The following is a 55,743-nucleotide window of genomic DNA, read 5'->3' as shown; positions in this document are numbered from 1 at the left end:
TCGAATGTGCCAAGGGCGTAGGCGCGGCGCAGGATGCCGCGTACGGAACCCTGGACTGCCTCGACTGCCGTGCCGGCAAAGTCGTGGTTCACCGTGGCTACGCTGACGGGGTCCTGATCCAGGCCGATCCAACGCTGCAGTTTATGCCTGGCCAACGCGTCGGAGCGTTCGGCTTCCCTGAGGTGGCCGCAGGCAATCGCCAGCACCTCAGCCTTTTCCACACTGCTGGCCGTCTCGTCCACGGTCCTGGCCAGAATATCCCGCCGCTCGCGCCCCGCCACCGAACTGGCAGCTTCACTGGTGTACGCATAGATTTGCCGACCAAGTAAGGTAGACGAGGCCACGATCTCGTCGGCGATCGGATGCTTGTAGTAAATATCCAGCAGGCCTGCATCGCCCGAATACCCGCGCGGTTTTTCGACCGACCACCGCGTGAACGGGTCCTGGAGCAAATATTCCGCGACCCGATGCTGCTGAGCCAAAGGAACGAGTTTCTGCCAAACCGCGGTAGCAACCTGCCGGCGGAGCTTGTGGAGTCGCCCCGCCAAACGATGGACGACGGGGGCGGCCGGTTTGTTTCGCGCAAAGGCTTGATGAGCAAGGTCCAGTATCAGGGCGAGCTGGGCCGTGCTGTCCCTCAACTCGTCGGAGTCAGCCGCCTCTTCGGAGGTCGCAACATGTTTCTTCATCAGCCTGGTGGTGACCAGGCTGTATTGGTCGAGCTGCAGTTTTGGCTTGATAGGCATGCCGTTTACTCTCCGGTTTACCGCCCCGGTCCCCGGCCAGCAGCATAGGTGCGCCGCCAGCCAATGCTAACAATTTTAATAAAATTTTAGTAAAATTTGAATCAACGGAATGGCCATCAATCCTGCAAACTGGCTAAATCCGAACCGCCCGTTTACCCTCGGTTAGCGACATCTGACTTTTCTTGCGGACAGGGACGTCTTCATTCCCCGACCGCAGGCGACGTCGGCTGTTGCATTCGCTACTGCAGATCGCGGAGGAGCGTTGCGATGCAACTGAGCGAGGACGTTGCCCAGAAGGTGGCGGCAGCGATTGGACGTCCGCGGTGGCATTCCGCCGATCCGGAACTCCTGACACTGTTCCTGCAGAAGGATGCCGATGAGAATCGCAGTCTTGTGCGATGGGGTATTGCGGCTGCTGTATTCAGCTATGTGGCCTATGGCCTTTTCGATTGGTTTCTCTTTCCGGATGTCGCCGGCCGGCTTGTTTTGACGCGCGTTACGCTAGGGGTCACTTCCCTGGCGCTTGTCGAATTTGTCGCCCGACGGGGCTTTGCCCTTGCCACCTTGCACCTTGTAGCAGCGCTGGCGATTGTCTCCGGTGCCCTTGGGTGGCTCGTCTCCGCTGTTGGAACAGAGCATCAGGATGCCCTCTCCCATTTCATGGTTTTTGGCACAGTGTTCATCCTGGGTGCGAATCTGTTCTTCAACTTCCGTTTTTGGCTTTCAGCCCTTGCCTCCGCGACGGTCGCCGCAAGCTTTGTGTACGCCGCGATGTTCTCCCTTCAGGCCGACATCGCCGGCCGCATCGTGCTGTCGGCCTATTTCGTGAACTGCCTCGTCTTGTCGCTTTATCTTTCGTGGCGGCTGAGCCTGGAGCGGTACCAGACCTTCCTGCACGCGCTTCGGGCGCAGTTCCAGGAGCAGGCTGCTATCAAGAAGGGGCAGAAGCTAACCGAAATCGCCGACACCGATCCGCTCACGGGAATGAAGAACCGCAGGGCGATCATTCGAGAATTCTCGGAGCTGCGCGAAGACTGGGCCGCGGACGACGACGAGATAGGGCTCATTCTGATCGACGTCGACTACTTCAAAAGGTTCAATGACGGACTTGGTCATCAGGCCGGCGACGATTGCCTGATCAAACTCGCCCATGTCCTCTCCGAGATGGCGGCTGCCAACAACGCCATCGCGGCCCGCTATGGCGGAGAAGAATTCGTCATTCTCTGCAAGGTCACCGGGCGGGCTCACCTTCATGAGATAACGAAGAAATTCTGTCGCGCTGTAGAGGATTTGGATATCTACCACCCTGATCGGGGCGACAAGCTCAACATCGTAACGATCAGTGCCGGGGCGTCGTTGACGCGCGCCGATCAGAGCATAGAGCTTAGAATCCTGCTGCAGGAAGCTGACCGCGCGCTCTACGCGTCCAAGTTTGCCGGTCGGGCTACGTTCACGATTTACGACCCGCATGCCACCAGCCAGGATCGCTCCGGCGAAAATCTTTCAGAACTGCTGAAGGTGGCAGTTTCCAACCAGCTCGTTTCTGTCGCTTACCAGCCAATTCGCGAGCTGGCGTCGGGACGCGTGCTGGGCCACGAGAGTCTGATGCGGGTATGCGACTTCGACGGCACCATGATCAGTCCGTCCGTATTCATACCCGTTGCCGAGCAGACCGGAGCGATCGTGGAACTGGGTACGTGGCTGATCGATCGAGCCTGCGGTGACATGGCGGAATATGGATTGGGCTCGGTCGTGACGGTGAACGTCTCCGTTCTTCAGCTCAAGGCTCCCAACTTTTCACTCCGGATCACCGAGATCCTTGGCAGGCACGGCCTTGCGCCCCAGAAACTGGCCATCGAAATCACCGAAGGCAGTGACATCTTTCTGGAGGCGCAAGCGGTAAGAAACGTGGAGCGGTTGCGAAAACTCGGCGTTCAGATCTGGCTGGACGACTTCGGAACGGGATTTGCCGGCCTGACATGGCTCCGCCGCTTCAAATTCGACGTGGTCAAGATCGATCGCAGCTTCCTCCACGATTGCCAGACCTCTCGCGGCTTGAGCCTGTTGCGGGACATGGTCGGGCTGCTTCGCAATCTCGGCCATGTCGTGCTCGCCGAGGGCGTCGAAACGGAGGAGCAGTACATATTGCTGCAGCGCCTGGGGGTAAATTTGATGCAGGGCTTCCTCACCGGGCATCCAGTCCCGATCGAAGAGGTAAACCAAATGAGGCAAGGCCTTGTTGCCTAGCGGCAGCCCCTTCGCTGAAGCTTCGGAGGGCATCCTGCTTCGTTCCGGTCCCCCTACGCTACTTCGTAGCTTCGGGCGACACTCCTACGCCCAGATGCGGTTCCGGGTGGCCTGCCACCCGAAGCCCGCAGGGCGTAGGGTGGCGGAGAGGGAGGGATTCGAACCCCCGATGGGCTTGCACCCATGCCGCATTTCGAGTGCGGTGCATTCGACCACTCTGCCACCTCTCCGCGGTGATGGTCGGCCGTTGCCGGCGCGGCGCACTAGATAACGGCTGGGCGGGCAGGTTACAAGGCCAAATCCGCGGGGGAATTCAGCTTCCTGTGCGGGCTCTGTCTGGAGGGCTGCGTTGCGGCCACGTCGGCAGATGGGGCCAACCGGTCCTCGACCGGAGAGATCGGGGGCGGCAAGGAGGCGGCGTGGCCAAGGATTCCGCCCGTTTGCCTTGACTCGTACCGAACCTTCGGTTAGGGGAAGCGCGCAATCGGCGTGGAGGGTTCTTCCACGCCGCTTGTTTTTCGAACCCGCAGACTGACAAAAGACGGCCGAACCGCGTGACGCGGCTCATCGAGGCCGACCGAACAGCGAAAGGCAAAAAATGTTCGCAGTCATTAAAACGGGCGGTAAGCAGTATCGCGTTGCCGCCAACGATCTCCTGAAGATCGAGAAGCTCGAAGCCAATGTCGGCGATATCGTCGAAATCGGCAGCGTCCTCGCCCATGGCGAAGGCGAAAATGTCACCTTCGGCGCCCCGTTCGTCGATGGCGCTCTGGTCACGGCGGAAGTCGTCGAGCAGGGCAAGAACCGCACCGTCATCGCTTTCAAGAAGCGCCGCCGGCAGAATTCGCGCCGCAAGATCGGCCACCGCCAGCTTCTGACCACCGTGCGGATCGCCGAGATCCTGCTGGGTGGCGCCAAGCCTTCCAAGAAGGCCGCAGCCAAGGTGGAAGCCAAGGAAGTCAAGGCTGACGTAGCGCCCGAGGCGAAGGCTGAGGCCGCGCCGAAGGAAGCCAAGGCGAAGAAGGAAGCCAAAGCCGAGGCTGCTCCGAAGGATGAAGCCAAGACGGAGACCGCCGTCGCCGCGCCGCTGTTCAAGGCGCCGAAGGGCGAGCCGGACGATTTGGCCGTGATCAAGGGCATCGGCCCGGTTGCCGCCGGCCAGCTGCACGAGCAGGGCATCACCACCTTCGCCCAGCTTGCCAAGCTGTCGGACAAGGACGTGGCCAAGATCGACGCGCACATGCCCTTCAGCACCGACCAGATCAACGACTGGCGCGAGCAGGCCAAGGAACTGGCGAAGAAGTAAAACGAACCGGCGACAAGGTCGCCGGATCGGACTTGAAACGGAACGCGAACGCGTTCATAAGACCATTCAAGCGCCCCAGGGCGCATCGGAGTTAGTTAGATGGCACACAAGAAAGCTGGCGGCTCGTCGCGCAACGGTCGCGACTCGCATTCCAAGCGTCTGGGCGTGAAGAAGTTCGGCGGCGAAGCCGTCATCCCGGGCAACATCATCATCCGTCAACGCGGCACCACCTGGCATCCCGGCGTCAATGTCGGCATGGGCACGGACCACACCCTTTTTGCGCTCGAGACCGGCGCAGTCACCTTCAACAAAAAAGCCAACGGCCGAACCTACGTATCGGTCAACCCGATTACCAAAGCCGCGGAGTAGCCGGTTCCGCACTATAAAACCGGCGCCCATCTCGGGAACCGGTGTCTGGCCAAACCAGTGAATGGAGCCAGGAAAAGGATCAGGGGAGATGGGTTTTCCATCTCCCCTTTTTTCTTGCCTGGAGGACGTCGAATGGTTGCCGAAGCGGAAGACACCGAAGACGAAAGTTACGCGATAGATTGCCCGGTGCTGGCCACGGAGCGGCTGGTGATGCGCGCCCCGTGTGAAGCCGACATCGCGCAACTGGTCGAGCTTGCCGGCAACCGTCACGTCGCCGAGATGCTGGCCCGCATGCCGCACCCCTATGGCGAGGCCGAGGCACGCGCCTTCCTGGCCATGACCAGGTCGCGCCGGGCCGGCATCGCCTACGCCCTGACGCTCGCCGGCACCGACATTTTCGTCGGCTGCGCCGGCCTCAACATGACCGATCGCGGGCTGGAACTCGGCTACTGGATCGGCGAGCTCTATTGGAAGCGCGGCTATGCGACGGAGGCCGCGCATGCGTTGGTCGACCTCGCCTTCCAACGGACGTCGATCCAGGTGCTGCAGGCTTCGACGCGGGTGATCAATCCGGCCTCGCGCCGCGTCATCCACAAATGCGGCTTCCAGTATGCCGGCCAGGGCATGCTGAACTCGATCGTCGCCGGCCAGGTGCCGGTCGAGCGGTACCGGCTGGACAGAAAGACCTGGATCAGTCTTCGAAACTGGGTGCATTTCTAGGTGTTTTGATATTCAGGTGAGGCCGGCCTGCAAACGCGGGTTTATGCGCTTCCGGTGCACGTACTTAAGTACGCTCCGCTCCGGTTCTCGAAAACCAGTGTTTTCGGCTCGGCCTGACCTGAATCTCAACACACCTAGCGCGTGCCTCCAAACGACAGGTTTGGCAACGTTGGTTGTGGATCGGACTCAACTCAGCCCATCTCGACCCAAATCGGGAGATGGTCCGAACCGACCGCTTGACGGTCGACCCACAGGCGCTTCAGCGATCCGGCGAGCGAGGCCGAGGTGAAGATGTAGTCTATGCGCTTGTGGCGGCTTGTGTCTTCGGGTCGCGTGGGATCGACCCAGGTGACGACGTCTGGTGTGTTCAGGCGCTGGGCGACGTCGACGGCGAGATCGGCGGTCAGCGGCATACCGAATTCATGGTCCGGGCGGCCGACGAGTTCGACATATTCGGGCGAGCCGGGCAGCATGTTGAAGTCGCCCATGACGATGAAGGCTTCGGGATAGGGCAGGTCCGGCAGGCCGATCTCGGGAATGCCGGAGAGGCCGCCGCCCTCGAAGGCATAGTTCAACAGGCGCTGGCGCAGGAACCGGATCTGGCTGGCGCGTTCAACCGGACTGCGATGGTCGAGATGCGTGGAATAGAAGCGGATGAAGCCGAGCGGGGTCTCGACCAGCGCCTCGAGCGCGCCGCGCTGGAAGTTCATCGCCTCAAGGCTGCGGCTGCGCGGCAAAAGCAGATTGCGCGACAGATGGATCGGCGTCTTCGACAGCACCATGTTGCCGAGCTGGAAAGTGGTGGTGATGGCGCGGCCGGCCTCCAGGCGCGAGCCTACATTGACCTCGAAATTGCTGCCGTAGGCGGCAAAATATTCGGGCAGCGCCTCGCCGATCTCGGCGACCATGTCGCGGTTGCCGTTCCTCGGATTGTTGCGGGTCACTTCCTGCAGCGCGATCACGTCGGCGCCGCGAACCGCCGCGGTGATGCGGCCGAGATCGTAGCGGCCATCCAGACCGATACCGTACTGGATGTTGTAGCTTACAACCTTCATTCCCGCGCCCCTCAAGCTCCGTCCGCGAACACTGCTACCGCGTCCCCGGCAAAAGGGCATCCGGCGCTTTAGTCGCAAAACGGCCTCGCCCTTGGCCGCGCCTTGGTTTAGAGCAAGGCGCAAGATCTAGAGCAAAGCCGCAAGGCCAACAGAAACTGCGTAGTCCAATGAAATTTCTCGATCAAGCCAAGGTTTATATCCGCTCCGGCGACGGTGGCGCCGGCTCTGTGTCGTTCCGGCGCGAAAAATTCATCGAGTTCGGCGGCCCGGATGGCGGCGACGGTGGCCGCGGCGGCGATGTCTGGCTGGAAGCGGTCAATGGGCTGAACACGCTGATCGACTATCGCTACCAGCAGCACTTCAAGGCCAAGACCGGTGTCCACGGCATGGGCCGCAACATGACCGGCGCCAAGGGCGCCGATGTGACGCTCAAGGTGCCGGCCGGAACCCAGGTGTTTGCCGAGGACAATGAGACGCTGATCTGCGACCTGACCGTGGTCGGCCAGCGCTTCCTGCTGGCCAAGGGCGGCAATGGCGGTTTCGGCAACCAGCATTTCAAGACCTCGACCAACCAGGCGCCTCGCCGCGCCAATCCGGGCCAGCCCGGCGAAGAGATGAATGTCTGGCTGCGGCTGAAGCTGATTGCCGACGCCGGCCTGGTCGGGCTGCCAAATGCCGGCAAGTCGACTTTTCTGGCAACCGTCACCGCAGCCAAGCCAAAGATCGCCGACTACCCCTTCACCACGCTGCATCCAGGTCTCGGCGTTGCCCGCATCGATGCGCGCGAATTCGTCATCGCCGACATTCCGGGCCTCATCGAGGGCGCGCATGAGGGTGTCGGCATCGGCGACCGGTTCCTCGGCCATGTCGAGCGCACGCGTGTGCTTTTGCACCTGGTCTCGGCGCAGGAGGAAAATCCTGGAAAGGCCTACAAGACCGTGCGCGCCGAGCTGGATGCCTATGGCAATGGGCTGATCGAGAAGGTCGAGATCGTGGCGCTGAGCCAGGTCGATATCCTCGACGCCGATGAGCGCAAGAAGAAGGTTGCGTCGCTCAAACGCGCTGCCGGCCGCGCGCCGATGCTGCTGTCGGCGGCCACCGGCGAGGGCGTCGAAGCGGTGCTGCGGGCGCTGATGGCGGTTGTCGGCGAAGCGCGCGACAGGGCTGCCGCTCCCGTCGAGACCCGCTGGGACCGATAGCGATGACGGCGCAGTCGCTGACAAAATACCGGCGCATCACGGTCAAGATCGGTTCGGCCTTGCTGGTCGACCGCACCAGCGGCCTGAAGCGCGACTGGCTTGCCTCGCTTGCCGAGGATATTGCGGTGCTCGCCAATGGCGGCGCCGAGATCCTGGTCGTATCGTCCGGCGCCATTGCGCTCGGCCGCACCATTCTCGGTCTCGGCAAACGGGCGCTGAAGCTGGAAGAAAGCCAGGCGGCTGCGGCCGTCGGCCAGATCGCGCTGGCCGGCGCGTGGTCGGATGCGCTGGGCAAGGGTTCGCTGAAATCGGGCCAGATCCTGCTGACGCTGGGCGACACCGAAGAGCGCCGCCGCTATCTGAATGCCCGCGCGACGATCTCGACGCTGCTCAAGATGAAGGCGGTGCCGGTCATCAATGAGAACGACACGGTGGCGACCTCCGAAATCCGCTATGGCGACAATGACCGGCTGGCGGCCCGGGTGGCGACGATGATGGGCGCCGACCTGCTTGTGCTGCTCTCCGACATTGACGGGCTCTATACGGCGCCGCCGGCGCGCGATCCCGATGCGAAATTCATTCCGGTGGTCGACCGCATCACGCCCGATATCGAGGCGATGGCGGGGGCGGCCGCTTCCGAACTGTCGCGCGGCGGCATGCGCACCAAGCTCGATGCCGGCAAGATCGCCACCGCCGCCGGCACCGCCATGATCATCACCTCGGGCACAAGGCTGTCGCCACTGATGGCGATCGAGCGTGGCGAGCGCGCCACCTTCTTCAGGCCGAGCGCCAATCCGGTGAAGGGCTACAAGAGCTGGATCGCCGGCCAGCTCGAACCGGCGGGGCGGCTCACCGTCGATGCCGGCGCCATCGGTGCGCTGCTGTCCGGCAAATCTTTGCTGCCGGCCGGCGTCAGGCTGGTCAGCGGCAATTTCTCGCGCGGTGACACGGTGGCGATCCTGTCGCCGGAAGGGCGCGAGATCGCGCGCGGGCTTGTTGCCTACGATGCCGCCGATGCCGTAAGGATCGCAGGCCTGAAGACCGCCGAGATCGAAACCGTGCTCGGCTACGAGGCGCGCTCGGCGATGATCCACCGCGACGATCTGGTGGTGAGCGATCCGGGTGACCAGATACGGGCTGCCGGCCAGGTATGGGCCGGGGGCGAGGTAAGCGGAGGATGAGACATGCTGAAGTTGCATGAACAATCCGGGGATGACACCGTCGCGCTGATGGCTGATATCGGCCGCCGCGCCCGCGCGGCCGCCCGACCGTTGGCGATTGCGACCGCCGCCGCCAAGGATGCCGCACTTCTCGCCATGGCCGACGCGATCATCGCGCGCCAGCAGCAGATTCTCGATGCCAACGCCATCGATGTCTCTAACGGACACGAATCGGGCTTGTCCGGCTCCTTCATGGACCGGTTGAAGCTCGATCCGGCGCGCACCCGTGCCATGGCGGATGGCATCCGTGAAATCGCCGAGCTCAGGGACCCGGTCGGCGATGTGATCGCGGCCTGGGATCGCCCCAACGGCCTGCAGATCGAGCGCGTGCGCACGCCGCTCGGCGTTGTCGGCGTCATTTATGAAAGCCGGCCGAATGTGACGGCGGATGCCGGCGCGCTCTGCCTCAAGGCCGGCAATCCGGTGATCCTGCGCGGCGGCTCGGACTCGCTCAATTCGTCCGCCGCCATTCATGCCTGCCTGGTCGAGGGGCTGAAGGCCGCCGGCCTGCCGGAAGACGCCATTCAGCTGGTGCCGACCACCGACCGCGCCGCCGTCGGCGAGATGCTGAAGGGGCTTTCCGGCAATCTCGACGTCATCATTCCGCGGGGCGGCAAGAGCCTGGTCGGGCGCGTCCAGAGCGAGGCGCGGGTGCCGGTCTTTGCCCATCTTGAAGGCATCTGCCATCTCTACATCGACCGCTCGGCCGATCTCGACATGGCGGTCAGGATCGCCGTCAACGCCAAGATGCGGCGCACCGGTGTCTGTGGCGCTGCAGAGACTTTGCTGGTCGACCGCGCGGTGGCCTCCACACATCTGGTGCCGATCCTCGACGCGCTACGCGCCGCCGGCTGCGAGATCCATGCCGATCAGGAAGTGATGAAGCTGTTCTTCGACGCCAAGCCGGCGACCGATGCCGACTGGATGACCGAATATCTCGAGGCCATCATCGCGGTAAAGCTGGTAGACGGAATTGCCGGTGCCATCGACCATATCGAGACGTTCTCCTCACACCACACCGAGGCGATCATCGCCGAGGATACCAAAGCGGTCGAGCGGTTCTTCAACGAGATCGACTCGGCGATCCTTTTGCACAATGCCTCGACGCAGTTCGCCGATGGCGGCGAATTCGGCATGGGAGCCGAGATCGGCATCGCCACCGGCAAGATGCACGCGCGCGGACCGGTTGGTGTCGAGCAGCTGACCTCGTTCAAATACCGCGTGCGCGGGTCGGGACAGGTGAGGCCTTGAATCATTCGCGTCAGGGCTTGAGGCATTGAGCCCAGACACCCCCCTCTGTCCTGCCGGACATCTCCCCCGCAAGGGGGGAGATCAGGTTTTTCTTCCGCTTTCGCCAATCACTAACGTTGCAAGAAAAGTGCCTTTGCCGAAGCTGCTGATCTCCCCCCTTGCGGGGGAGATGCCCGGTGGGGCAGAGGGGGGTGCCTAGCACCATGCTGTCGTCCCTTCAGCCCGCCATCCCCTCGCACTACCTCCGTATGCCGCATGCCGAGAAAGGCCTCGCCGTCGGTCTGTTCGGCGGATCGTTCAACCCGCCGCATGCCGGCCATGCGCTGGTGGCGGAAATTGCCTTGCGGCGCCTCGCGCTCGACCAATTGTGGTGGATAGTGACGCCTGGCAATCCGCTGAAGAGCACCAGGGAACTGGCGCCGCTGAGCGACCGGCTGCTCCAGTCGGAGCAGATCGCCAAGAACCCGAAGATCAAGGTCACCGCCTTCGAGGCGGCGTATCATATTCGCTTCACCGCCGACACGCTGGCGCTGGTCAAGGCACGCAATCCCGGCGTCGACTTCGTCTGGATCATGGGCGCCGACTCACTCCGCGATTTCCACCGTTGGCAGCGCTGGCGCCAGATCGTCATGACCTTCCCCATCGCGGTCATCGACCGCCCGGGCGCGACGCTGTCCTTCCTGTCCTCGGTCGTGGCCAAGACCTTCGACTATGCCCGCGTCGACGAGGGTGACGCGCCCCGGCTCGCCCGCATGAAGGCGCCGGCCTGGACTTTTATTCACGGCCCGCGTTCGTCGCTGTCATCGAGTGCTATTCGCCAGCAAGCCAAGGGGTAACTCCGTAAGACCAGATCGCCGATGTCGCTTTTACGGCGGCCTTTCGCGATTGGCTGGGCGATGCTGCGCCGGATATGGCCACTTCAGTGAACCAGACCGACATCGGCCCCAATCATGGCGCCCCGCCGGGGCCCGTGATCGCCATTGCCAGCGTAATCGTGTCGATGGCGCTGATCGCGGTCGGCAACGGGTTGATGTTCGCCTATATCCCGGTCCGGCTTGGCGTCGAGCGCTTCGATCCGACCTGGGCCGGGCTGATCATCACCGGCCTGTCTGCCGGCGGACTTGCCGGCTGTATCCTGACCGGGCCGCTGGTGCGCCGCGTCGGGCACGCCCGCGCCTTCATGGTGCTGTCGGCGCTGATAGCGCTGTCGAATGCTGCCATTGGCGCCGGCACCTACCCGCTGCTGTGGATCGCGGCGCGCGCGCTTTACGGTTTTGCAATATGCGGCCTGTTCATCGTCGCCCAGAGCTGGCTCAACGATGCCGTCGCAAACGCCATTCGCGGCCGGGTGATGGCGGTGTTTTACGTCGCCTATGTCGCCGGACTTGGCGTCGGCTATGCCCTGCTGGCGGCGGTCGACATCGCGACGGCGCAGGCGCCGCTGATCGACATTGCCTTCACCGCAGTGTCGATCCTGCCGGTCGGCATGACGCGGTTGGCTCAACCGCCGCCACCTCGCGCAGCCTCCGTGGCGCTTGGCCGCGCCTGGCGGATCTCGCCGGTCGGGGTGGCCGGCATGCTGGCCGTCGGCGGTCTGTCGATGGCGATCGCCGGGTTCGCACCGATCCATGCCACGGCCAAAGGCTATAGCCAGGCCGATGTGGCGCTGCTTTTGTCGGCGATGCCCGTCGGCACGCTGATCCTGCAGATACCGCTCGGCTGGATTTCCGACCGTACCGATCGCCGTTACGTGCTGGCCGGCGCTGCGGCACTGGCCATCGTCGCCGGTATTCTGGCCATCGGCTTCGACGGCGGCGCGCTGATGGTGCTCGTGGTGATCTACATCGTCTGGGACGGCGCCTCGGAATCGATCTATTCGCTGGCCAGCGCGCATGCCGCCGACCGCGCCGGCAAGGACGACATGGTGGCGCTGTCGAGTTCGTTGCTGTTTGCCTGGTCGCTGTCGGGGTTCATCGTGCCGGGTATCGTGACGGCCCTGTCGGCTGTCTATGGCACGCAGGCCTTCATTTATGTGGCCATCGTCATCGCCACTGTCTTCTGCCTGTTCGTGCTGTGGCGAGTGGCCACCACGCGCGCCGTCCCCGCTACGGAGACCAGCAGTTTCGCGCCGATGTCGGCGCAGGCGCCGCTGCCGGTGGAGCTCGCCTACGCCCCGGAAGATAAGCGCTGAACGGTTTCACAGCTCCTACTGCCTGGTGGCGGCAGTTTCCTGTCGAGCCTCCGGCGGAGGTGCGGGAACCGAAATGGCTTCGGCGTCGAACGCCTGCTTGACGCGTTTGGTGAGATCGATCTGGGTGGCGAAGAAATCCGCCGCCGTGGTCCAGTAGCGCAAGGTGATGGCGACGCTGGCATCGCCCACCGTGGCGACGAAGGCGATCGGCGCCGGCTCTCGCTTGACGCGGCGCTCGCCGCCGGCAACGCCCAGCATGGTTTTCTGCGCCAGGTCGATGTCGTTCCAGGAGCCGATGCTCAGCGTGATGTCTCCGCGGCGCACACCGTTGCGGGTAAAATTGCGCACCGGCTGGTTCCACAGCGTCGAATTGGGCGCCAGCACATAGACGCCGTCTGTCGTGCGGAGCTTGGTGGCGAACAGGCCGATTTCCTCGACGGTGCCGGAAATGGCGCCGACCTCGACATATTCGCCGATGCGGAATGGCCTGAGCGCCAGAAGCATGATGCCTGCGGCGATGTTCTGCAGCGTGCCTTGCAGCGCCAGGCCGATTGCCAGCCCGATGGCGCCGATGGCGGCGATGATCGAGGCCGTCTGAACGCCGAACTGGCCGAGCACCATGATGACCACCAGGATCAGGATGGCGTAGCGCACGATCTTCGAGAAGAAATGGCGCAGCGTCGCGTCGAAACCATGGATATGGCCGAGGCCGGCTGAGATCGATCGTTCTGCGAGCCCGGCGACGAGATAGCCGACGACCAGCAGGATGATGGCGCCTATGGCGGAGAAGGAATAGGAAACGATCAGTGTGCTGAGTTGCGCAAGGCCAGCCTGCACGGTGAGCAGCGTGTTCTGGGGGTCGATTGGCATCAGGAAAATCCGTTTGGGGGGTGTGTCGATAACCCCTGCCGCGGCCATGGGTTCCGATTTTTCTCAAGGCTCCGGAACCGGAAGTCGTGCACTGCGTTCGCGGTGGCAGGGCCTCCCGTCTTGAAACTGCAAGGGAACTCTGCCTATCTATAGGGTGTCACCTGATTTCGTGGGTGATTTGGTTGTTCTTGCTGCGAAAGGAAATACACTGAGAACAGCATTGCGGAAGAAGGTTGACATCATGCCTTCGCCGGCCAGGATCAGCGTAGATGACGCCGTGTCCCGTGCCATCAAGACAGTCCTTGCCAGTCTGGAAGACTCCAAGGCCGAAAATATTGTCTCAATCGACATTCAGCGGAAATCGAGCCTCGGCGACTATATGGTCATCGCGTCGGGCCGGTCGCACCGTCATGTCTCGGCTGTCGCCGACCACCTGCTCAAGGCGCTCAAGGATGCCGGTCTCGGCACGGCGCGCGTCGAGGGGCTGTCCGGCGCCGACTGGGTCCTGATCGATTCAGGCGACATCATCGTCCATGTCTTCCGCCCAGAAGTCCGCGAATTCTACAATCTTGAAAAGATGTGGCAGGCGCCGGACCTCGAGGAAGAGACCTTGCACTGAGCTTCGTCTCATGTCGTAACCATCCTGGGTGCGACATGGATTGAAAGCTCGCCGAGGCAGGGATGAAGATAGCAGTTCATGCCGTGGGCCGGATGAAGGCCGGCCCCGAGAGAGAGCTCGCCGACCGCTATTTCGAGCGTTTCGCCAAGAGCGGCCCGGCGATCGGGTTCGAATTCTCTGGTGTCGCCGAGATCGCCGAGGGACGAGCCCAGAACGCCAATGAGCGCCGCCGCGAGGAAGGCCAGAAGCTGCAGGCACAGCTGCAGCCGGGCACGGCGCTGTTCCTGCTCGACGAACGCGGCAAAAACCTGTCCTCAGACGATTTCGCCAGCCGTATCGGCCAGCTGCGCGATGGCGGACGCAAGGCGTTGGTCATCGCCATTGGCGGCGCCGACGGGCACGACCAGTCGATTCGCGATCAGGCTGAGCTGATGGTCTCGTTCGGCGCGGCGACCTGGCCGCACCAACTGGTGCGTGTCATGCTGGGCGAGCAGCTCTATCGGGCGGCAACGATTCTTTCGGGACATCCCTACCACCGTTCGTAAATCAGTGGGTCGAGGGTCAATCGTCCGGATTTCCGCCCCAATGCGCGGCTGTTTTGTGCTAGGCTTCGGTTCGATCATGGTTGATGGTTCGTTAACGAAGCCACGCATAGAGTCGGGCTTCAATGGCTGACAACGGGAAATCACGAACGGGCTTCCGGCACGCGCGCTGCGGCATCGCTGCGGCGGTGGTTTTGCTGTCGCTCGGGCTTGCACGGGCCGAAAATACGCTGGACGTGGCGCCCGACCCCGATCTGAGCCGTGCCGAATATGAGAAGGTGTCGGCCGAGATCACGCTGTCGTCCGAACGGCTGGCCAAGCTCGCCGCCGACATTGCTTCGGTCAAGAAGGACCATGCCTCGATCACCGCGGCGCTTATCCAGTCGGCTATGACCGAGCAGAAGCTCGGCCAGGACATCGAGGATATCGGCGCCAGGCTCGAAGGACTGAAGGGCGAGGAACAGAAGATCCGTGTCTCGCTGGCGGCGCGGCGCGACGTGCTGGCCGAGGTGCTGGGGGCGCTGCAGCGCATGGGGCTCAATCCGCCGCCGGCGATCCTGGTCAAGCCGGAAGACGCACTGTCGTCGGTGCGCAGCGCCATCCTGCTCGGCGCAGTGGTGCCCGAACTGCGCCAGCAGACCGACAAATTGCTGGCCGACCTCAGGGAACAGACCCGGGTGACGGCCTCGATCGAGGCCGAGCGGACGCGGCTGACGGCGGCGGTCGGCGAGCAGACGGCGGAAAAGAAACGCCTCTCCATGCTGCTCGAAGCCAAGCAGAAGCTCGAGGCGGACACCTGGACGGCGATGGCCGCTGAAAAGCAGCGGTCCCAGGCGCTTGCGGCCAAGGCCGGCAGCCTGAAAGAGCTGATCGCTTCGCTTGAAGCCGACAAGAGCCGCAAGGCGGCGGATGCCGTCAAGGCAGGCGAACAGAAAGCGGCCGACAGCGATAAGCCGGACGCCGATAACGCCGATGCAGGCACAACCGCGTCGACGGAGCTGGCTTCGCTGCCCGTGCCGGAAGGCAACCGCCTCACCGCCGCCGCGCCGTTTTCGGCACTTCAGGGACAAGTCTCGCTGCCGGTCACCGGCAAGATCAAGCTGCGTTTCGGGGCCGATGACGGTAACGGCGCGGTGATGCTCGGCGACATGGTTGCGACACAATCGGGAGCCATCGTCACGGCACCGGCGGACGGAAATGTGCTTTATGCGGGGCCTTTTCGCTCCTATGGTCAACTCTTGATCCTCAATGCGGGAGACGGCTATCATGTCGTCCTGGCGGGGATGAGCAGAATCAGCGTCGCGTCTGGCCAGTCGGTGCTCGCAGGAGAGCCGGTCGGCGCGATGGGAGAGGCCCGGGTGGCAAGCACCTCGGCCTCGAAGAATGGAAATGCCACGCCGGAACTCTATGTCGAGTTCCGCAAGGATGGAAAACCCGTCGATCCGACCCCATGGTGGGCGGACCGCTTCTCTGGAAGGACGTGAAATGATGCGGAAACTGTCGCTTCTTATTGCCGGTGCGCTGATGGGCGCGTCAGCGATGAGCCTGGTCTATGGCGCGCCCGGCTCGACGGCGAACGCTGCAGGCTCCGAGACCTATAAGCAACTGGCGATCTTCGGCGACATCTTCGAGCGCGTGCGGGCGCAGTATGTGACGCCGCCGGACGACAAGTCGCTGGTCGAAAACGCCATCAACGGCATGCTCACCTCGCTCGACCCGCACTCCTCCTACATGAATGCCGAGCAGGCGCAGGACATGCGTGTGCAGACCAAGGGTGAGTTCGGCGGCCTTGGCATCGAGGTCACCATGGAGAACGATCTGGTCAAGGTGATCACGCCGATCGACGACACCCCGGCTGCCAAGGCAGGCGTGCTGGCCGGCGACTATATCGCCAAGATCGACGGCCAAGAGGTTCGCGGCCTGACGCTCAACGATGCGGTCGAAAAGATGCGCGGCCTGGTCAATACACCGATCAAGCTGACCATCCTGCGCCAAGGCGCCGACAAGCCGATCGAGCTGACGGTGGTGCGTGACATCATCAAGGTCAAGGCGGTCAAGTTCCGGGTCGAGAACGACATCGGCTACATGAAGATCACCTCCTTCACCGAAAAGACCTATGACGACCTCGAGAACGCCATCGACACCATCAAGAAGCAGGTGCCGAACGACAAGCTCAAGGGCTATGTGCTCGATCTCAGGCTCAACCCGGGCGGCCTGCTCGACCAGGCGGTGAGCGTGTCCGACGCCTTCCTCGACCGTGGCGAGATCGTCTCGACCCGCGGCCGCGACCCGAAGGACGTCACACGCTTCGACGCCAAGGCAGGCGACGACATCGGCGCCAAGCCGCTGATCGTGCTCGTCAATGGCGGTTCGGCCAGCGCCTCCGAGATCGTCGCCGGCGCGCTGCAGGACCTGCGCCGCGCGACAGTGGTCGGCACGCAGTCCTTCGGCAAGGGCTCGGTGCAGACCATCATCCCGCTTGGCGAGAACGGCGCGCTGCGCCTGACGACGGCGCTCTATTACACGCCGTCCGGCAAGTCGATCCAGGGCAAGGGCATCACGCCCGACATCAAGGTCGACCAGCCGCTGCCGCCCGAACTGCAGGGCAGGGACCTGACGCGCGGCGAATCGGACCTCAAGGGCCATATCAAGGGCGCCGACGAGAGCGATACCGGCTCGGGCTCGGCTGCCTATGTGCCGCCGGATCCGAAGGACGATCTGCAGCTGATCTATGCCGAACAGCTGCTGCGCGGCCAGAAGACCGATCCGGCATTCCCGCCGAATCCGGAGAAGGCAGTGCTCAACCAGTAAAATCGACTGGTAGCTCTGGCTGCCCAATCGAAGCGATGCAATGCTGCCGGGACCGTGAGGTTCCGGCAGTTTGATTCGGGGACCGCTGGGCGCTGCGCCTCAAAAGGCGCAGGGGACGCGCCGTCAGTTTTGGATCTGCGCATGGCGAAAAGATTTCGCTGATCACGCGCCCGGGGGATGCGGCTTGGCTGACGTCGGCAAGGACATCGAACGCCCGCTCGGACAGACCGTCCGACCGCGTGCCGCGTCGCGCGGGATCAGCGCTGGCGCCGTCGCGGCGACGCTGGTCGTGCTGGCCGCGGTCGGCATCTCCGGTGCGATCGCGCTGCGCGAGAAGCCGTTCCGCAAACCGGAAGCAATCGCGCTCTCGACGCCGAAGGTGACGGCGGCGGCCGAGCCCGCGGCCGCAGCGCCCACTGCTCAAGCGACGGCGGCAGCGCCGAAGGCGGAAACGCCCAAGGCCAGCGGTCCGCAGATCATCCATGTGCAGTCCCAGGAGGGTGATGGCCCGCCCAATGCAGCCATCGTCATCCACGACCCGTCGACGATCGGCCAGAACCTGAAGATCGCGCATATCCCCGACAGGGCGCTGATCGAGGCCAGCGACACCGGCCCGTTGCCGGTTCGCGCCGCTGACGGCCGGCGGCCGTTCGATGTCTATGCGCGGCCGTGGTCGGGTTCGCGTGGCGCTCGAGTGGCAATCGTCATCGGCGGGCTTGCCGTGTCGCAGACCGGCACGCAGGCCGCGATCGCCAAGCTGCCGGCCGAAGTGACGCTGGCTTTTGCGCCGCAAGGCAACAGCATCGGCCGCTGGATGCAGGCGGCACGGCAGAGCGGGCATGAGGTGGTCATGCAGGTGCCGCTCGAACCGTTCGACTATCCCAACGTCAATCCCGGCCGCAACACGCTGACGGTGGCGGCAAGCCCGGACGACAATCTGAAGAATCTGCGCTGGGCGCTGTCGCGGACCACCAACTATACCGGCGTCATGAACTATATGGGGGCGCGCTTTTCGGCCGACGCGACGGCGATGGGGCCGTTCATGGCCGAGCTTGGCAAGCGCGGCCTTGCCTATGTCGATGACGGCTCGTCCGCGCGGAGCCTGGCGTCCGATCTCGCCTTGAAGGACGGTGTGCCGTTCGTCGCCGGCGATACGGCAATCGACGCCGTGCAGGACCGCGGCGCCATCCTGAAAAAGCTCGACGCGCTGGAAGCGACCGCGCGTGCCAAAGGCTCCGCCGTCGGCATCGGCTCGGCCTTCGACCTCACCGTCGATACCGTGGCGTCCTGGGTGGTCGAAGCAAAAAAGCGCGGCATCGAGATCGTGCCGATCTCGGCGGTGGCCATCGACCCGGAAAAAGGCTGATCATGACGAAGAAACCTGTCGACCCCAAGACGCTGCCATACCGCCCCTGTGTCGGGCTGATGATCCTCAATGGCGACGGGCTGGTCTGGGTCGGGCACCGCATCGCCGAGCCGGACAGCGAATTCGCCGGCACCACGCAGCTCTGGCAGATGCCGCAAGGCGGCATCGACGAGGGCGAGGAGCCGCTGCAGGCGGCCGGGCGCGAGCTCTATGAAGAGACCGGCATGCGCTCGGTCACGCTGCTGGCCGAGGCGCCGCACTGGATCAATTACGACCTGCCGCCCGATCTGGTCGGCATAGCCCTCAAGGGGCGTTATCGCGGCCAGACGCAGAAATGGTTCGCCTACCGCTTTCACGGCGAGGCCAGCGAGATCCAGATCAATCCGCCGCCCGGCGGCCACACCGCCGAATTCGATGAATGGGCATGGCGGCCAATGCAGGACCTGCCCGATCTGATAGTGCCGTTCAAACGCAACGTCTATGAGGATGTGGTGGCGACGTTCCGTCATCTTGCCTAGCTGGATGTGACGGTTCGCACGGCACCTGATTCGTGCTTTATTGATCGGGACACCCGCAGCCACGAGATCCATATGAACGACGCCGGGCAATGGCCTCTTAGCGCAGCGTATGGGCTGCCCCTCACCTGCCTGCCGGCTTTCGTCACTCGAAAAGCCAAGCAGTTGGCTTTTCGTCCGCCTTACGCGGACCGCTCTTCAACTCCCCGTACAGGGCCGGGGAGAAATATCCGGCAGGACAATGAGGGGCAGCGCCGACTTCGTCGGATCTGCGATGCATAAAGCCAAAGATACCATCAGCGAAGCGGCGGCCGGCGCCATTCTCACCATCGATCTCGGCGCGGTCAGGGAGAATTACCGGCGGCTGAAGGCAAAGCTCGGCGGCGCGCGCTGCGCCGGCGTCGTCAAGGCCGACGGTTACGGGCTCGGCGCGCGGCAAGTGGCGGCGGCACTGGTTGCCGAAGGCTGCGACAGCTTCTTTGTCGCGCATCTCACCGAGGGTGTCGCGCTGCGCGACGCACTCGGACCGAAGCTGGAAATCCATGTGCTGAACGGCCTGCCGCCGGGCTCGGAACCTGAAGCGGTGGCCGCCGACCTTGTTCCCGTCATCAACAGCACCGGGCAACTGAAGGCGTGGAGCGAGGCAGGCCAAAAGGCCGGCCGCAAGCTCAAGGCCGCCATCCAGGTCGACAGCGGCATGTCGCGGCTGGGCATGGCGCCGGCAGAGGTCGAGGCGCTTACGGCCGATGCTTTCGCCGGCGTCGATGTCGTCCTCGTCATGAGCCATCTGGCCCGCGCCGACGAGCCGGGCAATCCGGCCAATGACGCGCAGCTCAAAGAGTTCGAACGGCTGCGCAAAATGCTGCCCAAGGCGCCGGCGTCGCTCGACAATTCCTCCGGCATCTTTCTTGGGCCGCGCTATCAGTACGACCTCGCGCGTCCTGGCGCTGCGCTCTACGGCATCAATCCGACGCCTGATGAGGCGAACCCGATGCTGCCGGTGGTGCGGCTCGAGGCAAAGATCATCCAGACACGCGGCATCGATAAGGGCGCGGGCGTCGGCTACGGACATGCGTTTCTGGCCAGCGGTCCCTTGCGCGCGGCCACGATCTCGCTCGGCTATGCCGATGGCTGGCACCGGCGCGCGGCTTCGGCTGCCTGGCTCGACGGCGTGCGACTGCCCTTTGTCGGGCGGGTGTCGATGGATTCGATCATACTCGACATCTCGGCCCTGCCGGCCGGCCGGCTGCGCGAGGGCGACCTTGTCGAACTCCTGGGCCCCTCGCAGAGCGTCGATGACGCCGCCGGCCATGCCGGCACGATCGGTTATGAAATCCTGACCAGTCTCGGCCCCCGCTTCCACCGCCGCTATATCAACGAATAGAGCCGCGACACGCCGCCCCTTGGCGGACGCCGCAGAATCCGGCAGACAGGAGGCGGCGGCCCTCTGACGGAAGTCGTCGTGGAGAGTGATGCGATGAAGATCTTCGTGTTGGGCGGCGGCGTTATCGGGGTCACCACTGCCTATTATCTCGCTGAGGCCGGCCACGAGGTGACGGTGTTCGACCGCCAGAAAGGGCCGGCGCTGGAAACCAGCTTCGCCAATGCCGGCGAGATCTCGCCGGGCTATGCTTCGCCCTGGGCCGGCCCCGGCATTCCGCTGAAGGCAATCAAGTGGCTGTTGATGAAGCACGGCCCGCTGGTGGTGCGGCCGGCCTTCGATCCGTATATGTGGACATGGCTCATCAAGATGCTGCGCAATTGCACCGCGGATCGCTACGCCATCAACAAGGCGCGCATGGTGCCGCTCGCCGAATACAGCCGCGACACGCTGAAGGCGCTGCGCGAGGCGACCGGCATCGCCTATGACGAGCGGACCAAGGGCACGCTGCAGCTGTTTCGCACGCAAAAGCAGCTCGACGGCACCGGCGGCGATGTCGAGGTGCTGAAGAAATATGGCGTTCCCTACGAGTTGCTCGATCCCGAAGGCTGCATTGGGGCCGAGCCGGCGCTGGCCGGCGTGCGGGAAAAGTTTGTCGGCGGGCTGAGATTGCCCGGCGACGAAACTGGCGACTGCAAGATGTTCACCGATCGGCTGGCCGAGCTCTGCGTGGCGCGCGGCGTCACGTTCGAGTACGGCACGCAGATCCGGCGCTTCTCCAAGAACCGCAATCGCATCGTCAGCGTCGGCACCGACCAGCGCTCGCGCGCCGCCGACGCTTATGTGCTGGCGCTGGGCAGCTATTCGGCGCGCTTCATGCGCCTGCTCAGGCGCCCGATCCCGGTCTATCCGGTCAAGGGCTATTCGATCACCGTTCCGATCAAGGACGCGGTCGCCGCCCCGGTGTCGACGGTAATGGACGAAACCTACAAGGTGGCGATCACCAGGCTCGGCGACCGCATCCGCGTCGGCGGCACGGCGGAGATTTCCGGCTTCGATCTCAGGCTGCACGAATCGCGCCGGCGCACCCTCGAACATTCGGTCGGCGATCTGTTCCCGGATGGCGGCGACCTCAAGGCGGCGTCCTTCTGGTGCGGGCTGCGGCCGATGACGCCGGACGGGCCGCCGCTGGTCGGCCGCACCGAGTTCTCCAACCTCTATCTCAACACCGGGCACGGCACGCTTGGCTGGACCATGGCCTGCGGCTCGGCCAAGGTGCTGTCCGACATCATCTCCAGCAAGGTGCCTGATATCGATGTGCGGGAGCTGGGGCCGGAGCGGTATTTGAGGTAGGGGTGCTTTTTAAAGCTGGCGGGCCAGCACCCCCTCTGTCCTACCGGACAGAGGGGTGTAAAGGATCGCTACAGAACGGCATTCCTTCAGCCTCGCCAGCCCCTCAAAACGCCTCCTTCACCCAACCCTTCGAGAACAGCCATCGGTAGGCCCACGGTATCGTCACCTTGGTCGATACCGGGTTCGAATGGGCGACATAGTCGTCATAGACCGGCTGCATCCTGGCGTAGAAGGCAGGGTCGAGCACCGTCATGCCGTTCTCCAGATCGTGGAAGAAACTGCGGTTGTTGAGATTGACCGACGAGATCGTCACCAGCCTTTCGTCGATCATCATGATCTTGGAGTGCAGCACGACATCGGGCGCCTTGAATTCGCGGATGTTGATGCGGTCGCCATATTTCTCGACGAACAGCTTGTTGAGCGCGGTCAGCAGCTTGCCGCCAATATCGCCCTTGAGGTCGATGCGGCCGACAATGTCGATCCTGACGCCGCGCGCCAGCGCCCGCTCGATGGCCAGGCTGAGCTTCGGCGTCAGATTAAGGTAGGGATTGACGATCTCGATATGGTGCCGGGCAGTGTCGATCAGCTCGACGAAATAGGTCTCGAGCGCATGGTTGTCCTCGTAGGGCACGGAAATGAAATGGCGCACCGTGCCCGGCGGGCGCCGGCTGTCGGAGCGCACCGGAATGGAGAAGGGTCTTGCGATGTTGGCGTCGGCGTCGCGCAGCCACAATGTCGAGAGATGCGCGGCCAGCGTTTCGACCGTGGCCGGGTCGGCAAACTCGATGTCGAAATCGCTCCAGTTCGAATAGTAGTTGAGCGAGAGGCCGTCGGTCTTGCCGTATTGCTCCAGGTTCGGGTGGCGCGACAAGTCGATCGGCTTGTGGAACAGGAAGCCGTCATGAATGTTGCGGCCGCCGATGATGACGCGCGAGCGGGCGGAATCCTCGGCAAGTGTCGCCAGCATCTTGACGTGATGGGTCTTGTGCAGCTGCGACAGCTGCTCGTCGACCGGCGCGCCGTGGTCGGCCCGCCAGCGATATTCCTGCAACTCGACATTGGGATAATCCGCCGCCAGCCGGTGCAGCAGCGCGTCGTCCTTGTCGCGCTCCAGCACGTCTGTGACCATGATGCGCACTTTGGTGCCGAGGCCTGCGTGATGGCGGATCAGCCGCTCGATGACGCGGCCGGAAAAATCGGCCTTGAACTCCAGCGACGACAGATAGACCAGCTTGAGTTTCGGCGCGCGCGAGAAATCGAGCGGCAGTTCGGGGTCGGCCTTGTCGAAGGCGCTGTCGGGTAAAGGCGCGCCGAGCAGCGCTTCGACCTTGGCGTTGAAGCCGTCGCGCGACTTGCGTAACAGGCGCGGTGACCCGAGCGGCAGCGAACAGGTCTGCGACAGCCAGCGGCCGGCGTAAAAGACGCTGGCAAGCTTATCCAGGCCGGATGGATCGGGCACTGGACAACGCTCGTAGCGGCTGTCGAGCGCGGCTATCGCCGGATAGGCAACCTCTTCGCGCAGGATGGTGAGCGGGGCGCCTGCCGGCGCCAGGCTGGAACTGAGCTTGAGGCTGCAGCGGTTCAGGTCAAATCTGGGGAACATGGAGACGGTTTGCCCGGCCGACAGGCGGAGCCGGAAGGCGGCGCCGCTCGCCACGCTGCGCGAGCCACCGCCGGCGCGAAACGCCAGCGCACCGTCGCAGACGCCCGATATCTCAACCGGCTGCTTTCCCGCCTGGCGCATCACGATCTCGACCGAGCGCGCCTGCAGGCCGGAAAAGCTGAACGTCTTTGGCGCGGAGGGCCGCGCGGCGGCGTCGACATAGAGCGTCTGCCGCGACACCCGCCAGCGGCCGTCAAAATGGCCTTCGCCGGGCTTGCCCTCTGCCGGCATCTGTTCGGCGGTGACCGGTTTCGCCAGCCGTTCCAGCGTCCGGTAGGTGGCCTGGAAATCGCGGTTGGCGATGGCGTGGCGGTCATGGCCGAACGGACCGGTGCCGTTCGCCCTGTCGATGGCGCCGATCTGGTTGTGGGCGAGCAGCGCCAGAAACTGCCTTTCATAGTCGCGGGCGCCGGCATCGCCGAAAAACGCTGCTGCTGCAGTCTGCGGTCCCGGCGTGTCGGCCGATAGCGACGGCCGGCCGCAATCCTTCGCATCGGGAAAGAAATCGCAGCTGTGCCGGATCGGGGCGGCGCAACCGGCAAGGGCCGCCAGCCCCAGCCCGGCCAAGGCCAGGCAGATGGCGCGGTTCATCCGGTCGCACCGTTCATCGTCTTCAGTTCAGCCGGATCGCGCGGCGGCATAAAGCCTTGCGGAAAGACCTTGCAGACGGGAAGTGCGAAAGTGGCGATCAAAAGCTCGGCCTCGCCGCGCTCCTTTTTCGGCGCTGTCTTGTCATCACGGATCGCCTTTGCCGAGGCGACGAGCGCGCCGTCGCAGTCGCAATGATTATGGCGCGCGATGTAGCAGGCGTCATGGATTTGGCAGGCGCTGTCGAGGCGATTGACAGGGCGAGCCGAGAGGTCGCCGGTGCGGGTGCCGGGACCGCAATAATTGCCGAAGACGAAAGGCGACGGGCGGGCCATTGCGATGCGGACCGGCTTGGGCAGTTCGGCTTCCGGAACTTCGGTCCATGGATTGGCGCAGGCGGAAAGCGCGACAAGCGGCAAGATGGCGAGCACCGCTCGCATTTTGATCCGCACCAGCTTTGCAAAAAAGTGTCCCACCCGGCGCAGCCAATCCTTAATGATAGGCGACATCGCGCTTGTTGCCACACTGGCCGATTTTGTGGCGAAGGCAAGGCGGCGCGGCCATCAGACAAACAGCCCGCGCTCTCTCTCGACCGCCTTGGTGATGAAGTTGGCGACGATCTGCACGCGGCGCAGCGGCCGGACCGATTCATGATAGACCAGCCAGTAGGCGCGGCGGATCGGCGTCACGATGTTGACGGGGATCAGCTCCGGCATCGAGCGGGCGACAAAGGTGTGCAAGATGCCGATGCCGGCGCCCGACCGCACCGCTTCGGCCTGGCCCAGCGCTGAGGAGATGGCGAAGCTGGTGCGCCAGTCCGGGCTGAACTCCGCCGCATAGTCGAGCGAAGGGCTGACGATCAGGTCTGGGACGTAGCCGATCAGCGTATGGTGGCCGAGTTCGGCAGCGGTCTCGGGTAAGCCGTGCGCCTGTGCATAGTCGCGCGAGGCAAACAGGCCGAGCGTGTAGTCGACCAGCTTTCCCGCCACCAGCCTGCCTTCGCTCGGCCGCTCGACGGTGATGGCGATGTCGGCCTCGCGCCGCGACAGCGAGAAGGAACGCGGCACCGGCACCAGCTGGATGGTGAGTTCGCGGTGCAGCGCGGTCAGCGCGCCAAGACGCGTGGCGAGGAATGCAACGCCAAACCCGTCGGGCGCGCCGATGCGCACCGTGCCTGAGATATCGTCGCCTTCGCCCGACACGGCGGAGCGCGCGGCGATCATGTCGGCTTCCATGCGCTCGGCAATGTCGAGAAAGCGCTGGCCGGCCGGCGTCAGCTCGCTGCCGGTGGTAAGCCGGCGAAACAGTTTTGTCCGTAACGCATCCTCAAGCGCTGCGATGCGGCGCGAGACGGTGGCGTGATTGAGTTCCAGCCGCTTGGCGGCGCCAAGGATCTGCCCGGCGCGGGCCACGGCGAGGAAGATGCGGACGTCATCCCAGTTCATGGGGGTGGTCCGGGCTAGCGGCGAACGCGGTGTTCCCGCCCACCCCCCTCTGGCCTGCCGGCCATCTCCCCCGCAAGGAGGGAGATTGGCAGCTCCGCCACCTGCGTCTCTTTTGGTGCGTTGAAGATTTGCGAAGGCGGCAGCCACATCTGATCTCCCCCCTTGCGGGGGAGATGTCCGGCAGGACAGAGGGGGGTGTGACGGAGCGCAACCTTCGGGCCTTTCAGCAATCTGTAATTTGCGGCAATTAATGCACACTCGTCCTTCGTTGTCTATTTCTTGCACAACGGTTGCGTTTCCCCTCGCGTTGCCTTCGCGCCTGCAAAGGCGTTGAATGCTTCATCACAAACTCAGGGAGAGAAACCATGATCGAATACGGTCATTTCATCGGCGGCAAGCATGTCGCCGGGACCAGCGGGCGCAAGCAGGACGTCATGCAGCCCATGGACGGCTCGGTGCGCGGCACGGTGGCGCTGGCTTCGCCGGCGGAACTGCGTGCGGCTGTCCTGAATGCCAAGGAAGCACAGATCAAATGGGCTGCGACCAACCCGCAGCGGCGTGTGCGCGTGCTGATGAAGTTTCTTGAACTGGTTGCCCGCGACTATGACGAACTGGCCGATCTCCTGGCGCGCGAGCACGGCAAGACCATCGCCGACGCCAAGGGCGACATCCAGCGCGGCCTCGAAGTGGTCGAAGTCTGCATCGGTGCGCCTCACATGATGAAGGGCGAGTTCACCGACGGCGCCGGCCCCGGCATCGATGTCTATTCGATGCGCCAGCCGCTTGGCGTCGTTGCCGGCATCACCCCGTTCAATTTCCCGGCGATGATCCCGTTGTGGAAGATTGCCCCGGCGCTGGCCTGCGGCAACGCCTTTATCCTGAAGCCTTCCGAGCGTGACCCTGGCGTGCCGATGCGCATCGCCGAACTGTTCCTCGAGGCTGGCCTGCCGGCTGGCGTTCTCAACGTCGTCAATGGCGACAAGGATGTCGTCGACGCCATCCTCGACGATCCTGATATCAAGGCTATCGGCTTTGTCGGCTCGACGCCGATCGCGCATTACATCTATTCGCGCGGCACGGCGGCGGGAAAACGCGTGCAGTGCTTCGGCGGCGCCAAGAACCACATGATCATCATGCCCGATGCCGACATGGACCAGACCGTCGACGCGCTGATCGGCGCGGGCTACGGCTCGGCCGGCGAGCGCTGCATGGCGATCTCGGTTGCCGTTCCCGTCGGCAACGACACCGCCAACCGGCTGATGGAAAAGCTGATCCCGCGTGTCGAAAGCCTCAAGGTCGGCCCGTCGACGGATTCGTCCGCCGATTTCGGCCCGCTGGTGACGGCGCAGGCATTGGAACGCGTCAAGGGTTATGTCGACACCGGCGTCAAGGAAGGCGCCAAGCTGGTCGTCGATGGCCGCGGCTTCTCCATGCAGGGCTACGAGGATGGCTACTATATGGGCGGCTGCCTGTTCGACAATGTGACCGCTGACATGCGCATCTACAAGGAAGAGATTTTTGGCCCGGTGCTGTCGGTGGTGCGTGCGCCGACCTATGAGAGCGCCATCAAGCTCGCCAACGATCATGAGATGGGCAATGGCGTCGCCATCTTCACCCGTGACGGGGATGCTGCTCGTGATTTTGCTTCGCGCGTCCAGGTCGGCATGGTCGGCATCAACGTGCCGATCCCGGTTCCGATCGCTTACTACACGTTCGGCGGCTGGAAGGCGTCGTCCTTCGGCGACCTCAACCAGCACGGCCCGGACGCGTTCCGCTTCTACACCAAGACCAAGACGGTGACCTCGCGCTGGCCCTCCGGCGTCAAGGACGGTGCCGAGTTCGTCATCCCGACGATGAACTGACCGGACGATTTCGAAGATCGGCAAGAAGGCCCGGGTTCAACGTCCCGGGCCTTTCTTTGTACGAAACCGACATTGGCCATCACGTTAAAGCGATGGAACCAAGAGCCTGTCATCTGCCTTAAATTGCATTCCTGCCGTGGTGCAGGCCATCAAAATAGCGCCGGTTGCAGCCGGGGTTCTCGTCTGGCGCAAGGAGGTGTCAGATGACACGACGTCTTGTGGCGGCGATGTTCTTTGCGGTGTTCGCGATGTCCGGCATCGCCGAGGCCAAAGCCGATCAATGCGCGGCGCGGACCGACCTGGTCAAGGCGCTCGGCGAGAAGTTCCACGAAAGCCAAGCCGCACGTGGCCTGGTGAACCCAAATGTGGTGCTTGAGATATTCGTCTCCGACCAGGGCACCTGGACCATCCTGGCCACCGACACACACGGCCAAAGCTGCATCATCACGGCTGGCGAAGGCTGGGACGGGGCGGCTATGGCAGCAGTCTTGCCGGGCACCTGATAAAAGACCGGTCGGAAGTCTGGAGCAAAGACGGAGTTCAGCGTGTGGCGGCCACTTCGGCATGGCCGCGCAGCAGTGCCATAAGGCGTTTGGCGTCCTTGGCGGCAGCCTCTTCGTCACCAGCCAGGATCGAGCGGATTAGCGCGACGTGGTGCTCAGCCGATTCGGCCAGTCCTGTGTCGGCCTTGTAGCGGAACCAGAAGCGGCGGCTGTGGGTCTGCAGGGGCGCGGCCAGACGGGCCGCAAACGGGTTGTCGGCGGCCATCGCCAAGGCCTCGTCGAGCGCCTTGTCGGCCTGGATGAAGGCCAGCACATTGCCCGAGATGACGGCCTTCTGCATGGCAAGGGCTGCCTCATGAAACAGGTCGGCGGCCTCGCGGGTGACGAAGCGGGCGGCCGAGCGCGCCAGCACCACCTCGACGCCGCGCCTGGCATCCAGCACGCGCAGCCAGTCGCCGGGATGAAGCGGGGCAATGGCGATGCCGGCGCGTGGCCTGACATCGAGCAGTCCTTCCCAGGCGAGGCGCTGGATCGCTTCGCGCACCGGCGTGCGTCCTAGCGCCAGCTTCTCGATGAGGGCGCCTTCGGTGACAAAGCTCGCCGGCGCCAGTTCCAACGTCACGATCATATGCTCGAGTACATGGTAGGCCTTCGCGGCAGCCGGCTCGGGGTATGCTGTCTCACTGGATATCAAAGGTGGGCTCCTGATATATCTTCCATATATCACAACGGAGTCCGCGTTGACAGCCGGTCTTCCAACAGATATACGGCTGATATATCAGATGGAGAGACGATCATGTGGACCGGAGTTTTCCCCGCCGTCACGACCAAGTTTACTGATGACGACCGCCTCGACCATGCCGAGATGGAGCGCTGCTTTGCTTTGCAGATGGAGGCCGGTTGCGACGGCATCATCGTCTGCGGTTCGCTCGGCGAAGGCCCGATGCTGTCGCATGACGAAAAAATCGAGGTGCTGAAGACCGCCCAGAAAGTTGCCGGCAGCAAGCCGGTTCTGCTGACGGTCAACGAGGCAGGCACCCGCGAGGCGGCGAGCATCGCAAAGCGCGCGAGCCGGGAAGGCGCCAACGGGCTGATGGTGGTGCCGAGCCCGATCTATCACACCAACCCGGAAGAGACGGTCGCCGCCTTGCGCGCCGTCGCTCAGGCCGGCGACCTGCCGGTGATGATCTACTCCAACCGCCTCGCCTACCGCGTCGACGTCACCGTCGACCAGATGGAGGAACTGGCCGCCGACAAGCGCTTCGTCGCCATCAAGGAGTCCTCCGACGACATCCGCCGCTCGACAGAGATCATCAACCGCTTCGGCGACCGCTACGATCTGTTCACCGGCGTCGACAATCTCGCCTTCGAGGCGCTGTCGGTGGGCGCCATCGGCTGGGTGGCGGGTCTGGTCGTCGCCTTCCCGCGCGAGACCGTCGCCATCTACCAGCTGATGAAGCAGGGCCGCCGCGAGGAGGCGCTTTCGATCTACCGCTGGTTCCGGCCGCTGCTCGATCTCGATGTCTCGACCTATCTGGTCCAAAACATCAAGCTTGCCGAAGTGCTCGCGATCGACACAAATGACCGCGTGCGCATGCCGCGCCAGCCGCTGTCGGGCGAGCGCCGCAAAGCGGTCGAGAAGATCGTCAAGGACGCGCTGGCGGTACGGCCGAAGCTGCCGCAGTTCTGAAGGCTTTCTTCTCCCCGTGCACGTGCACGGGGAGAAGATGGCGGCAGCCAGATGAGGGGCAGCGCCGACGTGCAAGGAAATTCCAGGGACACAGAGGAGGGCCGCCGCCCCTCATCCGCCCTTCGGGCCCCGCAGCCCTTCGCTGGCGCTCCGGGCGTTCGTCGTTCGGAAAGCCAAGCAGTCGGCTTTTCCACCGCTTCGCGGACCACTCCTCACCCCCGTGAACGGGGAGAAGGGGTAGATATCGCCATTGTCGGTGGCGGCATTGTCGGCATCTGCGCGGCGGCCATGCTGGCCGAGGCCGGGCGCAGCGTCACGGTCTTCGACCGCACCGGCATCTGCGAGGAGACGAGCTCCGGCAATGCCGCCGCCTTCGCCTTCTCCGACGTGCTGCCGCTGGCGCATAAGGGCATGATGAGGCACTTGCCGAAATGGCTTGCCGATCCGCTCGGGCCACTCAGCATCCCGCCGGCCTACTTGCCGAAGCTGTTGCCTTGGCTGTTGCGCTTCTGGCGCGCTGGCGCACCAGAAAAATATGAGGCGAGCCTTGCTGCTCAGGCAGGCATGATGAAGCTCGCCGAGGCTGAATGGATGGGCCTGCTCGACCGTTCCGGCACGCGGCTGATGCTGCGCGAGGACGGCTCGCTGGAGCTTTATGAAAGCGAGGCCGAATTTCAGGCCGGGCTGCCGGGCTGGGCGGCGCGCGAGCGCTTCGGCATCGGCTTTCGCCATGTCGAAGGCGACGAACTGGCGCGGCTGCAGCCGGGACTGTCGCCGCGCTTCATCAAGGGCACCTTCGTGCCGGGCTGGAAGACCGTCGCCGATCCGAAACTGCTCGGCAAGGGGGTGTGGGCCTATGCCGAAGGGTTGGGCGCGCGTTTCGAAAAGGCGCGCATAGAGCGCGTCGCCGCCAATCCTGATGGCGCGACGCTGGCGCTGACCGACGGCACGACCAGGCAGGCAAGACATCTTGTCGTGGCCGCCGGGGCATGGTCGCATCGGCTGGCGAAGGCGCTTGGCGACACCATCCCGCTCGAAACCGAGCGCGGCTACAACACCACACTGCCGAAGACCGCTTTCGACGTGCAGCGGATGCTGATCTTTTCCGGCCATGGCTTCGTCATCACGCCACTCGACACGGGCTTGCGCGTCGGCGGCGCCGTCGAGTTGGGCGGTCTCGACCGGCCGCCGAATTTTGCGCGCTCGAAGGCCATGCTGGAAAAAGCCAGACAGTTCCTTCCGGGGCTGGACGCGTCAGGTGGCCGCGAATGGATGGGCTATCGCCCGTCGCTGCCGGATTCGCTGCCGGTGATCGGCACGGCGCGAACCGCGCCCAACGTTGTCTACGCCTTCGGCCATGGCCATCTCGGCCTGACCCAGGCGGCGGCCACCGGCCGCTTGATCCGCAATCTTGTTCTCGGGCAAACTTCGCCGATCGATCTTGCTCCCTTCAGCCCGCAACGGTTTTGAGTTCGAGGAAATCATGGCCAAAAAATCCTTCTTTTGCATCGACGGCCATACCTGCGGCAATCCGGTGCGGCTGGTCGCCGGCGGCGGCCCTTTGCTTCAGGGGTCGACGATGATGGAGCGGCGGGCGCATTTCCTGGCGGAGTATGACTGGATCCGCACCGGGCTGATGTTCGAGCCGCGCGGCCACGATGTCATGTCGGGCTCGATCCTCTATCCGCCGACGCGCGAGGATTGCGACATAGCCATCCTGTTCATCGAGACGTCGGGCTGCCTGCCGATGTGCGGCCACGGCACGATCGGCACGGTGACGATGGCCATCGAACATGGGCTGATCAAGCCGAAGACACCCGGCGTGCTCCGGCTCGACACACCGGCCGGGCTGGTTATCGCCGAATACAAACAAGTCGGCGACTATGTCGAGGAGGTGCGCATCACGAATGTGCCGTCCTTCCTTTATGCCGAGGGACTGACGGTCGACTGCCCGCAGCTTGGCGAGATCACTGTCGATGTCGCCTATGGCGGCAATTTCTACGCAATCGTCGAGCCGCAGGCGAATTTTCGCGACATCGCTGATTATTCCGCCAGCGATTTCATCGCCTGGAGCCCCGTGGTGCGGCAGCGGCTCAACGAGAAGTACTCGTTCGTGCATCCGGAAAACCCCGGCATCAACCGGCTGTCCCACATGCTGTGGACGGGCAAGCCGACGGTAGCGGGCGCGGATGCGCGCAACGCCGTCTTCTATGGCGACAAGGCCATCGACCGTTCACCTTGCGGCACCGGCACCTCGGCGCGCATGGCGCAGCTTCATGCCAAGGGAAAGCTCAAGGCAGGCGACAGCTTCGTCCATGAATCGATCATCGGTTCGCTGTTCGAGGGCAAGGTCGAAAAGGACGTCACCGTCGCCGGCAAGCCGGCCATCATTCCCTCGATCGGCGGCTGGGCGCGGATGACCGGCCTGAACACCATCTTCATCGACGACCGCGATCCGTTCGCGCACGGTTTTGTGGTTAAGTGATACGGTAGGCTGCCGATCATCCACCGAGACCCAAGACTTGGACCCAGAGCGGGACCTCTTGGCGAAACCAGTCAGCGAAAGGTTAGCGCGTTGGGCGAGGCATCCACCGCCATAGTCGGGAAGTAACCCATGTTGCAGCTGGTCAGTACGGAATGTGGCTAAAAAACGAAGCCCGCCAACAACGCAAAGATTCGTCTCATCACCTAATTTTGACCGGGATTTCTTCGAAATGAGGTCGCTGGTCCAGCTGAATCGTCAAAGACATTGCGTTATGCCAATGATAGGGTCCGCGATAGTCCAGGGGTCGGGAGCAAAAAAACGGGCAATCGGAAGGCGTGCCGGCAAAACACGCTCGACGTTTGAAAAATCACGTTGCAATCCGGGCTCGAAACTTTACGACTAGGGGAAATACGAAAAGGAATGCGTCTGCATGGGCGACATTCCAGGGGAGCCATGTACACATGCAGTACTTTGTCCAGCAGCTTATCAATGGGCTGACGCTGGGATCGATCTATGGGCTGATCGCAATCGGCTACACGATGGTCTACGGCATCATCGGCATGATCAACTTCGCCCACGGCGACATTTTCATGGTCGGGGCATTCGCCGCCCTCGTCGTCTTCCTCATCCTCGGCTCCTTGTTCTATTCGGTGCCGGTCGTCCTGGCGCTGCTGATCATGATGATCGTGGCGATGCTGCTCACCAGCCTCTACAACTGGACGATCGAGAAGGTGGCGTACCGGCCGCTGCGCGGTTCGTTCCGGCTGGCGCCGCTGATCACCGCCATAGGCATGTCGATCGCGCTGTCGAACTTCATCCAGGTGACGCAGGGCCCGCGCAACAAGCCGATCCCGCCGATGGTCAGCCAGGTCTACAACATCAACGGCATCAGCGTGTCGCTGAAGCAGATCATCATCGTCGTCGTCACCGCCCTGCTGCTGGCGCTGTTCTGGTACCTGGTCAACAGGACTTCCCTCGGCCGGGCGCAAAGGGCGTGCGAGCAGGACCGCAAGATGGCGGCGCTGCTCGGTGTCGATGTCGACCGTACGATCTCGATCACCTTTATCATGGGTGCAGCGCTTGCGGCCGTCGCGGGCACGTTGTTCCTGATGTATTACGGCGTCATCGCCTTTTCCGACGGCTTTGTGCCGGGGGTCAAGGCCTTCACCGCGGCCGTTCTCGGCGGCATCGGGTCTCTGCCGGGCGCGGTGCTTGGCGGGCTTTTGATCGGCTTCATCGAGAGCATGTGGTCGGCGTATTTCTCGATCGACTACAAGGACGTCGCGGCGTTCTCGATCCTGGCGATCGTGCTGATCTTCCTGCCTTCCGGCATTTTGGGCCGGCCAGAAGTCGAAAAGGTCTGAGACAATGGCGGTTTCCGTATCCTCGGAGCGCGACACCGTCGCCTCCCCCGTGCAGCGTGCATTGCGCGAAGCGTTCTATGCCGGCGCCATCTCGCTGGGGTTGTTCATTCTCTTCATCGGCCTGAAGACCGACCAGAACATAAGCAACCAGCTGATCCTGGTGCAGCGCTGGTTGCTGCTCATCACCGTGGTCGTGCTGACCATGCTTGGCCGCTTCTTCTACATTGCATATGGCCAGCCGTTCATGGCCAATCAGAAGATCACCAATGTCGCCACCGGCCTGTTGCCGGCGAGCGTCGCGTCGCGCTTCTTCCTGCTTCCGGCCTTCATCGTCGCCGTCGTGCTGGCGGTTGTCCTGGTTGCGTTCGGCAGCGCCCTGCCGGTGTTGGTGGGACCCGATCTGGCCGGCTACCTTCAGTTCCTGCGCGCATTGGCCGTCATTTACGCGCTCGCTTGCGTGATCTTCTATTTCCGCTCCTTCATCCACGCCAATTTCACCAAGCTCGGGATTGCGGCGCTGGTGCTATACCCGATCCTCGTCGTCGTGGTGCTGTCGATCTACGCGTGGTCGATAACCGGCGGCCTGCAGGGCTCGTTGAAGTGGGTCGACAATTTCGGCATCCAGATCCTGATCTATGTGATGCTGGCCTGGGGGCTGAACATCGTCGTCGGACTCGCCGGCCTGCTCGATCTCGGCTACGTCGCCTTTTACGCGGTCGGCGCCTATGCCTATGCGTTGCTCGGTTCGCAATACGGCCTGTCGTTCTGGATCCTGCTGCCCGCCGCCGGCGCCATGGCCGCCTTCTGGGGCGTTATGCTCGGCTTTCCGGTGCTCAGGCTTCGTGGCGATTACCTGGCGATCGTGACGCTGGCCTTCGGCGAGATCATCCGCCTGGTGCTGATCAACTGGCGTGAAGTCACCAACGGCTCGGCCGGCATCTCCGGCATCCCGAAGGTCACCTTCTTCGGCCTGATGACGTTTAATTCGACCGACCCGAACTATATCGGCAAGGTGCTGCACATCGCCCAGTCAAGCGCCTACTACAAGATCTTCCTCTACTATCTCATTCTCGGGCTGGCGCTGCTGACCGCCTTCGTCACCATCAGGCTCAGGCGCATGCCTGTCGGCCGCGCCTGGGAGGCGCTGCGCGAGGACGAGATTGCCTGCCGCTCGCTTGGCATCAACACCACCACCACCAAGCTCACCGCCTTTGCCACCGGCGCCATGTTCGGCGGTTTTGCCGGCGCCTTCTTCGCCGCACGGCAAGGCTTCGTCAGCCCTGAATCGTTCGTCTTCCTCGAATCGGCGATCATCCTGGCCATCGTGGTGCTCGGCGGCATGGGCTCGCTGGTCGGCATCGCGGTCGCCGCGCTGGTGATGATCGGCGGCACCGAGGCGCTGCGCGAACTCGATTTCCTGAAAAGTGTCTTCGGAAAAGATTTCACCCCGGAGCTTTACCGCATGCTTTTGTTCGGCATGGCGATGGTCATCGTCATGCTGTGGAAGCCGCGCGGCTTTGTCGGCAGCCGTGAACCGACGGCCTTCCTCAGTGAACGAAAAGCGGTCTCCTCCTCCTTCACCAAGGAAGGGCACGGCTGATGAGCGCGACCTCCATTCAGAAGACCAATCCGGGTATGAAAGACGCCATCCTCCAGGTCGAGCATCTTTCGATGAAGTTCGGCGGCCTGATCGCCATCGGCGACCTGTCGTTCCAGGCCAAGCGCGGCGAGATCACCGCTCTGATCGGACCCAATGGCGCCGGCAAGACCACCGTCTTCAATTGCATCACCGGCTTCTACAAGCCGTCGGAAGGCATGATTACGCTCAACCGGGCCGACGGCTCGAGCTTCCTGCTCGAACGGCTGCCCAATCATGAGATCCCGGCGCGCGCCAAGGTGGCGCGCACCTTCCAGAACATCCGCCTGTTCTCGGGCATGACGCTGCTGGAGAATCTGCTGGTTGCCCAGCACAACAAGCTGATGAAGGCATCCGGCTACACGATCCTGGGCCTGTTCGGGATCGGCGGCTACCGCAGAGCCTCGGCTGAATCGGTGGAGCTTGCCAAGCACTGGCTGGAGAAGGCCGACCTTGTCGATCGCGCCGACGATCCGGCCGGCGACCTGCCCTATGGCGCGCAGCGGCGCCTCGAGATTGCGCGCGCCATGTGCACAGGGCCCGAACTTCTGTGCCTCGACGAGCCTGCGGCCGGTCTCAATCCGAAGGAGTCGGCTGCGCTGAATTCGCTGCTGATGGACATCAAGAGCAGTACCTCGATCCTGCTGATCGAACATGACATGTCGGTGGTCATGCAGATTTCCGACCATGTCGTGGTGCTTGAATATGGCCGCAAGATTTCCGACGGCAGCCCGCAATCGGTGCGTACCGACCCGCGCGTCATCGCCGCCTATCTCGGCGTCGACGACGAGGAGGTCGAGACGGTGCTGACCGAGGTCGGCGATGAAGACGTCATCGAGCAGCTGGACATCGGGCCGGATTCGGCTCACGGACCAGGCACATCGTCTTCCTATCTCGCCGGCCCGGTAAGCGACACGATCGGCCACAGCCAGGGCGAGCGGGTCACAGTGTCGAAGGGAGCTTCAAAGGCCACCCAATACGATACAAGAGCCAACTCCGCGCCAAGAGCACCGTCCGAGCGTCTATCGGCCAAGTCCAAGCCGGCGGCCACCAGATCCCCGACAGGCAAGCCGCGCGGAGGGCGTAAGTGATGGCCGAGACAACGCTCCTCGACATCAAGGGCGTCGAGACCTACTACGGCAACATCAAGGCGCTGAACGGCGTCGATGTCCACGTCAACCAGGGCGAGATCGTCGCGCTGATTGGTGCGAACGGTGCCGGCAAGTCGACGCTGATGATGACCATCTTCGGTGCGCCGCGCGCCCGTGCCGGCTCAATCACTTTCGCCGGCACCGACATCACCCAGATGCCGACGCACGAGATCGCCCGCATGCGCATTGCGCAGTCGCCGGAAGGCAGGCGCATTTTCCCGCGCATGACGGTGATGGAAAACCTGCAGATGGGCGCCGGTCTCGACAATCTCAAGCACTATGACGAAGATGCTGAGAAGGTGTTCGCGCTGTTCCCGCGCCTCAAGGAGCGCATTGCCCAGCGCGGCGGCACGCTGTCGGGCGGCGAGCAGCAGATGCTGTCGATCGGACGTGCGCTGATGGCGCGGCCGAAGCTGCTGCTGCTCGACGAGCCGTCGCTGGGTCTGGCGCCGCTGATCGTCAAGCAGATCTTCGATGCCATCCGCGAGCTGAACCGCACGCAAGGGCTGACCGTGTTCCTGGTCGAGCAGAACGCCTTCGGCGCGCTCAAACTCGCCACGCGCGGCTATGTCATGGTCAACGGCAACGTGACCATGAGCGGCACAGGCAAGGAATTGCTCGCCAATCCGGAAGTGCGGGCGGCCTATCTCGAAGGCGGCCATCACTGATTTTGGAGCGGAATGTATGCATACGGTATTCCGCTCCAACTTGTTTGTTTGTCGCATGACCTTTGTCCGAAAAGTCTGCAACTTTTCGGGATCATGCTAGGGAGTCTTCATCATGCAAGGCATTCTTCACGAGGAACCTTCCATCTGGCAGTTCTTCTTCGTCACCTGTCTGCTCGGCGGCTGGGCGGCATGGATGACCGGCAAGGCCAGCGCCCAGACATGGCGCAGCCTGCCGGCGCTGTTCGCCTATCTGCTGGGCCTCGGCATCGGCATCAGGTTCATCCATCATGCCTTGTTCGGCGGCACGATGTTTTCGCTGCAATACTATGTCGTGGACACAATCGTGCTCATGATATTGGGGTTTGTCGGCTATCAATACACGCGTACGAACCAGATGGTGACGCAGTATAATTGGCTTTACGAACGGGCTTCGATCTTAAGCTGGAAACCGAAAGGTTGACGTTCATCATTAACGCCGTTCCGGGGATGAATCGGCGTGACAAGGGCCTGAAAATCGGCAAAGTACGCTTTCTGCGATAAGGGTGGGCATCGCATGAAAGTTTCATCCACGCCCACCTCGTAAATGGGAGCGTTTAAATGAAGAAATCACTTTTGTCCGCCGTTGCCCTGACCGCGCTTGTCGCGTTCGGTGGCAATGCATGGGCTGACGTTATCGTCGGCGTCGCAGGTCCGATCACCGGTCCGAATGCGGCCTTCGGTGCGCAGCTGCAGAAGGGTGCGGAAGCGGCCGTTGCCGACATCAACGCCGCAGGCGGCATGAACGGCGAGCAGATCAAGCTCGAAGTCGGCGACGACGTCTCCGATCCGAAGCAGGGCATTTCGGTCGGCAACAAGTTCGTCGGCGACGGCGTGAAGTTCGTGATCGGCCACTTCAACTCGGGCGTCTCGATCCCGGTTTCGCAGGAAGTCTACGTCGACAACAACATCGTCGAAGTAACCCCGGCGGCGACCAACCCGAAATTCACCGAGCGCGGCCTGTGGAACGTGTTCCGCACCTGCGGACGCGATGACCAGCAGGGCGGCATCGCCGGCGGCTATATCGCGACCAACTTCAAGGACGCCAAGGTTGCCGTCATCCACGACAAGACCCCCTATGGTCAGGGCCTTGCCGACGAGACCAAGAAGGCGATGAACGCAGCCGGCCTGACCGAAGTCATGTACGAAGGCGTCAATGTCGGCGACAAGGACTTCTCGGCGCTGATTGCCAAGATGAAGGACGCCGGTGTTACCCTGATCTATTGGGGCGGCCTGCATACCGAAGCCGGCCTGATCATCCGCCAGTCGGCGGACCAGGGCCTCAAGGCTACCCTGATGTCGGGCGACGGCATCGTCACCGACGAGCTGGCTGCGATCGCCGGCGATGCGGTTATCGGTACGCTCAACACCTTCGGTCCCGATCCGCGCCTGATCCCCGAGAACAAGGCACTGGTCGAGAAGTTCCGCGCTCAGGGCTTCGAGCCGGAAGCCTACACTCTCTACTCCTACGCCGCCATGCAGGTGATCGCCGAGGCCGCTGCCGTGGCCAAGTCGAACGACCCCGTGGAAGTGGCCAAGGCGCTGCACGAGAAGGGTCCGTTCAAGACCGTTCTGGGCGATCTCGCCTATGACGCGAAGGGCGATCCGAAGCTCCCGGGCTACATCATGTACGAATGGAAGAAGGGTCCGGACGGCAAGATCTCCTGGTTCCCGAAGTCGTAATTCGGGACACAGCTCTATGGAATGCCCGGCGCTCGCGCCGGGCATTTTTCTTTGGTGACAGGGCGCAGCGAGGGTGGCTGGATAAGCCGCTAGCCGGGGTCGAATTTGTGCGGGCACGACAATTAGCGTCACCTCGCGACGCCAATCGCACGCAGCTTTTCGAGCAGAGGTGCTAGAATCCCATTTAAATCGGTTTAATCTCTCCCCGATTTTGGTTGCACTGCAGCATTTTCGCGTTAATCATGCCTCCGCCCCATCCCTCCCTGTCCGGAGCCTCCTTCCTTGGCCATTACGAAGATCCTCGTCGCCAACAGGTCCGAAATTGCCATCCGCGTCTTTCGCGCGGCCAACGAGCTCGGCCTCAAAACCGTGGCGATCTGGGCCGAGGAGGACAAATATTCGCTTCATCGGTTCAAGGCCGATGAAAGCTACCAGGTCGGGCGCGGGCCGCATCTGGCCAGGGACATGGGGCCGATCGAAAGCTATCTGTCGATCGAGGAAGTGATCCGCGTCGCCAGGCTGTCCGGCGCCGACGCCATCCATCCGGGCTATGGCCTGCTGTCGGAAAGCCCTGAATTCGCAGATGCCTGCGCCGAGGCCGGCATCACTTTCATAGGGCCGAAGCCCGACACGATGCGCCGGCTCGGCAACAAGGTCGCCGCGCGCAATCTGGCCATCGAGGTCGGCGTGCCGGTGGTGCCGGCAACCGAACCGCTGCCGGACGACATGGAAGCAGTCAAGCAGCTCGCCAAGACAGTCGGCTATCCGGTGATGCTCAAGGCATCGTGGGGCGGGGGCGGGCGCGGCATGCGCGCCATCCGCACGGAAGCCGACCTCGCCCGCGAGGTGATGGAAGGCAAGCGCGAGGCCAAGGCCGCCTTCGGCAAGGACGAGGTCTATCTCGAAAAGCTGATCGAGCGCGCCCGCCATGTCGAAGTCCAGGTGCTCGGCGACACGCATGGCAACGCTGTACATCTGTTCGAGCGCGACTGCTCGATCCAGCGCCGCAACCAGAAGGTCGTCGAACGGGCGCCGGCGCCCTATCTCAGCGAGGTATTGCGCCAGGAGCTTTGCGGCTATGCGCTCAAGATCGCGCGGGAGACCAGCTATATCGGCGCCGGCACGGTGGAATTCCTGCAGGACGCCGACACCGGCAAGTTCTACTTCATCGAGGTCAATCCGCGCATCCAGGTCGAGCACACCGTGACCGAGCAGGTGACCGGCATCGACATCGTCAAGGCGCAGATCCACATACTGGACGGCTTTGCCATCGGCACGAAAGAGTCGGGCGTGCCGGCGCAGGCCGACATCAGGCTGAACGGTCATGCGCTGCAGTGCCGCATCACGACCGAGGATCCGGAGCATAGTTTCATTCCGGACTACGGCCGCATCACCGCTTATCGCGAAGCCGCCGGTTTCGGCATCCGCCTCGACGGCGGCACCGCCTATTCGGGCGCGGTCATCACCCGCTTCTACGATCCGCTGCTGGAGAAGGTGACTGCCTGGGCGCCGACACCGGCCGAGGCGATCGCCCGCATGAACCGGGCCTTGCGCGAGTTCCGCATCCGCGGCGTGGCGACCAACCTCACCTTCCTCGAGGCAATCATCAACCACCCGCGCTTCGCCGACAATTCCTATACGACCAGGTTCATCGACACGACGCCGGAGCTGTTCGCGCAGGTGAAGCGGCAGGACCGCGCCACCAAGCTGCTCAACTATCTGGCCGACGTCAGCGTCAACGGCCATCCCGAAACCCGCGGCCGTCCGATGCCCAAGGCCGATGCGGCAGCGCCTGTCGTGCCCTATCTCAACGGCAACGTGCCTGATGGCAGCAAGCAGAAGCTCGACGCGTTGGGGCCGGAGAAATTCGCTGCCTGGATGCGTGAGCAAAAAGAGGTGCTTGTCACCGACACGACGATGCGCGACGGCCACCAGTCGCTGCTCGCCACCCGTATGCGCACGCATGACATTGCCGGCATAGCCGGCACATATGCGCGGGCGCTGCCGCGGCTGCTGTCGCTGGAATGCTGGGGCGGCGCCACTTTCGACGTCGCCATGCGCTTTCTGACCGAGGATCCGTGGGAGCGGCTGAGCAAAGTGCGCGAAGCCGCCCCCAACCTTTTGCTGCAGATGCTTCTGCGCGGCGCCAACGGCGTCGGCTACACCAACTATCCCGACAATGTGGTGCAACATTTCGTCAGCCATGCGGCGGCCGGCGGCGTCGACCTGTTCCGCGTATTCGACTGCCTGAACTGGGTCGAGAATATGCGCGTCGCCATGGACGCGGTGGGCGCCGAGGGCAAGCTGGTCGAAGCGGCGATCTGCTACACCGGCGACATCCTCGATCCGGCGCGCGCCAAATACGACCTTAAATACTATGTCGGGCTGGCGAAGGAATTGCAGGCCGCCGGCGCCCATATCATCGCCGTCAAGGACATGGCCGGGCTTTTGAAGCCGGCTGCCGCCCGCGTGCTGTTCAAGGCGCTGCGCGAGGCGACCGACCTGCCGATCCATTTCCACACCCACGACACGTCAGGCCTGTCGGCGGCGACGGTGCTGGCCGGCGTGGAAAGCGGCGTCGACGCCATCGACGCGGCGATGGATTCCTTCTCCGGCAACACCTCGCAGCCTTGCCTGGGCTCGATCGTCGAGGCGCTGAAGGGAACCGAGCGCGATCCCGGCCTCGATCCGCAATGGATCCGCAAAATCTCCTTCTACTGGGAAGCGGTGCGCAACCAGTATGCCGCCTTCGAAAGCGACCTCAAGGGGCCAGCCTCGGAAGTCTATCTGCACGAAATGCCGGGCGGCCAGTTCACCAACCTCAAGGAGCAGGCGCGTTCGCTCGGGCTGGAAACGCGTTGGCACGAGGTGGCACAAGCCTATCACGACGTCAATTTGATGTTCGGTGACATCGTCAAGGTGACGCCGTCGTCCAAGGTGGTCGGCGACATGGCGCTGATGATGGTGAGCCAGGATCTAACCGTTGCCGACGTCGAAAACCCGGCCAAGGACATCGCCTTCCCGGACTCGGTCGTCTCGATGCTGCGCGGCGATCTCGGCCAGTCGCCCGGCGGCTGGCCTGCGAAGCTGCAGAAGAAGGCACTGAAGGAAAGCAAGCCGATCACCGAGCGCCCGGGCTCGCTGCTCAAGCCAGCCGACCTCAAGGCCAGCCGCAAGGAGATCGAGCAGAAGCTGGAGCGCAAGCTCTCGGAGTACGAATTCGCCTCCTGGCTGATGTATCCGAAGGTGTTCACCGACTTCGCCGCCGCGCAGGAAACCTACGGGCCGGTCAGTGTGCTGCCGACGCCTACCTATTTCTACGGCATGAAGTCCGAAGACGAGATCTTCCTGGACATCGAGAAAGGCAAGACGCTTGTGGTGCGCTGCCTTGCGATCGGCGACGTCGATGAGAAGGGCATGGTCACCGTGTTCTTCGAGCTCAACGGCCAGCCGCGCCGTGTCCGGGTGCCGGACAGGGCGCATGGCGCCTCGGCGGCCAAGGCTCGGCGCAAGGCCGAGCCCGGCAACGAGGCACATGTCGGCGCGCCGATGCCGGGCGTGGTCTCCGCCCTTTCGGTTGCCGCCGGCCAAGCGGTCAAGGCCGGCGACGTGCTGTTGTCGATCGAAGCCATGAAGATGGAGACGGCCCTGCATGCCGAGCGCGACGGCACAGTGGCCGAAGTGCTGGTCAAGGCCGGCGATCAGATCGATGCGAAGGATCTGTTGATCGCGTTTGGCTGACGCGCGGATCCATCACACTGGGGACGGCTGGCAGCAGCCGTTGATGGAGCATCGATAATGGCTTGACCCGCCGCGCCTGCTCGGGCATCGAACCCGCTCCCAATTTACCGCGCCAGAATCGCGGTGCTTAAAAAGTAGCGGAGAAAAAACATGGCCGACGACATCACAGATACCAGCCAGACTGTTGCCGCCGGCCAGTTGCGCGCCTTCATCGAGCGCATCGAGCGGCTCGAGGAAGAAAAGAAGACCATCGCCGACGACATCAAGGAAGTGTTCGCCGAGGCCAAGGGCACCGGCTTCGACACCAAGGCGATGCGGTCGATCATCCGGCTGCGCAAGAAGGACCAGGCCGAGCGCCAGGAAGAGGAAACCATCCTCGATCTCTACAAGGCCGCGCTCGGCATGGTGTAAGGCTGTCTGGAAATTCTACTCCGGCTGATATCGCCAGAGCGAATTTCGAAACAGTCTCGGGCCAAGGAATGATGCTGGAACGGGCATCGAACCATGAGCGAATTCGACTTCGGCGCCCGCCGCGCCTCTGAATTCCGCCAACGCAGCTTCTGGGCGCTGTTCGCCGAACGGCATCCGGAGGAACGCGCTTCCATGGCGCGGCGCGGACCCTGGTTCTGGCAGCGCGGGCTGCCCGACTTCGCTCTGGTCCTGTCCATGTATGTCGCGCCGGCGCAAAGCCAAGTTGGCGTCTTTTTCGGCCGTAACGAGAAGTTCGGCGCGACCGGGGTCTGGTCGCGGCTGAAGCCGTTCCAACCGGCAATCGAAGACAGGCTGAAGCTCAGGCCGGAGCAGAGCTGCGAGGCCCTCGGCATCAATTCGATGTGGCGGGTGAACTGCTATGCCGAGGACAACTGGCCGGCCATGGCCGACTGGCTGGTGACGGAATGCTCGCGCTTCGAGCGCGCCGTCACCGACGTGCTGAGAGAGGGATAGCTATCAGGTGTTGGTGCAAAGCATCGGATCCTTCTTCGGCTCGCGCTGGCAAGGCGCGGTTCCGGTCGAGCGGTTGTTCTGGCGCGATCTAGTCCTTGTCGGCACGGCGATCAACATCACCTCGTCGGTGGCCGCGCTCATTCTGCTCGGCTTGAAGCTGCCGCTCGCCGTCGTCCTGGCGGTGCATTTCGCGCCCGTGCCCTACAACATCTTTCTGACCTTTGCCGTCTGGCGAACCACGGAAAAATCCAGTGGCGCCAAGGCTTCGTTGATGACGCTCGGGGCTACGCTTTGGCTGATCCTGGTGGTGGTTGTCTGAGAAGATTGACACGAAAAAGGGCGGCCGAAGCCGCCCTTTGAAGATGGTGGTCAAGCCGCGGCTTAAGCCGCCGGCTCGAATTTCAGCGCCACGCCGTTGATGCAATAGCGCAGGCCGGTCGGCGGCGGGCCGTCCTCGAAGACATGGCCGAGATGGCTGCCGCAGCGGGCGCAGTGGCATTCGGTGCGGACCATGCCGTAGCTGCGGTCGACGGTGTTTTCGACCGAACCGGGCACCGGATCATTGAAGCTCGGCCAGCCGGTGCCGCTCTCGAACTTGAGCTTGGATTCGAACAGCGGCTGGTCGCAGCCGACACAGGAAAAGGTGCCGGCGCGCTTTTCGTAGAGCAGCGCGCAGCTTCCGGGCCGTTCGGTGCCATGGCCGCGCATGACCGCATATTGTTCCGGCGTCAGGCGGGCGCGCCATTCGGCGTCGGTGCGGGTGACAGGGTAGGTGTGGGTGTCCATTTGATCTCCTCAGCCTTGGCGGCTTGTTGTTGGTTGCAAGCTATATTCGCTTAGAGATAGGCGTTTGTTACAGGTTCGGCCAGCGTCGCGATGTGCTCGAGCCTCAATGCTTGCGTGAAAGCTGCTTGGTCGCGGCTTCCAGCCCGGCCAGCGTCAGCGGGAACATGCGGCCGCCGAAGAGATCGCGGATCATCGCGATCGAATGGGTGAAGCCCCAGTTTTTCTGGTTTTCGGGGTTCAGCCAGACCGCATTCGGCCATTGCTGGATGAGGCGGCCAAGCCAGACACTGCCGGCTTCCGGGTTCCAATGCTCGACCGAACCGCCGGGATGCGCGATCTCGTAAGGGCTCATCGAGGCATCGCCGACGACGATCACCTTGTAGTCGGGGCCGTATTTGTGAAGCAGATCGAAGGTCGGGATGGTCTCGGCATGCCTGCGCCGGTTGTCCTTCCAGACGCCCTCGTAAAGGCAGTTGTGGAAGTAAAAATATTCGAGCTGGCGGAATTCGGCGCGGGCGGCCGAAAACAGCTCCTCGACGCTTTTGATGTGGTCGTCCATCGAGCCGCCGACATCGAAGAACATCAAGAGCTTCACGGCGTTGCGCCGTTCGGGGCGCGTCTGCACATCGAGATAGCCGTGCTCGGCGGTGGCATGGATGGTGCCGGGCAGGTCGAACTCTTCCTCCGCACCCTCGCGCACCCAGCGGCGCAGGCGCTTCAGCGCCACCTTGATGTTGCGGGTGCCGAGCTCGACGGCGTCGTCGAAATTTTTGAACTCGCGCTTGTCCCAGACTTTCACCGCACGGCGATTGCGGCTTTCATGCTGGCCGATGCGCACGCCTTCGGGATTGTAGCCATAGGCGCCGAAAGGCGAAGTGCCGCCGGTGCCGATCCATTTCGAGCCGCCCTGGTGGCGGCCTTTCTGCTCCTCCAGCCGCTGCTTCAGTGTCTCCATCAGCTTGTCGAAACCGCCGAGCGCCTCGATCAGTTTCTTCTCTTCCTCGGTCAGGTGCTTTTCGGCGAGCCGGCGCAGCCATTCCTCAGGGATGTTGGCGACACCGACGGCATCGGGGCCGGTGAGCGCCTCGATCCCCTTGAAGACATGCGCAAACACCTGGTCGAAGCGGTCGATATGGCGTTCGTCCTTCACAAGCGCGGCGCGGGCGAGGTAGTAAAAACCCTCGACGTCATAGTCGACCAGCCCGGCCTCCAGCCCTTCCAGCAGCGACAGATATTCCCTGAGCGAAACGGGAACGCGCGCGGCCTTTAGTTCGAGAAAGAAGGGGAGGAACATGGTTTGCCGTTATCTATGCCGAACGGTCACGGCGGAGTCGCCACGGGCACTGTCGATTTCGCCGGATTGCAGAAGATTTGCCACAGTACGTGGGTTGGGCATGGGCAAGTGCTTTGCGATGCGGGCTTCCGCCCATTCGCGCATAGCCGACGCGGCATCGGCTATCGCTTCAGCCGGGTTTGCGCCGGCCCCGTGGCAGCCGGCGAGATCGGGCATCCGCACTCCCCAAACGCCGTCACTGCCATCCAGGATTCCGACATAGCGGATCATTCGGCTCCTTCCGCGTTATTTCGATCGCGCTCGCATCATAGCAGATCATACTCGATAAACCCTGTCCGCCGCGCGACATGGTCGTAGAGCTTGCGCGCTGTGGCGTTGGTTTCGTGGGTCATCCAATAGACGTTCTTGACGCCGATCTTGCCGGCTTCCTGCTTGACCGCTTCAATGAGGGCCGCACCGATGCCCTTGCCGCGCACATCAGGGTCGGCGAACAGGTCCTGCAGGTAGCAGTTGTTTTTCTTCGACCAGCCGGAGCGGTGATAGAGATAATGGGTCAGGCCGACCGCCTTGCCGTCGAGCGTGGCGATAAACCCCTTCGGTTCGAATTCACCTTCCGTGAACAGTCGTTTCCAGGTGATGTCGTAGACCTCGTCCGGCAGCTTGGTCTCGTAGAAGGTGAGGTAGGCAGTCCACAGCCGCCGCCAGTCGGCATGGTCGGCCAGCGCCAGCGGGCGGACGGTGATCTCGGTCATTTCGGTTCCTCCAAAGCCTTATCGGATTCCGGCGGAATCAGATCGGAAACACCATCGCCTAATCCACCGGCGAATTGTACTCGCGAAATGCGGTCGCCAGCATCTGCAGCGCGTCACGCGCGCGCGGCGCCAGATTGTGCGAATGCAGCACCACTTCGGAAGGGTCAAGCGATGGAAGACCAAGTTTGCGGCCAACCTCGATCAGGCCGGGCGGAGCGACGCAGTGAGCCAGCGCCGAAACGGCAAAGCCCGCCGATATCGCAATGTTGACGGCCGCGCCGCCGCCGCCGACAAAGGCCTCCTCCCAGGCGATGCCTGCTTTGTCCAGCGCCTCGACCGCCCGCACACGATCCGGACAGTTGCACACGGTGCTTAAGAGCGCGAGGCGCAACGGCGTTCCGCGCTGCCACTCGAAGGAAGGTGCTGCGAACCAGCCATAGTGGTTGCGCGACAAGGTCCGGCCAGGACGGCTGTCGCCTTCGCGGTGCACGATGACTGCATCGAGCTCGCCGTGATCGAAAGCTTCCTTGAGCACCGTGCTGGTATCGATCCTCAAACTGAGCGTCAGCGATGGATCGTGCGCATGGAGCTGGGCAATCAGAATGGACAGCGCCGGACCGGCGGCATGATCGACAAAGCCGAGCGCAAGCCGGCACGGTGCTGACGCAAACTCCGCCATGGCGCGCTCGTGCGCGGCAAGGAAGTCGCGCGCGGCGGGGAGGAAGACGGCGCCTCGTGCCGACAGGCTGACGCGGCGCGGCGTTCTTTCGATCAATCGCGCGCCGACCTTTTCCTCAAGACGGCGCAGCTTGACGCTGATTGTCGCTTGGGTGCTGCCCAGCGCCGTGGCCGCCTGGGTGAAGCTCTGCAGATCGGCCACCATCACAAAGGTTCGTACGGCGTCCACATCAAGACTGGTCATCGCAGCACTCCATTGGCTAATCATTCCGTTTTGTCATTTCTGATATAGCCGAGCATAGCCTTTTTTCATGATCAAGTCTCCTCTATCTCAACTAATCGCGGTTTGAAGAGCGCCTCATGCTCGGATGGAAAGAGATCGATATGCCGATTCAACGAAACACCATCGCGCTCACCGGCGTGTGCCTGGCGTCGCTCTTATTCGGGCTCGAAATCTCCAGCGTGCCGGTGATCCTGCCGAAACTGGAAAGCGTGCTCGCCGCCAATTTCAGGGATTTGCAGTGGATCATGAATGCCTACACCATCGCCTGCACGACAGTGCTGATGGCGACAGGGACATTGGCCGACCGTTTCGGCCGCAAGAGCGTGATGGTGATCACCACCGTCGCCTTCGGCCTCGCCTCGCTGCTGTGCGGCCTGGCTCCGAGTGCTGCACTGCTGATAGCCGCCCGCTTCCTGCAAGGCCTCGCCGGCGGCGCGATGCTGACCTGCAGCGTCGCCGTGCTGTCTCACCAGTTCCAGGACGGCCGCGAACGCGGCAAGGCTTTTGTTGCCTGGAGCGTCGTCTCAGGCATCGGGCTCGGTTTCGGGCCCGCCATCGGTGGCTTGATCGTGGCGCTGTCGAACTGGCAATGGGTGTTCCTCATCCACGTGCCGCTGGCGATCCTGGCGCTCGCCTTTATCGGCGCCGGTGTCACGCAATCGCGCGATCACAACGCCCAGAAGCTTGACTGGGCCGGCATGCTGACGCTGTCGGCTTCTGTGTTCGGCTTCTCCTATCTGATCACGCAGGGTGCGGATCTCGGGACCAGCGCCCGCATCGGCGTGATATCAGCCTCCGTGGCTGCGTTCATCGCTTTCCTTGTCGCCGAGAGGGTCAATCCCTATCCGATGTTCGATTTCTCCGTGTTCCGCATCCGCCAGTTTTCCGGCGCGATCATGGGCGCCATCGGCATGAATTTCAGCTACTGGCCGTTCATCATCTATCTGCCGATCTATTATTCCGGCGTTCTCGGCTACGACAGCACGACGACCGGCCTGCTGTTGCTCGTCTACACGCTGCCCTTCATGGTGATGCCGCCGATCGCCGAGCGCATTCGCGCGCGCTATCAGGCACGAATTGCCATCCCGCTCGGTCTGCTGACGCTAGGGATCGGTTTCATCGCCATGTGGATCGGCTCCAGGCTCGAGGGCGCCACTTGGCTGACCATGCTGCCCGGCACGCTGATTGCCGGCATCGGCATCGGTCTCACCAATTCGCCGACCACCAATACCACGACCGGCGCGGTATCGCCGGATCGTGCCGGCATGGCGTCCGGCATCGACATCAGCGCACGCCTGATCACGCTCGCTGTCAACATCGCGGTGCTCGGCCTGCTGCTGACGCAAGGTATCGTTTCCCACCTGCGGGCCACACTCGGCGCGGCTTTGGAGCCGGATGAGTTGCGGGCACTGGCGGAAAGGGTCGCCACCGGCAATCTGGAGGGCCTTGCGCAGGGGACGCCGAAGCTCGCAGCCCTCGACCCATCCGGCGCCATCGTGCATGCCGCGCTGGTCAATGGTTTCGGCTGGGTCATGCTCTATTGCGGGATCGGCGTTCTCGCCCTGTCGGTCATCGGCTTCGTCATCTTCGGGCCGAAGCGCGTCGCGCCGCAGGAGACAGGGCTTGCGGCGGCCGAGTGATCGGCCGAAGCTCGCTCATAGCGCTCAGCCCGCCCGCCGATCCTTATCCCTTCCGCCTGGCCATGAAAGCAAGGCGCTCAAACAGATGCACGTCCTGCTCGTTCTTCAGCAGCGCGCCGTGCAGTTTCGGCAGCGCGTTCCTGGGGTCGGCGCGCAGATCCTCGGGTGCGATGTCGTCGGCGACCAGCAGGCGGATCCAGTCGAGCGCCTCGGAGGTCGACGGCTTCTTCTTCAACCCCTGCACGTCGCGGATTTCGTAGAACTGGGTCAGGGCAGCACGCACCAAATTCTGCTTTATGCCGGGATAGTGCACGTCGACGATTTTGTGCAGCGTGTCGACATCGGGAAAGCGGATGTAGTGGAAGAAGCACCGGCGCAGGAAGGCGTCGGGCAGTTCCTTCTCGTTGTTGGAAGTGATGATGACGATGGGGCGCACAGCGGCGCGGATCGTTTCGCCGGTTTCGTAGACGAAGAACTCCATTCGATCGAGTTCCTGCAGCAGGTCGTTGGGGAATTCGATATCGGCCTTGTCGATCTCGTCGATCAACAGCACGACCTTCTTGCCGGCCGCGAAGGCGTCCCAGAGCTTGCCGCGCTTGATGTAGTTTTTGATGTCGTTGAATCTGGCATCCCCAAGCTGGCTGTCGCGCAGCCGCGAGACAGCATCATATGCATACAGTCCCTGCTGCGCACGGGTGGTCGACTTGACGTGCCATTCGATCAGGTCGAGGCCGAGCGCCGATGCCACCTGGCGGGCAAGCTCGGTCTTGCCGGTGCCCGGCTCGCCCTTGACCAGCAACGGCCGCTCCAGCGCGATCGCGGCGTTCACCGCCACCATTAGATCCTTGTCGGCGACATAGGCCGCCGTGCCTTCGAAACGCATACTTGCTCCTCGGTTGGTCAGCGCGAGCGTAAGGACGCTGCTTGACCTGTGCAAGGGCGAGCCGGCTGCGACCAAAGCGTGTGAGATCGAAATGGAAACATCGGCTCATGTCAGGTAGTGTCTCAGTTTGAAATTCAGAGCTTGTATTCGAATTCCCATAGCCCGACCCGCGAAAGCTCAAAGGCTATCTCATGCCAGCTATTGCCCTCAGCCGAAGCACATCGAGCGATGAGAAATTTTTCCAGTTGAAGGTGATCGAACGTCCGCATGAAAATCACGCTTTCACCAGAAAATACCGCTTCTTTGTGGGACCGAAGAAACCATGTCGGCGAACACACCGTGGCAGTGAAAGCATCCGAGCCTTCTTTGCCCTCTTCTCCCGCATAGAAATCAATGGTGACCGAAAAATCAGTTGGATCGGACGGACGCCATGTAGAGAGATCGAACGCGAGTTTATCGGCTTCCACAATCCTATGACCCTTATACTCCGCTTTCATGAAACTCACTGTTCCTGCTTCTTATAAGGACCACGTTTCCCCGGCTTCGGAGCAACAGCGTCCATCTTCTCGCAAAGATCTTCCATGGACCAGAGAGTTTGTGACACGCCAGCCGCCATTGCCGGCGTCATTTTCAGCGTCTTGTGCATTTTTATGAAGTTGTACCAGACCGTGTAAATCGCGACCATGTGGACATGGTTTTCGAACTTCTTTGAGAACGCATTGGTCAGGCGTGTGAAGCGGCGGTTTGCCATGCGCATGGTGAGATTAGCGCGCTCGATATGCGACGTGCTGACATGCATCGGGTCCGGGTTGCCTTCAATCCGCGTCTTGGTTGCGCCGGTGCAGACGGCGGGGCTATAGCGGCGCTCTGGCGAGGTCTTCTTGCCTTCCGGTTCGCCGTACTGCTTGATCAGCATCGCATAGTCGATGTCCGCTCCAAATGCTTCCTCGACCGCATTGAGATAGGCGCGGTGACCGTCGGTCGTAAGCTGGACGCGGTTTGCAAGACGGTCCTTCACGTCATCCATGAATGCCAGTGCATATTCGCCATCGCGACCGCCCACGAGCCAGGAAATGATAAGCTTGCTGTCGCTGTCGAGAGCGGTCCACGTCCACACGTCGCCAGCGCCTTCAACCGGGGCTTTCATGGCCGAAACGTTCTTGGCCTTCGCGCCGACGAACGACCAGATTTCATCGCACTGGACGCGCTTGGAAGCCACGTTTCGGACTTCACTGTCATGCAGATAGGCGCAGAACTTGCCGGCATCGACCAGCAGCTTTGAAACCGTGTTGATCGACACGTCGGCAACGGGGGAGGTAGAGCGCATCGAAGAACCCTCGCAAAGCATGGTGAGGATTTGGACGCGGGTTTTGAGGGGCAGCTTGTTCATGCCCCTCATATGTGAACTTTTATGCTTAGTGTCAAGCATCAAAAGTTCACTTTAAAACGGAATGTCTTCGTCCGGTTCCGGTTCCGGTGGTCGTGATGGCCGAGGCGGCGTTGGCCTTCCAAAGTTCGGCGGTGGCTCGGCCGCTTCCTCCTCGATTGTTTCGTGGCCTAGTTCGGCCAATCCAAACGTGTTCGGGGCTGGACGTGTAAAAATCTCTCCGCGCCGAACATATGCGGCGAGCGAGCTTGTCAGCGATGCCTTGGCCTCCCGCGTGGCTTCCCGGCCAAGCGCTTCCAGTATCTCGTTGATATGGACAGGGGCTCGCTTCTTTAGGATCACATGCCGCGCATCTGCGACAGCGCTTCCGGTGCGCAGCACGGTTTCCGCATCGGTATTGTTGTCGTCGCCGTCGGTGGCCAACATTTTGAGGATGTCCCGCAACGCCTGAACATAGACGCGAGCTACCTTGGTCTTCTCTTCGAGGGACGCGACCTCCTGCTCTTTTTTGCGAAGGCGCTCTTCAATCTTCTTCCGTTCCGTCATGCCATCGACTCCTGTATGTGACGATGGTATGTGATGGGACGCATCACGCGCAAGAGGATTCGACATGGAAACAGCGATTGAGGAACTTCCTGCCTACCGATCCACCATCGACCGACTGGAAAAGCTCAGACAGGAAGGCTCGAACGGGCAGGAATACTGGATGGCCCGGGATATCCATCCAGTGTTGGGTTACCCTGTATGGGATAAGTTCGAGCCAGTGATTGAGCGTGCCGCCTCCTCATTCACGGCTAACACGATTGATCCGTCACATCATATTGCTCGTGCAAGCAAAATGATGGAACTCGGAGGGGGCGGAAAACGAGAAGGCTTGGATTACTTCCTCAGTCGCGCCGCGTGCCGTCTCATCGCCATGAACGGCGACCCGAGCAAAGCCGAGATCGCCGCCGCTCAGGCTTACTTCGTTGTCCAGACCCATCGCATGGAAGCAGAAGACGCACTGACCCAGGATGAGAAGCGGCTGAATCTGCGGGACAAAGTGACGACCGCGTTCCGCACTGTCAGCGGAGTGGCGAAGGAAGCTGGCGTCCCCAATTCGAAGCAAGCTCTGTTTCACGATGCCCGGTATCAGGGCCTCTATGATATGCCGAGACGCGATGTGATGGCGCGAAAAGGTTTGAAGCGGGAAGACAACCCCTTCGACTACGCCGGGCCGCTGGAATTGTCGGCAAACGAATTTCAGATGAACATGGCCGCTGACGTCATCAAAAAAGAAGGCATCAAAGGCGAATACCGGGTCATAGACCGCAATAAGAAGATTGCGCAGGACGTGCGGAAGGTGATGCGCGAAAACGGCTCAACGATGCCGGAAAACCTTCCGGTTGCCGAGCCGATCAGGGTAGTCGAAAAGAGAGTGAAGGCGGCCCGCAAACTCGAAATTAAGTCTTAGCCCACCGCTTTTCCGCTGCCTTCTTGGCAATTTCAGCGCGCCGCTCTGGCGTCATGTTCTCGGCGCGCTTCTTCCCGCCCTTGGCGCCCAGCGCCTTTGCAGCGGGGTCTTTGCCGTCGTCGATCACGGTGTCGTCTTCATCGCCAGTGGCAATGCGCATGACGCGGACGGCGTTGCCGATCACGTCGGCGGGGCGCTTCTGGCCTTTAGGTCCGGTTGGCATTGCTACTCCTATGTGCTTTCCAGAGTGACAAACACCAGCGGCACCTTCTCCACGTCCGCCGGCTGCGGCACATGTGTTATCTCGGTTACCGCGTAGATGGCCAGACTATCGCCGGATGGCATGTGCACCCAGTCGCCTATCACAGGCGTTGACGCGAAGGTCCACATCGACGCTTCGTTTTCAATTTTAACAAGGCAACGGATCGCCACACAACCACTCCATGCTTTCCGCTAAGCATATAGGCGTTTCCGCCTATGCGGGCAAACCCGGATAGGCGCTTTCGCATATTTCAAATTTCAAACTGAGACACTACCTCATGTCACTAGCGCTTGACCGACCAGCCGCCTATATTGGGCTTGGCGGTCTGCGCTTCCCGGCAGGAGAACATTTTCCCCGGGGCCTTAACGATCCTTAGGGAGCTGTCCCTGGGAAGACCCGTGGGTTTTCTCATACGGCGCCCACCTACTTTGTAGGTTCCCGGGATCGCTCTCTCCACCGGTTGTGTGGATCGTCACTTACCTGTATCCGCCCAGTTTGGCGGATGATGTGGTAGAAAACGTCGCTCATGAAACGTCACCCAGATCCGACCTTTTCTATCGTCCGCGCATGACATCTCCCAAAGACCTGAAAAAGCAGTTGCGCCTCGAGGCACTCGGCCGTCGCGATGCGCTCGATCCACTGCGGCGGGTGGAGATCGCGCTTGAGATGGCCGAGACGGCGCGCGACCACCTCGCCATCGAGCCGGGTCAGATCGTTTCAGCTTTCTGGCCGATGCGATCGGAAGTCGACGTCAGGCCGCTGATGTTCGCCTTGCGCGAGAAGGGGGCCAGGCTTTGCCTGCCGGCCATCCTCGACAAGACCACCATAGTCTTTCGCGAACTGGTGCGCGGCGCGCCGATGGTCGAGATGGGTTTTGGCACGGTCGGTCCGCATGCGGAGGCCGAGGTTCTCGATCCCGCGGTGATGCTGGTGCCGCTCGCGGCCTTCGACAGCCGCGGTCATCGCATCGGGTATGGCGCCGGCTATTACGACCGCGCCATCGCCAGGCTGATCGACAAGGGCCAGCCGCCACGACTGATCGGCATCGCCTTCGATTGCCAGGAGGTGGGTCTGGTGCCGGATGAGGCGCACGACGTCATCATCCCGGAAATACTGACCGAGAGCGGTTTGCGCCGCTTCGATATCGCTTAAAAGACCGCGATCCCGCTTAACGCGTTTCCAAGACGTGCCGGATAGTATTCCGGCAACACAGTCCGATCCGATGGCGGCCATCCATGTTTGTCTTCGCACGCTTCCTGCTGATGCCGTTCGTCCTCATCGCGGTAACGCTGTTCGCGATGGCATTGCACATTTCCGGAACGGCCCTGCACCACCAGTTCGCCTGGCATCAGACGGTTGCCACAGTGACGGATGTCAGTTCCTACAGCGAAGCCCAGGGTAATGGCCTCACCGCGAAAGGCATCAACGTCGCTGTCACCTATGTCGCGAACGATGCACCGATGACGTGGTCCGGCAAGGGAAAGGACATCGGCCTCTACACGGCGTCCAAAGGCGACGCGGTGAAGTTGTATTACAACCCTGCCAATCCATCGATCCTCGATACCGCGGCGATGAAGGGCTGGCGCGGCGGGCTGTTGCTCCTGGCCGCTACTGGTGGGTTCACTGTTTTCTACGTCTGGTTCTTCTGGCTGCGCGGACGCGCCGCACCGCCGGCGTCACCGATGATGCCTTCGGCAGTTCGCGTCGCGGGCGCGAGCGCAAAGCCGTCTCAACAGCAGCGTGGTACTTTCGGCCGGCGTTAGCGCCAATCGCCCGGGTAGCGCTTGCCTAGCGTCCGTGCCTCTGGATAGAAGTGGGCATGAGACTTCTCTTCCTCGGCGACATGGTGGGCAAATCGGGACGTACGGCGGTGTGGGAACAACTGCCCGGCCTGATCTCGGATTTCAAACTCGACTTCGTCATCGTCAATGGCGAGAACGCCGCCGGCGGCTTCGGCATCACCGAAGACATTTTTCGCGACACCATCGCCGCCGGTGCGGATGTCGTCACCACCGGCAACCATGTCTGGGACCAGCGCGACGCACTGGTCTTCGCGCCGCGCGAGGAGCGCTTCTTGCGCCCGTCCAACTTCCCCAAGGGCACGCCGGGGCGCGGTTCCGGCGTCTATATCGCCAAAAACGGCGCGCGCGTGCTGGTCGCCAACATCATGGGCCGGGTGTTCATGCATCCCGAGCTCGACGATCCGTTCCAGGCCGGCGAGCGCGAGCTGGCCGCCTGTCCGCTGGGCGAGCAGGCCGATGCCGTGGTCATCGACTTCCATGCCGAAGCGACCTCGGAGAAAATGTGCTTCGCGCATTTCGTCGACGGCCGCGCCAGCCTCGTCATCGGCACCCATACGCACCAGCCGACGGCCGACCACCAGATCCTCAACGGCGGCACCGGCTACATGTCCGATGCCGGCATGTGCGGCGACTATGATTCCTCGCTCGGCATGGACAAGGAAGAGCCGCTCAACCGCTTCCTGTCGAAAGTGCCGAAAGGCCGCTTCGAGGCGGCGACCGGACCGGCGACATTGTCCGGCGTCGGCGTCGACATTTCCGACCGGACGGGCCTGGCCGAAAAGATCGCGCCGTTTCGCCGCGGGCCTCGGCTTGAAGAAACCGCGCCATCCTTCTGGTCGTGACATTGATATGGTGGAATATAGTACCTAACTGGCGACGAAACTGCTCTAGATCGTAGAGGGGACGACCTCCATGCAGCTCGTTGAGTTCCTGGCGCCGCATTTTCAATTTGTTGCCGATCCAACCGCGTGGGTCGCGTTGCTGACGCTGATCGTGCTCGAGGTCGTGCTCGGCATCGATAATCTGATCTTCATCTCGATCCTGACCAACAAATTGCCGGAAGCGCAGCGCGCCCGCGCCCGGCGTCTCGGCATCTCGGCGGCGCTGATCATGCGGCTGGTGCTGCTCGCAACCATCTCCATCATCGTGCAGCTGACGACGCCGGTGTTCACAGCGTTCGGCCATGGCTTTTCCTGGCGCGACCTGATCCTGATTGCCGGCGGCCTGTTCTTGGTCTGGAAGGCGACCAAGGAAATCCACCACACCGTCGATCCCGACGACCACAAGGATACGATGATGGGC

Annotated in this window: 55 protein-coding genes, 1 tRNA gene, 1 other RNA gene and 1 pseudogene (2 of these 58 only partly in view); 39 read left to right on the top strand and 19 right to left on the bottom strand. The window is 62.7% G+C overall.

What is annotated here, in order from left to right:
- Positions 1-746: the 5' portion of a class I SAM-dependent methyltransferase gene (locus NKH22_RS24310; RefSeq protein ID WP_023684116.1), read on the bottom strand. Its footprint begins 301 nt before the window's first position; the window shows 746 of its 1,047 coding nt (coding positions 1-746); the start codon lies at positions 744-746; its stop codon lies off the left edge, out of view.
- Positions 747-1,013: 267 nt separating this feature from the next.
- Here NKH22_RS24310 and NKH22_RS24305 point away from each other — a divergent pair, with 267 nt between their 5' ends.
- Complete coding sequence (locus NKH22_RS24305; RefSeq protein ID WP_352596748.1) at positions 1,014-2,993, top strand: putative bifunctional diguanylate cyclase/phosphodiesterase; 1,980 nt, start codon at positions 1,014-1,016, stop codon at positions 2,991-2,993.
- 140 nt (positions 2,994-3,133) lie between these two features.
- On the opposite strand, the gene NKH22_RS24300 is transcribed toward NKH22_RS24305, so the two are convergent.
- Positions 3,134-3,223: transfer RNA gene (locus NKH22_RS24300), tRNA-Ser, on the bottom strand.
- Positions 3,224-3,591: 368 nt separating this feature from the next.
- Here NKH22_RS24300 and NKH22_RS24295 point away from each other — a divergent pair.
- From NKH22_RS24295 to NKH22_RS24285, 3 genes are all read left to right on the top strand, one after another.
- A complete protein-coding gene (locus NKH22_RS24295) occupies positions 3,592-4,299 on the top strand; it encodes a 50S ribosomal protein L21 (protein WP_023700236.1) in 708 nt (235 codons plus the stop codon).
- Between the two features lie 99 nt (positions 4,300-4,398).
- Positions 4,399-4,668, top strand: a complete 270-nt coding sequence (gene rpmA, locus NKH22_RS24290; protein WP_015315190.1) for a 50S ribosomal protein L27 — start codon at positions 4,399-4,401, stop codon at positions 4,666-4,668.
- A 132-nt stretch (positions 4,669-4,800) separates the two neighbouring features.
- A complete protein-coding gene (locus NKH22_RS24285; protein WP_023752650.1) occupies positions 4,801-5,388 on the top strand; it encodes a GNAT family N-acetyltransferase in 588 nt (195 codons plus the stop codon).
- Positions 5,389-5,579: 191 nt separating this feature from the next.
- Here the strand turns inward: NKH22_RS24285 and NKH22_RS24280 are convergent, their stop codons facing one another.
- Positions 5,580-6,443, bottom strand: coding sequence for an endonuclease/exonuclease/phosphatase family protein (locus NKH22_RS24280; RefSeq protein ID WP_023752649.1), 864 nt, complete (start codon positions 6,441-6,443; stop codon positions 5,580-5,582).
- Positions 6,444-6,610: 167 nt separating this feature from the next.
- Here NKH22_RS24280 and obgE point away from each other — a divergent pair, with 167 nt between their 5' ends.
- From obgE to NKH22_RS24255, 5 genes are all read left to right on the top strand, one after another.
- Positions 6,611-7,642 (top strand): GTPase ObgE, encoded by a 1,032-nt coding sequence (obgE, locus tag NKH22_RS24275; RefSeq protein WP_023668691.1) that lies wholly within the window; start codon positions 6,611-6,613, stop codon positions 7,640-7,642.
- 2 nt (positions 7,643-7,644) lie between these two features.
- Positions 7,645-8,823 carry a glutamate 5-kinase gene (gene proB, locus NKH22_RS24270; protein ID WP_023752648.1) on the top strand — a complete coding sequence of 393 codons (1,179 nt, stop codon included), beginning with the start codon at positions 7,645-7,647 and terminating at the stop codon, positions 8,821-8,823.
- 3 nt (positions 8,824-8,826) lie between these two features.
- Complete coding sequence (locus NKH22_RS24265) at positions 8,827-10,113, top strand: glutamate-5-semialdehyde dehydrogenase (RefSeq protein WP_023752647.1); 1,287 nt, start codon at positions 8,827-8,829, stop codon at positions 10,111-10,113.
- A gap of 203 nt (positions 10,114-10,316) precedes the next feature.
- Positions 10,317-10,949 (top strand): nicotinate-nucleotide adenylyltransferase, encoded by a 633-nt coding sequence (locus NKH22_RS24260; RefSeq protein WP_023712012.1) that lies wholly within the window; start codon positions 10,317-10,319, stop codon positions 10,947-10,949.
- A gap of 74 nt (positions 10,950-11,023) precedes the next feature.
- The gene (locus NKH22_RS24255; RefSeq protein ID WP_023744955.1) at positions 11,024-12,304 is read left to right on the top strand and encodes an MFS transporter; all 1,281 of its coding nucleotides are present in this window, start codon (positions 11,024-11,026) and stop codon (positions 12,302-12,304) included.
- A 15-nt stretch (positions 12,305-12,319) separates the two neighbouring features.
- Here NKH22_RS24255 and NKH22_RS24250 read toward each other — a convergent pair whose 3' ends face one another.
- Entirely contained in the window at positions 12,320-13,174 is an 855-nt protein-coding gene (locus NKH22_RS24250; RefSeq protein ID WP_023736854.1) for a mechanosensitive ion channel family protein, read from the bottom strand.
- Between the two features lie 241 nt (positions 13,175-13,415).
- On the opposite strand from NKH22_RS24250, the gene rsfS reads away from it, so the two are divergent.
- From rsfS to NKH22_RS24210, 8 genes are all read left to right on the top strand, one after another.
- Positions 13,416-13,793: a ribosome silencing factor gene (gene rsfS, locus NKH22_RS24245; protein ID WP_023668698.1), complete on the top strand. Its 378-nt coding sequence runs from the start codon at positions 13,416-13,418 to the stop codon at positions 13,791-13,793.
- A 62-nt stretch (positions 13,794-13,855) separates the two neighbouring features.
- The gene (gene rlmH / locus NKH22_RS24240) at positions 13,856-14,338 is read left to right on the top strand and encodes a 23S rRNA (pseudouridine(1915)-N(3))-methyltransferase RlmH (RefSeq protein WP_023668699.1); all 483 of its coding nucleotides are present in this window, start codon (positions 13,856-13,858) and stop codon (positions 14,336-14,338) included.
- Between the two features lie 122 nt (positions 14,339-14,460).
- Positions 14,461-15,819, top strand: coding sequence for a murein hydrolase activator EnvC family protein (locus tag NKH22_RS24235; RefSeq protein ID WP_023668700.1), 1,359 nt, complete (start codon positions 14,461-14,463; stop codon positions 15,817-15,819).
- Between the two features lies 1 nt (position 15,820).
- A complete protein-coding gene (locus tag NKH22_RS24230) occupies positions 15,821-17,146 on the top strand; it encodes a S41 family peptidase (protein WP_023668701.1) in 1,326 nt (441 codons plus the stop codon).
- A 184-nt stretch (positions 17,147-17,330) separates the two neighbouring features.
- On the top strand, positions 17,331-18,512 hold the full coding sequence (locus tag NKH22_RS24225; protein WP_023737901.1) for a divergent polysaccharide deacetylase family protein: 1,182 nt from the start codon (positions 17,331-17,333) through the stop codon (positions 18,510-18,512).
- Positions 18,513-18,514: 2 nt separating this feature from the next.
- Positions 18,515-19,030, top strand: a complete 516-nt coding sequence (locus tag NKH22_RS24220; RefSeq protein ID WP_352805428.1) for an RNA pyrophosphohydrolase — start codon at positions 18,515-18,517, stop codon at positions 19,028-19,030.
- A 271-nt stretch (positions 19,031-19,301) separates the two neighbouring features.
- Positions 19,302-20,411 (top strand): alanine racemase, encoded by a 1,110-nt coding sequence (gene alr / locus NKH22_RS24215; RefSeq protein WP_352512189.1) that lies wholly within the window; start codon positions 19,302-19,304, stop codon positions 20,409-20,411.
- A gap of 93 nt (positions 20,412-20,504) precedes the next feature.
- The gene (locus tag NKH22_RS24210; RefSeq protein ID WP_023668705.1) at positions 20,505-21,761 is read left to right on the top strand and encodes a D-amino acid dehydrogenase; all 1,257 of its coding nucleotides are present in this window, start codon (positions 20,505-20,507) and stop codon (positions 21,759-21,761) included.
- A 103-nt stretch (positions 21,762-21,864) separates the two neighbouring features.
- Here NKH22_RS24210 and NKH22_RS24205 read toward each other — a convergent pair whose 3' ends face one another.
- The 3 genes from NKH22_RS24205 to NKH22_RS24195 form a co-directional block, all read right to left on the bottom strand.
- Positions 21,865-24,015 (bottom strand): phospholipase D-like domain-containing protein, encoded by a 2,151-nt coding sequence (locus NKH22_RS24205; protein ID WP_023824277.1) that lies wholly within the window; start codon positions 24,013-24,015, stop codon positions 21,865-21,867.
- Positions 24,012-24,452, bottom strand: a complete 441-nt coding sequence (locus NKH22_RS24200; protein ID WP_023737897.1) for a phospholipase A2 family protein — start codon at positions 24,450-24,452, stop codon at positions 24,012-24,014. Before NKH22_RS24200 ends, NKH22_RS24205 begins: the two co-directional genes overlap by 4 nt.
- A 123-nt stretch (positions 24,453-24,575) precedes the next feature.
- Positions 24,576-25,457 (bottom strand): LysR family transcriptional regulator, encoded by an 882-nt coding sequence (locus tag NKH22_RS24195; RefSeq protein ID WP_023822438.1) that lies wholly within the window; start codon positions 25,455-25,457, stop codon positions 24,576-24,578.
- Positions 25,458-25,822: 365 nt separating this feature from the next.
- Between NKH22_RS24195 and NKH22_RS24190 the strand changes: the two genes are divergently transcribed.
- Together NKH22_RS24190 and NKH22_RS24185 are read left to right on the top strand one after the other, a co-directional pair.
- Complete coding sequence (locus NKH22_RS24190) at positions 25,823-27,319, top strand: CoA-acylating methylmalonate-semialdehyde dehydrogenase (RefSeq protein WP_023684131.1); 1,497 nt, start codon at positions 25,823-25,825, stop codon at positions 27,317-27,319.
- Between the two features lie 203 nt (positions 27,320-27,522).
- The gene (locus tag NKH22_RS24185; RefSeq protein WP_023815250.1) at positions 27,523-27,822 is read left to right on the top strand and encodes a hypothetical protein; all 300 of its coding nucleotides are present in this window, start codon (positions 27,523-27,525) and stop codon (positions 27,820-27,822) included.
- Positions 27,823-27,859: 37 nt separating this feature from the next.
- On the opposite strand, the gene NKH22_RS24180 is transcribed toward NKH22_RS24185, so the two are convergent.
- A complete protein-coding gene (locus NKH22_RS24180) occupies positions 27,860-28,549 on the bottom strand; it encodes a GntR family transcriptional regulator (RefSeq protein ID WP_373420159.1) in 690 nt (229 codons plus the stop codon).
- Positions 28,550-28,618: 69 nt separating this feature from the next.
- Here NKH22_RS24180 and NKH22_RS24175 point away from each other — a divergent pair, with 69 nt between their 5' ends.
- From NKH22_RS24175 to NKH22_RS24115, 13 genes and pseudogenes are all read left to right on the top strand, one after another.
- On the top strand, positions 28,619-29,512 hold the full coding sequence (locus tag NKH22_RS24175) for a dihydrodipicolinate synthase family protein (protein WP_023693150.1): 894 nt from the start codon (positions 28,619-28,621) through the stop codon (positions 29,510-29,512).
- Positions 29,513-29,563: 51 nt separating this feature from the next.
- Complete coding sequence (locus tag NKH22_RS24170) at positions 29,564-30,982, top strand: NAD(P)/FAD-dependent oxidoreductase (protein WP_352911292.1); 1,419 nt, start codon at positions 29,564-29,566, stop codon at positions 30,980-30,982.
- Between the two features lie 13 nt (positions 30,983-30,995).
- A complete protein-coding gene (locus NKH22_RS24165; RefSeq protein ID WP_023829296.1) occupies positions 30,996-31,997 on the top strand; it encodes a 4-hydroxyproline epimerase in 1,002 nt (333 codons plus the stop codon).
- A gap of 461 nt (positions 31,998-32,458) precedes the next feature.
- Entirely contained in the window at positions 32,459-33,361 is a 903-nt protein-coding gene (locus NKH22_RS24160) for a branched-chain amino acid ABC transporter permease (RefSeq protein ID WP_023668715.1), read from the top strand.
- A gap of 4 nt (positions 33,362-33,365) precedes the next feature.
- Positions 33,366-34,961 (top strand): high-affinity branched-chain amino acid ABC transporter permease LivM, encoded by a 1,596-nt coding sequence (gene livM / locus NKH22_RS24155; RefSeq protein WP_023668716.1) that lies wholly within the window; start codon positions 33,366-33,368, stop codon positions 34,959-34,961.
- Positions 34,961-36,043: pseudogene (locus NKH22_RS24150) on the top strand (ABC transporter ATP-binding protein); the annotation flags it as partial. The gene livM and the pseudogene NKH22_RS24150, both read left to right, overlap by 1 nt.
- A gap of 44 nt (positions 36,044-36,087) precedes the next feature.
- Positions 36,088-36,816, top strand: coding sequence for an ABC transporter ATP-binding protein (locus tag NKH22_RS24145; RefSeq protein WP_023668718.1), 729 nt, complete (start codon positions 36,088-36,090; stop codon positions 36,814-36,816).
- A 112-nt stretch (positions 36,817-36,928) separates the two neighbouring features.
- Positions 36,929-37,276, top strand: coding sequence for a DUF6867 family protein (locus NKH22_RS24140; protein ID WP_023668719.1), 348 nt, complete (start codon positions 36,929-36,931; stop codon positions 37,274-37,276).
- Positions 37,277-37,413: 137 nt separating this feature from the next.
- Positions 37,414-38,535, top strand: a complete 1,122-nt coding sequence (locus tag NKH22_RS24135) for a branched-chain amino acid ABC transporter substrate-binding protein (RefSeq protein WP_023668720.1) — start codon at positions 37,414-37,416, stop codon at positions 38,533-38,535.
- Positions 38,536-38,817: 282 nt separating this feature from the next.
- On the top strand, positions 38,818-42,276 hold the full coding sequence (pyc, locus tag NKH22_RS24130) for a pyruvate carboxylase (protein WP_023732990.1): 3,459 nt from the start codon (positions 38,818-38,820) through the stop codon (positions 42,274-42,276).
- A gap of 150 nt (positions 42,277-42,426) precedes the next feature.
- Positions 42,427-42,687, top strand: coding sequence for a DUF2312 domain-containing protein (locus NKH22_RS24125; protein WP_023668722.1), 261 nt, complete (start codon positions 42,427-42,429; stop codon positions 42,685-42,687).
- A gap of 93 nt (positions 42,688-42,780) precedes the next feature.
- Positions 42,781-43,221 (top strand): hypothetical protein, encoded by a 441-nt coding sequence (locus tag NKH22_RS24120; RefSeq protein WP_023694568.1) that lies wholly within the window; start codon positions 42,781-42,783, stop codon positions 43,219-43,221.
- A gap of 7 nt (positions 43,222-43,228) precedes the next feature.
- Positions 43,229-43,540, top strand: a complete 312-nt coding sequence (locus NKH22_RS24115) for a hypothetical protein (protein WP_031196451.1) — start codon at positions 43,229-43,231, stop codon at positions 43,538-43,540.
- A gap of 62 nt (positions 43,541-43,602) precedes the next feature.
- Here NKH22_RS24115 and msrB read toward each other — a convergent pair whose 3' ends face one another.
- The 5 genes from msrB to NKH22_RS24090 all read right to left on the bottom strand — a co-directional run bounded on the left by msrB (position 43,603) and on the right by NKH22_RS24090 (position 46,975).
- Positions 43,603-44,007 (bottom strand): peptide-methionine (R)-S-oxide reductase MsrB, encoded by a 405-nt coding sequence (gene msrB, locus NKH22_RS24110; protein ID WP_013529102.1) that lies wholly within the window; start codon positions 44,005-44,007, stop codon positions 43,603-43,605.
- Between the two features lie 103 nt (positions 44,008-44,110).
- Positions 44,111-45,301, bottom strand: coding sequence for a vWA domain-containing protein (locus tag NKH22_RS24105; protein WP_023815246.1), 1,191 nt, complete (start codon positions 45,299-45,301; stop codon positions 44,111-44,113).
- A gap of 9 nt (positions 45,302-45,310) precedes the next feature.
- Complete coding sequence (locus NKH22_RS24100) at positions 45,311-45,571, bottom strand: type II toxin-antitoxin system HicB family antitoxin (protein ID WP_050485875.1); 261 nt, start codon at positions 45,569-45,571, stop codon at positions 45,311-45,313.
- Positions 45,572-45,606: 35 nt separating this feature from the next.
- Positions 45,607-46,053, bottom strand: coding sequence for a GNAT family N-acetyltransferase (locus NKH22_RS24095; protein WP_027050574.1), 447 nt, complete (start codon positions 46,051-46,053; stop codon positions 45,607-45,609).
- A 58-nt stretch (positions 46,054-46,111) separates the two neighbouring features.
- Positions 46,112-46,975, bottom strand: coding sequence for a LysR family transcriptional regulator (locus tag NKH22_RS24090; RefSeq protein ID WP_352911287.1), 864 nt, complete (start codon positions 46,973-46,975; stop codon positions 46,112-46,114).
- 140 nt (positions 46,976-47,115) lie between these two features.
- On the opposite strand from NKH22_RS24090, the gene NKH22_RS24085 reads away from it, so the two are divergent.
- Positions 47,116-48,654 carry an MFS transporter gene (locus tag NKH22_RS24085; RefSeq protein ID WP_352911284.1) on the top strand — a complete coding sequence of 513 codons (1,539 nt, stop codon included), beginning with the start codon at positions 47,116-47,118 and terminating at the stop codon, positions 48,652-48,654.
- Between the two features lie 43 nt (positions 48,655-48,697).
- Here NKH22_RS24085 and NKH22_RS24080 read toward each other — a convergent pair whose 3' ends face one another.
- From NKH22_RS24080 to NKH22_RS24065, 4 genes are all read right to left on the bottom strand, one after another.
- Entirely contained in the window at positions 48,698-49,537 is an 840-nt protein-coding gene (locus NKH22_RS24080) for an AAA family ATPase (RefSeq protein ID WP_352911282.1), read from the bottom strand.
- A 134-nt stretch (positions 49,538-49,671) separates the two neighbouring features.
- Positions 49,672-50,034: an Imm8 family immunity protein gene (locus NKH22_RS24075; protein WP_023700256.1), complete on the bottom strand. Its 363-nt coding sequence runs from the start codon at positions 50,032-50,034 to the stop codon at positions 49,672-49,674.
- Positions 50,035-50,039: 5 nt separating this feature from the next.
- Positions 50,040-50,927 (bottom strand): IS1 family transposase, encoded by an 888-nt coding sequence (locus NKH22_RS24070; RefSeq protein ID WP_352911276.1) that lies wholly within the window; start codon positions 50,925-50,927, stop codon positions 50,040-50,042.
- A gap of 51 nt (positions 50,928-50,978) precedes the next feature.
- A complete protein-coding gene (locus NKH22_RS24065; protein WP_023700258.1) occupies positions 50,979-51,470 on the bottom strand; it encodes a hypothetical protein in 492 nt (163 codons plus the stop codon).
- A 64-nt stretch (positions 51,471-51,534) separates the two neighbouring features.
- Here NKH22_RS24065 and NKH22_RS24060 point away from each other — a divergent pair, with 64 nt between their 5' ends.
- Complete coding sequence (locus NKH22_RS24060; RefSeq protein ID WP_023732996.1) at positions 51,535-52,377, top strand: BRO family protein; 843 nt, start codon at positions 51,535-51,537, stop codon at positions 52,375-52,377.
- Here NKH22_RS24060 and NKH22_RS24055 read toward each other — a convergent pair.
- The gene (locus NKH22_RS24055) at positions 52,367-52,600 is read right to left on the bottom strand and encodes a hypothetical protein (RefSeq protein WP_023732997.1); all 234 of its coding nucleotides are present in this window, start codon (positions 52,598-52,600) and stop codon (positions 52,367-52,369) included. The genes NKH22_RS24060 and NKH22_RS24055 overlap by 11 nt on opposite strands.
- A gap of 8 nt (positions 52,601-52,608) precedes the next feature.
- Positions 52,609-52,809, bottom strand: coding sequence for a hypothetical protein (locus NKH22_RS24050; RefSeq protein ID WP_156033771.1), 201 nt, complete (start codon positions 52,807-52,809; stop codon positions 52,609-52,611).
- Positions 52,810-52,958: 149 nt separating this feature from the next.
- Here NKH22_RS24050 and ssrS point away from each other — a divergent pair.
- The 5 genes from ssrS to NKH22_RS24025 form a co-directional block, all read left to right on the top strand.
- Positions 52,959-53,114: non-coding RNA, 6S RNA (gene ssrS / locus NKH22_RS24045), on the top strand.
- Positions 53,115-53,206: 92 nt separating this feature from the next.
- Positions 53,207-53,791: a 5-formyltetrahydrofolate cyclo-ligase gene (locus NKH22_RS24040; protein WP_352759214.1), complete on the top strand. Its 585-nt coding sequence runs from the start codon at positions 53,207-53,209 to the stop codon at positions 53,789-53,791.
- Between the two features lie 83 nt (positions 53,792-53,874).
- Positions 53,875-54,402 carry a DUF3592 domain-containing protein gene (locus tag NKH22_RS24035; RefSeq protein ID WP_352911271.1) on the top strand — a complete coding sequence of 176 codons (528 nt, stop codon included), beginning with the start codon at positions 53,875-53,877 and terminating at the stop codon, positions 54,400-54,402.
- 56 nt (positions 54,403-54,458) lie between these two features.
- Positions 54,459-55,283 (top strand): TIGR00282 family metallophosphoesterase, encoded by an 825-nt coding sequence (locus NKH22_RS24030; protein WP_352911269.1) that lies wholly within the window; start codon positions 54,459-54,461, stop codon positions 55,281-55,283.
- Positions 55,284-55,353: 70 nt separating this feature from the next.
- Positions 55,354-55,743: the 5' portion of a TerC family protein gene (locus NKH22_RS24025; protein WP_352911266.1), read on the top strand. It continues 372 nt past the right edge of the window; only the first 390 of its 762 coding nucleotides appear in the window; it begins with the start codon at positions 55,354-55,356; its stop codon lies off the right edge, out of view.

Source organism: Mesorhizobium sp. M1252, assembly GCF_040318265.1.
Classification (GTDB): domain Bacteria; phylum Pseudomonadota; class Alphaproteobacteria; order Rhizobiales; family Rhizobiaceae; genus Mesorhizobium.
This window is presented reverse-complemented; position numbering and strand designations above follow the sequence as displayed.

Bases quoted from the DNA above. Each gene is read 5' to 3' on its own strand.
- NKH22_RS24105 (WP_023815246.1), bottom strand. From the start codon at position 45,301: ATGTTCCTCCCCTTCTTTCTCGAACTAAAGGCCGCGCGCGTTCCCGTT.
- livM (WP_023668716.1), top strand. From the start codon at position 33,366: ATGGCGGTTTCCGTATCCTCGGAGCGCGACACCGTCGCCTCCCCCGTG.
- NKH22_RS24145 (WP_023668718.1), top strand. From the start codon at position 36,088: ATGGCCGAGACAACGCTCCTCGACATCAAGGGCGTCGAGACCTACTAC.
- rpmA (WP_015315190.1), top strand. From the start codon at position 4,399: ATGGCACACAAGAAAGCTGGCGGCTCGTCGCGCAACGGTCGCGACTCG.
- rlmH (WP_023668699.1), top strand. From the start codon at position 13,856: ATGAAGATAGCAGTTCATGCCGTGGGCCGGATGAAGGCCGGCCCCGAG.
- obgE (WP_023668691.1), top strand. From the start codon at position 6,611: ATGAAATTTCTCGATCAAGCCAAGGTTTATATCCGCTCCGGCGACGGT.
- NKH22_RS24055 (WP_023732997.1), bottom strand. From the start codon at position 52,600: ATGCCAACCGGACCTAAAGGCCAGAAGCGCCCCGCCGACGTGATCGGC.
- NKH22_RS24250 (WP_023736854.1), bottom strand. From the start codon at position 13,174: ATGCCAATCGACCCCCAGAACACGCTGCTCACCGTGCAGGCTGGCCTT.
- NKH22_RS24085 (WP_352911284.1), top strand. From the start codon at position 47,116: ATGCCGATTCAACGAAACACCATCGCGCTCACCGGCGTGTGCCTGGCG.
- NKH22_RS24140 (WP_023668719.1), top strand. From the start codon at position 36,929: ATGCAAGGCATTCTTCACGAGGAACCTTCCATCTGGCAGTTCTTCTTC.
- NKH22_RS24205 (WP_023824277.1), bottom strand. From the start codon at position 24,015: ATGAACCGCGCCATCTGCCTGGCCTTGGCCGGGCTGGGGCTGGCGGCC.
- rsfS (WP_023668698.1), top strand. From the start codon at position 13,416: ATGCCTTCGCCGGCCAGGATCAGCGTAGATGACGCCGTGTCCCGTGCC.
- msrB (WP_013529102.1), bottom strand. From the start codon at position 44,007: ATGGACACCCACACCTACCCTGTCACCCGCACCGACGCCGAATGGCGC.
- NKH22_RS24295 (WP_023700236.1), top strand. From the start codon at position 3,592: ATGTTCGCAGTCATTAAAACGGGCGGTAAGCAGTATCGCGTTGCCGCC.
- NKH22_RS24135 (WP_023668720.1), top strand. From the start codon at position 37,414: ATGAAGAAATCACTTTTGTCCGCCGTTGCCCTGACCGCGCTTGTCGCG.
- NKH22_RS24280 (WP_023752649.1), bottom strand. From the start codon at position 6,443: ATGAAGGTTGTAAGCTACAACATCCAGTACGGTATCGGTCTGGATGGC.
- NKH22_RS24235 (WP_023668700.1), top strand. From the start codon at position 14,461: ATGGCTGACAACGGGAAATCACGAACGGGCTTCCGGCACGCGCGCTGC.
- NKH22_RS24080 (WP_352911282.1), bottom strand. From the start codon at position 49,537: ATGCGTTTCGAAGGCACGGCGGCCTATGTCGCCGACAAGGATCTAATG.
- NKH22_RS24035 (WP_352911271.1), top strand. From the start codon at position 53,875: ATGTTTGTCTTCGCACGCTTCCTGCTGATGCCGTTCGTCCTCATCGCG.
- NKH22_RS24185 (WP_023815250.1), top strand. From the start codon at position 27,523: ATGACACGACGTCTTGTGGCGGCGATGTTCTTTGCGGTGTTCGCGATG.
- NKH22_RS24100 (WP_050485875.1), bottom strand. From the start codon at position 45,571: ATGATCCGCTATGTCGGAATCCTGGATGGCAGTGACGGCGTTTGGGGA.
- NKH22_RS24030 (WP_352911269.1), top strand. From the start codon at position 54,459: ATGAGACTTCTCTTCCTCGGCGACATGGTGGGCAAATCGGGACGTACG.
- proB (WP_023752648.1), top strand. From the start codon at position 7,645: ATGACGGCGCAGTCGCTGACAAAATACCGGCGCATCACGGTCAAGATC.
- NKH22_RS24170 (WP_352911292.1), top strand. From the start codon at position 29,564: ATGAGGGGCAGCGCCGACGTGCAAGGAAATTCCAGGGACACAGAGGAG.
- NKH22_RS24230 (WP_023668701.1), top strand. From the start codon at position 15,821: ATGATGCGGAAACTGTCGCTTCTTATTGCCGGTGCGCTGATGGGCGCG.
- NKH22_RS24095 (WP_027050574.1), bottom strand. From the start codon at position 46,053: ATGACCGAGATCACCGTCCGCCCGCTGGCGCTGGCCGACCATGCCGAC.
- NKH22_RS24125 (WP_023668722.1), top strand. From the start codon at position 42,427: ATGGCCGACGACATCACAGATACCAGCCAGACTGTTGCCGCCGGCCAG.
- NKH22_RS24305 (WP_352596748.1), top strand. From the start codon at position 1,014: ATGCAACTGAGCGAGGACGTTGCCCAGAAGGTGGCGGCAGCGATTGGA.
- NKH22_RS24175 (WP_023693150.1), top strand. From the start codon at position 28,619: ATGTGGACCGGAGTTTTCCCCGCCGTCACGACCAAGTTTACTGATGAC.
- NKH22_RS24070 (WP_352911276.1), bottom strand. From the start codon at position 50,927: ATGAACAAGCTGCCCCTCAAAACCCGCGTCCAAATCCTCACCATGCTT.
- NKH22_RS24065 (WP_023700258.1), bottom strand. From the start codon at position 51,470: ATGACGGAACGGAAGAAGATTGAAGAGCGCCTTCGCAAAAAAGAGCAG.
- NKH22_RS24210 (WP_023668705.1), top strand. From the start codon at position 20,505: ATGAAGATCTTCGTGTTGGGCGGCGGCGTTATCGGGGTCACCACTGCC.
- NKH22_RS24265 (WP_023752647.1), top strand. From the start codon at position 8,827: ATGCTGAAGTTGCATGAACAATCCGGGGATGACACCGTCGCGCTGATG.
- NKH22_RS24195 (WP_023822438.1), bottom strand. From the start codon at position 25,457: ATGAACTGGGATGACGTCCGCATCTTCCTCGCCGTGGCCCGCGCCGGG.
- NKH22_RS24160 (WP_023668715.1), top strand. From the start codon at position 32,459: ATGCAGTACTTTGTCCAGCAGCTTATCAATGGGCTGACGCTGGGATCG.
- NKH22_RS24285 (WP_023752650.1), top strand. From the start codon at position 4,801: ATGGTTGCCGAAGCGGAAGACACCGAAGACGAAAGTTACGCGATAGAT.
- NKH22_RS24260 (WP_023712012.1), top strand. From the start codon at position 10,317: ATGCTGTCGTCCCTTCAGCCCGCCATCCCCTCGCACTACCTCCGTATG.
- NKH22_RS24220 (WP_352805428.1), top strand. From the start codon at position 18,515: ATGACGAAGAAACCTGTCGACCCCAAGACGCTGCCATACCGCCCCTGT.
- NKH22_RS24075 (WP_023700256.1), bottom strand. From the start codon at position 50,034: ATGAAAGCGGAGTATAAGGGTCATAGGATTGTGGAAGCCGATAAACTC.
- alr (WP_352512189.1), top strand. From the start codon at position 19,302: ATGCATAAAGCCAAAGATACCATCAGCGAAGCGGCGGCCGGCGCCATT.
- NKH22_RS24255 (WP_023744955.1), top strand. From the start codon at position 11,024: ATGGCCACTTCAGTGAACCAGACCGACATCGGCCCCAATCATGGCGCC.
- NKH22_RS24060 (WP_023732996.1), top strand. From the start codon at position 51,535: ATGGAAACAGCGATTGAGGAACTTCCTGCCTACCGATCCACCATCGAC.
- NKH22_RS24090 (WP_352911287.1), bottom strand. From the start codon at position 46,975: ATGACCAGTCTTGATGTGGACGCCGTACGAACCTTTGTGATGGTGGCC.
- NKH22_RS24165 (WP_023829296.1), top strand. From the start codon at position 30,996: ATGGCCAAAAAATCCTTCTTTTGCATCGACGGCCATACCTGCGGCAAT.
- NKH22_RS24190 (WP_023684131.1), top strand. From the start codon at position 25,823: ATGATCGAATACGGTCATTTCATCGGCGGCAAGCATGTCGCCGGGACC.
- NKH22_RS24200 (WP_023737897.1), bottom strand. From the start codon at position 24,452: ATGCGAGCGGTGCTCGCCATCTTGCCGCTTGTCGCGCTTTCCGCCTGC.
- NKH22_RS24040 (WP_352759214.1), top strand. From the start codon at position 53,207: ATGACATCTCCCAAAGACCTGAAAAAGCAGTTGCGCCTCGAGGCACTC.
- NKH22_RS24120 (WP_023694568.1), top strand. From the start codon at position 42,781: ATGAGCGAATTCGACTTCGGCGCCCGCCGCGCCTCTGAATTCCGCCAA.